We start from the raw sequence: 56,312 nt of genomic DNA, 5'->3' as shown, positions 1-56,312 counted from the left end.
TGCTGGGCTGGCAGGAAGTGGTCGGCGCCGGAAATCTCGGTGTGTATGCCAACTCGCCGACCATCGACTGGGCGTCGGCGATCTCCCTCGGGTCCTTCTACTGGCAGCACGACTGGGGCACGCCCAAGGGGTACGTGCATCCGCGGGCGAACCTGCACCAGATCCCGGGCGAGGTCCGGATCGAGGGCATCGGCGTCGACATCAACCACGTGCTCACGCCCGACTACGGCCAGTGGTCGCTCGCCGGCAGCGCACCGAGTTCGGACCCGGGACTCCTGGGAAGTTAGCGCTCGGGTCGGGTCTCGTCGACGGGTCGCACGGAGCGGCCCGGCGGCGGGATGAGGACCGTGAAGACCAGCGCCACCACTGCCGCGCCCACCGCCACCAGGAAGCTGACGCGGAAACCTTCGAGGGCGGGCACCACGGAGTCGCCGATGCGCTGGGTCATCGCCGCCAGCATCACACCCACCACCGCTGCGGCGCTCGTCGTGCCGATCGACCGCATCAGGGTGTTGAGGCTGTTGGCCGCGGCGGACTCGCGCAACGGCACGGCGCCCATGATGAGCGCGGGCATCGCCGCGTAGGCGAGACCCACACCGGCGCCGATGAGCATCGAGGCGCCGACGATGTGCCAGACCTCCTGGTACAGCACGTACGCCATCAGATAGCCGAGGCCTACGAGCACTGCGCCGCAGCCGAGGGTCACGCGGGCGCCGAACCGCGTCGTGATGCGCGCCGAGACGGGGGACAGCGCCATCATGACGAGTCCGGCGGGGGCGAGCGCGATCCCGGCGGTGACCATCGTCTGCCCGAAACCGTAACCGGTCTCCGTCGGCGCCATCAGCAGCTGCGGAAACGCCAGGATGTTCGAGTACATCGAGAACCCGAGCGCGACCGACGCGAGATTCGTCATGAGGATCGGCCGGCGGGCGGACAGTCGAAGGTCCACGAGCGGACGCGATATCCGCAGTTCGTACAGGCCCCAGCCGACGAACACCACGAGTGCCCCGGCGAGCATCCCGAGGGTGGCCGGGGCGGTCCAACCCCAGTCGTTGCCCTTGGTGACCGGCAGCAGCAACAACACGAGGGCGACGGAGAGCAACAGTGCCCCGGCGACGTCGAAGCGTCCCGGATTGCGTTGCGACGATTCGGGCACGACGAACAGGATCGCGGCGATCCCGATGAGCCCGAGGACCAGTGACGCGACGAACAGCATGTGCCAGTCGGTCGCCTGGGCGACGAAGGCCGCGGTGGGAAGGCCGATCGCGCCGCCGACACCCATCGTGGCGCTGATGGTGGCCATGGCGCCCGGGAGTCGCCGGGAGGGCAGCTCGTCGCGCAGGATCGCGATACCGAGCGGGATCGCGCCCATCGCGGCGCCCTGGAGAGCCCGGCCGACCACGAGCGGGACGAGGGTCGTCGCGAGCGCGCAGACCGCCGAACCGAGCACCATGAGCGAGAGCGAGGTCAGCAGCATCCGGCGTTTGCCGAACATGTCGCCGAGGCGACCGCTGATGGGGGTGACGACCGCGCCGGCGAGCAGAGTCGCCGTCACAGCCCAGGACGTGTTCTCGGGTGACGCGCCGACGAGCACCGGCAGCCGGGGGAGGATCGGGACGATCAGGGTCTGCATGAGCGCGACGCTGATACCGACGGTCGCGAGGACCGGCACGATGCCACGCGGGGCAGGAATCTCCCGGGTGGAGAGCGGTGTCTCTACGGCCATGCGGCTCCTCGGTCCGGGGCCGGGGTGACGCGGCCTACGACGACAATTTGTGCGCAATACGAACGACGCTGCCATCGTTGTCTAACACGGCAGGGCCGTCGATCCCTAGTACCCTCCCGCCTTCCGGTCCTGCGTGGCCGTTCGACCGGCGTCCGGTGTCAGGACTGACAGTGCTTGTCGGGCTCGGATTCGTCGACGGTGATCGAGAGCGGCGGATGCTCGTCGGGCGCGGAATGATCGCCGCGCCACGCCAGCAGCGACCAGCGCGACAGGCCGGACAGTGCCGAGCCGAGACTCGCGAACGACAGTGAGGACAACGCCGAACCGAACGACCCGACGGAGCCGATGGACAGGACCGACCCGCAGCTACCGATCGACAGGATCGAGTACGAGGAACCGATCGACAGGATCGACCGCTCCGAGGCGATCGACAGGATCGAGCGGTGAGAGAGGAGCGAGCGGCGGGAATTCACGGACGCGGCGCCGGCCGGGTGCCGCAGACGACGCTGCTTCGACGGGATGCGCGACGCGGTGAAGGCCATGCTCCGGTCTATCACGCCCGGCGTCGACGGGGGAAGACACGAAGGCNNNNGGCCTTCGGTGAGTACGTGAATCAGGGAACGGCGACGAGACCCACGGTGGGCAGGAAGGTGCACGAACGCGGATCGGCGCCCTCGTCCTGCGTGGTGATTCCACCGGAGATCACGGCGAGGACCTGACCCGAACCGGTGTCGGCGATCGCGCTCAGCGTGGTCGGGCCGTCGGGGTTGATCTTCGCGTCGTTGGTGAGCGGCTGCGTGCCTGTGCGTCCGTTGGAGACGTTGACCCAGCTCAGGGTGAGCGGCTGCTGCTGTTCGCCGGCGGCGGGTGCGGTGCCCAGCGCGGTGAAGACGAAGCCGGTCTGGCCTGCGCCCGGTCCGGGAGGGGGAAGGTGCGACGGACCCGCGACCGCGAGGGCGGTGCCCACGGAGTCCTGGCTGTCGCCGATGCAGCCCTTGCCGATCGTCGGGTAGAGGAACTGCGAGATCACCACGGCGCCGGGCTCGGGGATCTCGGGTCCGCCGCCGCCGCTGCCGTCGAGGAAGGTGATGACGCGCTGGAGCGTGCTCTTCACCGACTCGGGGAGCTCGGAGTTCGCGAGCAGTTCCTTGGCCTGCGCCAGCAGGTCGTTCTTGCCGTCGGCCGCGTCGGCGACATCGGCGGGGCCCGCGGCCGCACCGATGATCGCGGGCGCGAGGGAAGCCAGGGCCTCGACCTCTTCGGGGTTCGCCCGGACCCCGGCGAGCAGGTCGGTCAACGACTCGACGGAAAGATCAGCGGGAATCTCGAACTGGGGCAGTTCGACGAGCCCTGCCAGATCCGGCAGCGCGGGTGGCGCCGGTTGCGCGACGGCCTGCGTAGGCACGGCCAATCCCGCGGTGGCGGCGAGTGCGCACAGCGTGAGCGCCCGTCGCATTCCTCGAGTACGAAGCACTGTTCCCCATCCTTGTCGTTGAAGCATCCGGTTGTTCGGGACGAACGACCGGATGCTGACGGCTCGAGGGGACACTCTATGGACCCCCCGCACACGGGACAAGCCTGCCGTTTCGGAACGGCGCGCCCATCGCTGGTTCGGGATTCTAACCACGGGGTGTTCCGTCCCTCGGATCCTGTCGAACATAACGCGTTCGACCTGAGAAGATTGTGACTGTAGATGAAATCGTTACGGGAGTGAACTCCGGTTCGTTTGCATGCCTATCGGAACGGTAATCTCCTTCGCCGGGTCCGGTTCACCGGACGGACGTTCGACGGGAGAGGCCGCACCGCAGTGCCACGAGGGTTTCCTTCGCACCGGATGTGGTGGTGCGCGGCGTTACTGGCGCTGTCCGTCGTCGTCCGGCTCGCCTGGGGATTCATCACTCCCAACGGCATGAACCTCGTCGACCTGCACGTCTACGTCGACGGATCGGCCGCTCTGCTGCAGGGCGACCTCTACGGGTTCACCTATTCGGAGGACACCCCCGACTTCCCCCTGCCGTTCACCTATCCACCCTTCGCCGCGCTCGTCTTCCTGCCCCTGCACCTGATCCCGTTCGGGATCCTGGGCGTGGCCTGGCAGCTGCTGACGGTCGCGGCGCTGTTCGCCGTCGTGTGGATCTCCCTCGAACTCGTCATGGGCGCGCGGGCACGGAGCCGGTCGTGGGTCGGTGTCGCGATGCTGTGGACGGCTGCGGGCATATGGACCGAGCCGGTACGCACGACCCTCGACTACGGCCAGATCAACGTCTTTCTCGTCCTCGGCGTGATGCTCGCGGCCCGCAGTTCCCGATGGTGGCTGTCGGGTGGACTCGTCGGCGTGCTCGCCGGGATCAAGCTCACGCCCGCCATCACCGGACTGTACTTCCTCGCGCAGCGACGCTGGCGGGAGGCGGTGTTCTCCGCGGTCGTCTTCGTGGGGACCGTCCTGGTGAGCCTGCTCGTGCTCGGCTCCCAGGCCGCCACCTATTTCGGGTCCCTCTTCGGCGACGCGGATCGGATCGGGCCGGTCGTGTCGGTGTGGAACCAGTCGCTGCGCGGAGCGCTGGGTCGTCTCGCGGGTGAGGACGTCGGACTCGGGCCGGTGTGGCTGGTCGGCGTCGTCGTCTGCGCGGTCCTCGCGTTCGCGGCGTGGCGGTCGCTGGAACCGCTGGCCGACGGAACGCGCGACCGTCTCGGCACGCTGCTGATCGTGCAGCTGTTCGGTCTGCTCGTCTCGCCCATCTCGTGGGTCCACCACTGGGTGTGGGTGGTCCCGTTGCTGCTGTGGCTTCTCTACGGACCCTTGGCGCGGTCGCTCGGAGCCCGCATCGTCGCCGCGTGCTGGGCCGCGGTCACGCTGATCGGCGTTCCGTGGGTACTGAGTACGGCGCAGAACTCGATCTGGGACGTCGAACGTCCCGCTCCGCTCGCCTGGCTCGGCGCCGTCAACGTGGTCGGTGTCCTCGCCGTCTACGTCGTCGTGATCCTCGCGGCCCGGGGACGTGAGGAGCAGGACGAACGGGTGACTACAGACCCGAGCGCCGTGCCTCCTCGTCGATCCGACGCGCAAGAGCCGGATCCGACTCCGTGATGCCACCGGCGGAATGCGTGCTCAACGCGAAGGTCACCTTCCGCCACCTGATGTCGATGTCCGGATGGTGATTCGCCTCCTCGGCGACGACGGCCACCCGGTCGACGAGCGCGATCGCGTCGGGGAAGGTGGGCGCCTCGATGGTGCGGACCAGCGACTGTCCCGCGCGGTGCCAGTGCGGCAACTCGGCCAGCGCGGCGTCGATCTCTCCGTCCGTCAGCAGCTGGGACATGACTCATTCTGGGACGATGCAGGTCATGTCTGCAAGCACATCGTCCGCGAGTACACCGGCGCCCGACGGGCACGTCGTGGCCGGCGCCGTCATCCGGGACGGACGCGTGCTGCTCGCCCAGCGCACGCGGCCCGTCGACCTCGCGGGCCTGTGGGAGTTGCCCGGCGGCAAGGCGGAACCGGGGGAGAGCGTGGAGGCGGCGCTCGTGCGGGAGCTGAGGGAAGAACTCGGTGTCGAGGTGCGCGGTGCGGAGCGACTGGGGGTCGCGGTGCCGTTGGCCGGAGGTCGCGAGTTGTGTGCCTACAGGGTCGAACTCGTCTCGGGTGATCCCGAGCCGCTGGACCACGCGGCGTTGCGGTGGGTCGACGCGGACGAACTCGGGCAGGTCGATCTCGTCCCGGCCGATCGTGCGTGGATTCCCGACCTACGCGAACATCTGCGGCGCTGAGGTCATACGGCGCATGCCTTGTGGTCAGGCGGCGCGGGCCTTGTCGAGATACTTGCGCAGTTCCTTCTTGCTGAGGCCGTCGTTCTCGACCTTCTTCATGCGCATGACGACGACGGGGCATTCGAGGCACCGCGTCTTCTTGCGGCAGCACTTCTTCTTCGGCTTCAGGCCTGCGACCTTGCTCGCCTTCACCTTCCCCATACGTCTCGCCTGCCTTCCACGGTCCTGCGCGCGGCGAATCCACCGGCGGGCGAAGGTTAGCATCCCCTTACTTGTGAACCAAGGGGTGCATGTGGTGCCGGATTCGGCGGTTACGTCTCCTGGGGGAGTGTCGAGCGTCACCCCGATCGTCGCCGACCTGCGGGTATCTGATGAGGTAGAAGCGGCGACCGACGAACGGCCTGTAAAGTGTATTGACGGCCGCAGTGCCTGCACGCCGAGAATCGGACGAGGCAGGTAGCTCGCAATCTCGCGTCGCGGCCATCGAGACGAACGCCGTACGGGCGAGGTGCCGACCGGGTCCAGTGCCGTGTGGCCGGACTACAGCCAGGAGAGCTATCGCGTGAGCACCGCTGATTTTCGGAACGTCGCCATCGTGGCGCACGTCGACCATGGAAAGACCACTCTCGTCGACGCCATGTTGCGCCAGTCGGGCGCGTTCGCCGAACGTGCGGAACTCGTCGACCGGGTCATGGACTCGGGCGACCTCGAGCGCGAGAAGGGCATCACCATTCTCGCGAAGAACACCGCGGTGCACCGTCACCACCCGGACGGCACCGTCACTGTCATCAACGTCATCGACACCCCCGGCCACGCCGACTTCGGCGGTGAGGTCGAGCGCGGCCTGTCCATGGTCGACGGCGTCGTCCTGCTGGTCGACTCCTCCGAGGGCCCGCTGCCGCAGACCCGCTTCGTGCTCCGCAAGGCGCTCGCCGCGTCGCTGCCGGTGATCCTCGTGGTCAACAAGACCGACCGCCCGGACGCCCGCATCGCCGAGGTCGTCGAGGAGAGCCAGACCCTGCTGCTCGACCTCGCGTCCGACCTCGACGACGAGGCCGCCGAAGCCGCCGAGCTCGCCCTCGAGCTGCCCGTCCTCTACGCCTCCGGTCGTGAGGGCAAGGCCTCGAAGAAGCAGCCCGAGAACGGCCAGGTCCCCGACGCCGAGAACCTCGACGAGCTCTTCGAGGTCCTCATGGAGTGCATCCCCGCACCCAAGGGTGATCCGTCGGCGCCGCTGCAGGCCCACGTCACCAACCTCGACGCCTCCGAGTTCCTCGGTCGTCTCGCGCTGCTGCGCATCCACCAGGGTGAGCTGCGCAAGGGCCAGACCGTCGCGTGGATGCACGCCGACGGCGTCAAGAACGTCAAGATCACCGAGCTGCTCAAGACCGTCGGTGTCGAGCGGCAGCCGGGCGAGGTCGCGGTCGCCGGCGATATCGTCGCCGTGGCCGGTATCCCGGAGATCATGATCGGCGACACGCTCGCCGATCCGGAGAACCCGGTGGCGCTGCCGCGCATCACCGTCGACGAGCCGGCCATCTCGATGGTCATCGGCACCAACACCTCGCCGCTCGTCGGCCGGGTCAAGGGCCACAAGCTCACCGCTCGCATGGTGAAGACGCGGCTCGACTCCGAGCTCGTCGGCAACGTCTCGCTGCGCGTCCTCGACATCGGACGCCCCGACGCGTGGGAGGTGCAGGGCCGAGGCGAACTCGCCCTCGCCATCCTCGTCGAGCAGATGCGCCGTGAAGGCTTCGAGCTGACCGTCGGCAAGCCGCAGGTGGTCACCCGCACCATCGACGGCAAGCTCCACGAGCCCTACGAGGAGCTGACCATCGACAGCCCCGAGGAGCACCTCGGCGCCATCACCCAGCTGCTCGCGAACCGCAAGGGCAAGATGGTCCAGATGACCAACCAGGGCACCGGCTGGGTTCGTATGGAGTTCATCATCCCGTCGCGCGGTCTGATCGGTTTCCGTACCGACTTCCTCACGGAGACCCGCGGCACCGGCATCTCGAACGCCATCTTCCACGGTTACGCGCCGTGGGCCGGCGAGATCCGCGCCCGCCACACGGGTTCGCTCGTCTCCGACCGTGCAGGCTCGGTCACCCCGTTCGCGATGATCCAGCTCGCCGACCGCGGCACCTTCTTCGTCGAACCGGGCAGCGACACCTACGAGGGCCACGTCGTGGGCATCAACCCGCGCGCCGAGGACCTCGACATCAACGTCACCCGCGAGAAGAAGCTCACCAACATGCGCTCTTCGACCGCCGACGTGATGGAGACCCTCGCCAAGCCGATCGAGCTGACCCTCGAGGCAGCGCTCGAGTTCTGTGCTGCGGACGAGTGCGTCGAGGTCACGCCGGAGGACGTGCGCGTGCGCAAGCTGCACCTCTCGCAGACCGACCGTGCGCGTGCGCGGTCGCGGGAGAAGGCCCGTAACAAGTAGTCCAGGTGTGGGGTGGCCCCGGCGAGCGCATGCTGGCCGGGGCCACCCACGTACCACCTGCCTCACGGAAGGAGCCCGAGTGTCGCGTACGCGCGCTCGTCGCCGACTGATCGGGGCGACGGCCGGCCTGGCCGTGGCTGCGCTGGTCCTCACCGGTTGCACCGCCGACCCGCCGCCGCCCATCGAGCAGACGGAGCCGACCACGACCCCGGCTCCCGCTCCGAAGCGCAGCACGGTGGTGGTCGCGATCGACGAGGTCGGTTCGGGCTTCAACCCCCACCTGCTCGCAGACCAGTCGCCCGTCGCGAACGCCGTCGCCGAACTCGTGCTCCCGAGTGCCTTCCGGGCCGTGCCCGATCCGGAGAATCCCGCTGCAGCACTGTGGGTTCCGGACGACTCGCTGCTGCTGTCCGCCGAGGTCACCGACGAGGCGCCGTTCACCATCACCTACCGCCTGCGCGACGAGGCCCAGTGGTCGGACGGAGCGCCGATCGCTGCCGAGGACTTCCGGTATCTGTGGCGGCAGATGATCACCCAGCCCGGCGTGGTCGATCCTGCCGGCTACCGCCTCATCGACGACATCCGATCGTCGGGCGGAGGCAAGACCGTCACCGTCACCCTGCGCGAGCCGTATCCGGCCTGGCGCGAACTGTTCACGAATCTCTTGCCCGCGCACCTGGTCAAGGACACTCCGGGTGGCTTTTCCACCGGCCTGTCCGAGACGATTCCCGTGTCCGGCGCGCGATTCCACGTCGACAACGTCGATCGGGGGCGCGCCGAGGTGCTGCTCGAACGCAACGACCGGTTCTGGGGCACCCCGGCCGGACCCGACGAACTGCTCATGCGCCGCGCCGGCACCGATGCCCAGGTGACCGAATCGGTGCGCAGCGACGACGCCCAGGTGGTCCAGAGCGCGGGCGGTGTCGCTCTCGAGGCGCAGCTCGCCGCCGTGCCGGGTGTGCGCACCGGCGTCCAGCTCCAGCCGCGCACCCTCGATCTGACCCTCAACACGCGCACCGCCGAACTCGCCGACCCGGTCGTCCGGCGAGGCGTGCTCGACCTGCTCGACCCCGAGCTGCTCGGACTTGTCGCCACGGCCAACAGCACCGGGGTCGTGCGGGCGCGGGCCCAGGTGCTCGCGCCGTCCGATCCGGGATACACCGACACGATGCCGGCGCGTCTGCCCCGGGAGCAGGCCCTCGGACGTCTCGCCGAGGCCGGATATCTGCCCGTCCCGCCTGCCGTGCCCCCGGTGCCGACGGACCCCGACGCACCCGGCTCCGAAGCGCCGGAGGCCGCTGCACCGGAGACGGGGGCATCCGAGACGGGGGCATCCGAGACGGCGGCGCCGACGAGCGCGACTCCCGGACCGAGAACCCCCGACGGGCCGGCCCTGCCCGAGGGCACCCTGGCCCGGGCCGGCGTGCCGTTGACGCTGGTCGTGGGCGTGCCGGAGGGCGACGAGACCGCCCGCGCCGTCGCACGCACCGCCGTCGACCTGTGGCGTGGCGCCGGGATCGACGCATCGGTCGACGAACTGCCCCCCGACGAGCTGTACGGCGAAGCCCTCGTCGAGGGCACCGTGCACGCGGTCGTCGGCTGGATGCGTGCCGGTGGAGACCCCGCCACCGCCGCGCTGTCCCGATTCGGATGCGTCCCGGTGGCCGCAGCACCCACCGTGGCGGGGGAGGACCTGCCGACCGTGCCCGAGTCCGACCTCCCGGCGCAGCCCGACGCCCCCGGGACGGCGGAGGCGGCACAGCCGTCGGACCCCGCGACCACCACGCTCGACGAGGACGACGTCGAGGAACGTGAGGATGCGCTCGCAGCGCAGCTCGAGGCTCCGAGCAACCTCTCGGGTGCGTGCGATCCCGGTCTCGAACCCGATCTGCTCGCTGCACTGAACGGCACCACCGACCCGGCGAAGGTCGTCGCCGACGCGCAGGCCAGGCTGTGGGATCTTGCGGTGAATCTGCCGATCCTGCAGGACCGGGCCGTTGTCGCCGCCGGTCCGGGCGTCGAGAACGTCTCGCTGACAGCCGCTGTCGCCACCGGTATTCTCGGCGACGCCCATCTGTGGGGAAGGACCACACCGTGACCGATGCTCCGGGAGCTCTCCCCGACGTTGCGGATCGACGACTTCTGCTCGTCCACGCCCATCCCGACGACGAAACCCTCACCACCGGCGGCACCATCGCCCGGTACGTCGCCGAGGGCGCCGAAGTCACCGTCGTGACCTGCACGCTCGGTGAGGAGGGCGAAGTGATCGGCGACGAGTGGGCCCAGCTCACCGCCGACCGCGCCGATCAGCTCGGCGGATACCGCATCCTCGAACTCACCCGGGCGCTCGACGCGCTCGGCGTCGAGCGACCGCGTTTTCTCGGCGGTGCCGGGCACTGGCGCGACTCCGGGATGGCGGGCACCCCGTCCGCCGACAATCCTCGCGCCTGGGTCAACGCCGACCACAATGAGGCGGTCGAAGCGCTCGTCGCCGTGATCCGCGAGACGCGTCCGCACGTGGTCGTCACCTACGACCCGTTCGGTGGCTACGGGCATCCCGACCACATCGCGGTGCACGAACGGGTGACCGCCGCCGTCGAAGCGGCCGGCACCGAGGACTATCCGTCCGCCGGGGCGGCGTGGACCCCCGCGAAGGTGTACTGGACCGTCGCCGAACGGTCCGCGCTCGAACGCGGCATCGCCGCCATAGGCACGCTTCCCGAGGGCTGGCGCCGACCGGCGGCCGGCGAACTGCCGAGCGTGCCCGACGACGAGGTCACCACCGTCGTCGACGTCCGCTCGGTTCTCGACGCGAAGCGGACCGCGATGGCCGCGCACGCAACCCAGGTGCTGGTCGCGGAGGACGGCGAGCAGTTCGTGCTCTCCAACCTCGTCGCCCAGCCCGTCTTCGACCAGGAGCACTTCGTGCTCGTGCGCGGGCAGCTCGGCCTGACCGACTCCACGGGACGAGAGGACGACCTCTTCTCCGGCATCGGCTAGTGTGATCTGCGTCATCAACGAGGCTGTGGGTGGTTCGCGTCACCCGGCCTCGCGCACCACGCAGGCACACCGTACAGGGGGTTGTCGATGTACAACTGGTCCGTCCAGAACCAGATCGTCGCGTTCGTGGATTCGTTGAGGCCGTACGCCGACGAGATCCGGGCCGACTACTGGCACGCCCTGTACTCCTTCGCCGACCAGCAGAGCGCGCTGCTCACCATGCTCGGATACCCGCCGGTTCCCTGACGTCCCGTGCGTGGGTCGCGGATGGTTCCGCGGACCCGGTTGCGCTCGGGCGCGTCCTGTAGCGCACCATCGAAGCATGACGGTCGATCCAGCAACCGCTGCACCCCTCGCGTCACCGGCGGACATCCAACCCCGCCGGGGGCTCGTCGCGCTGCTCGTGCTCGACGGTGCGCTGTGCGCCCTGTTGTCGGTCTTCTATCTCGGCGTGTACATCGCCGGGGTGCCCTTCCCGATCACCATCCTGCTGGCCGGCGTCGTCAACCTGCTGCTGGTGATGGCGGTCCGCGCCGAGACCGGATCCCTGCGCAGCGCGGCCCTGCCGCTGCTGGCCTGGGCCGTCGTCTTCCTCGTCTGCCTCGTGGGCGGCCCGGGCGGCGACCAGCTGGCGCTCGGCGACTGGCGGACCCTGCTGCTGCCCGTGGCCGCGCTCGCCCCCGCCGGCGGCTACCTGTTCTCGGCCCGCATCAAGGAGATCACTCAGGCAGTGGGAGGGACGCAGCCCGCGCCGCGTCCCTGAGCACCTCGGTCACCATCTCCTTCGTCAACCGGCCGGTGAAGGTGTTCTGCTGGCTGACGTGATAGCAACCGAACAGGTGCAACGGGTGCTTCCGCGCCTCGGTGGGAGCGAGCAGCACATGTGCGCCGTGCCCGAACTTCGGGCGGGGAACCGGGATCGTCCACCCCGCCGCAGACAGGACGGGTAGCAGCGCCTGCCACCCGAACCCGCCGAGCACGACGACCGACCGCAGCGTGGGGGAGAGCAGCTCCAGTTCCCGTTCGAGCCAGTGCCGGCAGGTGTCGCGTTCGACGACCGTCGGGCGATTGGCCGGTGGCGCGCAGTGCACCGGCGACGTGATGCGCGTGCCGAACAGCTCGAGGCCGTCGCCGATGTGCGTCGCGGTCGGTTGCGACGCGAGTCCCGCGTCGTACAGGGCCGCGTACAGCACGTCGCCCGACCGGTCTCCTGTGAACATCCGTCCTGTGCGGTTCCCGCCGTGCGCGGCGGGCGCCAGCCCGACGATCAGCAGGGACGCATCGGCCGGGCCGAAGCCCGGGACGGGCCGGCCCCAGTACTCCTCGTCGCGGAAGGCCGCTCGTTTCTCCCGCGCGACCTGCTCACGCCATGCGACCAGCCGCGGACACGCGTGGCAGTCGACGAGCGCGTCGTCGAGTTCGGCCAGAGTCGCCGGGGGCGTGCCGTGCAGGGGGCCTTTGCCGGATGTTGGCTTCATCGGTCGATCCATGCTTCTCCCATACCCGGTGTGACCTCCTGGACAAGCGCCCACGCCTCGTCCACGGGGATGTCGATCACCTCGTAGCGTCCCGCACCCGCCGGCGTCGCCGCGACGACGGTGGCGAGACCGGCACGGCGCTGGAAGAAGGTCTGCCGCACCGTCCAGCCGATCACACCGTCCGCGTCGAGGCAGATGCGTTGCCGGTCGATCGAGCCGCTGCGGGCGACGAGATGCCCATCGACGACCGCGTGACCGAGACCCCGGTAGCGGTCCTGCGCCAGCGCGCACGCCCCCGCGACCAGCACCACGACCACCGTGGCGATCACGGCGAACGGCACGTGCCGGTCGGTGACGGTCAGAGCGACGAGCCCGGCGGCGACCACGACGGCCACCGGCCACAGCGTCCGCGTGTAGCGGCGACGACGGGCACGGGGACCGTGACTGCGCAGCGGAACGTCGAGCGGCAGCCGCCCGGTGAGCACCTCGGCCGCGACCCGCCGGACCTCCCCGTCGGGCGCCGACGGCAGGACCAGCGACGAACCGCCCTGCTGCGCGGTCCTGCCCGTCATGACGGCGTCGAGCCGTGCGGCGCCGACGAGCCGCAGCGCCAGCGGTTCGTGCAGCGCGACCCCGCGCAGCCGCGCCCGGTCGAGGGTGGTGTGACGGGTCGTGAGCAGGCCGTGCGCGATGCGCAGGACCCGGTGGTCGTCGGTCACCCGCAGATCGCCGTAGAGCAGCAGGTACCGCACGCACGCGGCCGGGCTGGCGACGAGCACGACGACCAGCACGAGGATCACGAGCGCAACCACCAGGCCGAGGTCCTCCGCGGTCTCCACCGCGCGGCGGACGACCTGCGATTCGGCGATCCACCGGCCGAGCCCGAACTGGAAGGCGGCACCGGCGATGGCCGCGACGGCGAGCAGTCCCGTCGTGGAGAACGGCGCGTAGCGCACCCAGGCCGGGTCGAATCGCGCCAGCTGACGCTCGGTGACGGCAGCGGTCGAGGTCGTCTCGGCCGGCATGTCGTCCTGCTGCCCACCCCTCAGGAGAACGGCACGGAGCTCGGGGACTGCTGTGATCGGGAGGCCGTTGAGTTCGAACCGGTTGCGATCGGCGCCCCCGCTCTGACCCGTGCCGATCTTCACGACCGCGAGGCCCAGCACGCGATGCAGGAGGCGTTGCTCGACGTCCACCGATCGGATACGGCTGCGGGGGATCGACAACTCGCGTCGTTGCAGCAGGCCGCGGCGGAGTTCGACGTGCTGGGGTCCCACGCGGTAGGTGGTGGTGAACCAGCGCAGCAGACCGACCAGCACGAGCACGCCCGTCGCCGCGAGGCCCCACACGGGATTGCCGCTGGTGGTCCCGATGACGAACGAGCCGGCGAGGACGGGCAGCAGGCGCAGGATCTCCTCGATCGGGTGGATCAGCAGCATCCGGCGATCGAGGCGCGACCACGGCACCTCCTCGTCCGTCCCGGCCACGGGCGCGACTGCCTCGTTCATGTCGCGTCCGCCTCCGAGCTTGCGGCGAGCGTGGTCAGACGGGCGACGGTCTCGTCGGCGACCCGGCTGTCGAGCCCGACGATCTCCACCGCACCCGCCGCCGAGGCGGTGGTGACGGTGACGGTGGTCAGGTCGAGCCACCGGTCGAGCGGGCCCCGCTCGGTGTCGACGGTCTGGATCCGGGAGATCGGTGCGATGCGGTGTTCCTGCGTCCACCAGCCCGAACGCGTGTAGACCGCGGTCTCGTCCATCTCCCAGCGATGGACGCGGTATCGCCAGACCGGCACCACCGCGACGTGCAGCCCACCGAGGACGACGGTCGCCGCCGCGGCGGCGATGTGCCATCCCGCACCGACCGGCGCGACGAGCACCCACACGATCTGCGCGACGACCAACGGCAACCACATCAGAGCCGCGATCACGGCCCACAGCACACGCGCCTTCGGACTCGGCCGCCACGACGGCTCCCTCATCACCACGCCCGTCGCCGCTGCGCCCTCGACCGGCCCCGCCGGTGCACCCTCGTCGTCCTCCACCCGCACCTCCTGCTCCATCGGGCCCCGTGTCCGGTTCCACGCTAGGCTGGGATCCGTAGAACCCGGCCGGACTCGCCCGATCCGACCTCGCGATCGGGCCCTGTGAGGAGGAGATCGCAATGACGGAGTCGAATGCGCTCGACATCGAGATCCAGTCCGACAACGATTCCGAGGCCGACCGGATCGAGCAGGCCACTCCCGTCTACGACGATCCTGCCGACGACCTGCCTTCGGACGTGCCGCTCGAAGCCGATGCGGCAGACACCTACGAGCAGTACCGCGAAGTTCCCGCGGACGACGACTACCCGCACGAATAGACCCCGAAGTGGCATGGGGGTGTCCGTAGGCGCATGATCGGGCGCATGACCGATTCCGCAGACGACACCCCGCAGTCCGCGATGCTTCCGATCCCCACCGTGCGTCCCGGCGCCGCGTCCCGATCCACGGCTACTCCCTCGGGAATGCGTCGGGCGCTGCGCCGGGCACGCGACGGGGTCGCACTGAACGTCGACGAAGCGGCGGTCCTGCTGCAGGCCCGGGGCGCCGATCTCGAGGATCTCTGCGCGTCGGCGGCGCGGGTGCGCGATGCCGGCCTCCTCGCGGAGGGTCGACCCGGCACGGTCACCTATTCGCGTAAGGTCTTCGTCCCCATCACCCGGCTGTGCCGGGACCGATGCCACTACTGCACCTTCGTCACGGTCCCCGGCAAGCTCCGCGCCGAGGGGCACGGCATGTACCTCGAACCCGACGAGATCCTCGAGATCGCCCGTCAGGGAGCCGAACTGGGTTGCAAGGAAGCCCTGTTCACACTCGGCGACCGGCCCGAGGATAGGTGGCCCGAAGCGAAGCAGTGGCTCGACGAGCGCGGCTACGACTCCACCCTCGACTACGTGCGAGCGATGGCGATCCGCGTCCTCGAGGAGACCGGTCTGCTGCCGCACCTCAATCCCGGGGTGATGAGCTGGGCCGAGATCTCGCGGCTGAAGCCGGTCGCCCCATCGATGGGCATGATGCTCGAGACCACCTCCGAACGGTTGTTCACCGAGAAGGGGCAGTGCCACTACGGCAGCCCCGACAAGGATCCGGCGGTGCGGCTGCGGGTGCTCACCGATGCGGGCCGACTCGCGGTGCCGTTCACCACCGGCATCCTCGTCGGCATCGGTGAGGACTTCACCGAGCGTGCCGAATCGATCCACGCGATCCGCAAGTCGCACAAGGCATTCGGTCACATCCAGGAAGTGATCGTCCAGAACTTCCGCGCCAAGGACGACACCGCGATGCGCGAGCACGACGACGCCGATCTCGACGAGTTCCTCGCCGCGATCGCCGTCGCGCGGCTCGTCCTCGGGCCGGGCATGCGCATCCAGGCCCCGCCGAATCTCGTCTCGCTCGACGAGTGCCGCGCGCTGCTCGGGGCGGGTGTCGACGACTGGGGTGGTGTCTCGCCGTTGACGCCCGATCACGTCAACCCCGAACGGCCCTGGCCGAATCTGGACACCCTGGCGCGCCTGAGCTCCGAGGCCGGCTTCGAGCTCACCGAACGGATCGCCGCGCAGCCGAAGTACGTGCTCGCCGGGCAGCCGTGGATCGATCCGCGCATCACCGCGCACGTGCACGCCCTCGCCGATCCGGCCACGGGCCTCGCGCGCGAGGTGATCCCGTCCGGACTGCCCTGGCAGGAACCCGACATCGACTGGGAGTCGTCGGGTCGCGTCGATCTGAACTCCGAGATCGACGTGACCGGACGCAACACCGAGCACCGGTCCGATCTCGGGAGCGCCTTCGGCGACTGGGAGACCGTCCGCGAGCAGGTGCTCGAGCTGGGCGCCTCCGCACCGGTGCGGCTCGACAGCGACGTGCTCTCGGCGCTGCGCTCCGCCGAACGGGATCCGGGCGGTTGCACCGAAGCGGAGTACATCGCCCTCGCCAACGCCGACGGCGCCGGTCTCGAAGCACTCGTGGCGCTCGCCGACCAGCTGCGCCGCGACACCGTCGGCGACGACGTCACCTACGTCGTCAACCGGAACATCAACTTCACCAACATCTGCTACACCGGCTGCCGGTTCTGCGCCTTCGCGCAGCGCAAGGGCGACGCCGACGCGTTCACCCTCTCGGCGAGCGAGGTCGCCGACCGCGCGTGGGAGGCGCACGTCGCCGGCGCCACCGAGGTGTGCATGCAGGGCGGTATCGATCCGGAGCTACCGGTGACCGGCTACGCCGATCTCGTCCGCGCCGTCAAGGCGCGGGTGCCGTCGATGCACGTCCACGCGTTCTCGCCGATGGAGATCGTCAACGGTGTCGCGCGCAGCGGCACGTCGATCCGGGACTGGCTCACCGAACTGCGTGAGGCCGGGCTCGACACCATCCCGGGCACCGCCGCGGAGATCCTCGACGACGAGGTGCGGTGGGTGCTCACGAAGGGCAAGCTCCCGACCGCCGAATGGATCGAGGTGGTGACCACCGCGCACGAGGTGGGCCTGCGATCGAGCTCGACGATGATGTACGGGCACGTCGACCAGCCGCACCACTGGGTCGGCCACCTCGATGTGATCCGCGGGATCCAGGACCGCACGGGCGGATTCACCGAGTTCGTGTTGTTGCCCTTCGTGCACCAGTCGTCGCCGCTGTATCTGGCCGGCGCGTCGCGTCCCGGCCCGACCATGCGCGACAACCGTGCCGCGCACGCCCTCGCCCGGGTCATGCTGCACGGCCGGATCGACAACATCCAGACCAGCTGGGTCAAGCTGGGTGTCGCCGGGACGCAGGCCATGCTCGAGGGCGGGGCGAACGATCTCGGCGGCACGCTCATGGAGGAGACGATCTCGCGCATGGCGGGCTCGCAGCACGGTTCGGAGAAGACCGTCGCCGAACTGGTCGCGATCGCCGAGGGCATCGGGCGGCCGGCGCGCCAACGGACCACCGCGTACACGCCGATCGAGCTCCCGGTCACCTCGGGCTGACCCGCCTCGACGGTCTGCACTCCGAAGTAGGGGACCCTTACTCCGGAGTGCCGCACGGGGTCGGGGGATACTGGAGGACCGTGGGCGCCGAGGGTGCCCGCTCGGGCGAGACCGCGCAGGTCGGCGGGCTTACAGAGAGGCAGGGAGAACAGCAGTGACGTACACGATTGCGGAACCGTGCGTGGACGTGTTGGACAAGGCATGCATCGAGGAGTGCCCCGTCGACTGCATCTACGAGGGCGGTCGCATGCTGTACATCCACCCCGACGAGTGCGTCGACTGCGGTGCGTGCGAGCCCGTGTGCCCCGTCGAAGCGATCTTCTACGAGGACGACGTCCCGGACGAGTGGTCCGAGTACGTCAAGGCCAACGTCGACTTCTTCAACGATCTCGGCTCGCCCGGTGGCGCCGCGAAGCTCGGCAAGGTCGACTACGACCCGCCGTTCGTCAAGAACCTCCCTCCCATGGGCGAAGAGTGACGAACGGACCGGTGGAACTTTCGTGAGCACGCGTGTCCGCCGTTCGGTAGCGAAGAGCCTGCCGGACTTCCCCTGGGATTCCCTGACCGACGCGAAGGCGAAGGCAGCGGCGCATCCCGACGGCATCGTCAACCTGTCGGTGGGCACACCGGTCGACCCGGTCGCCCCCGTGATCCGGGAGGCGCTCGTCTCCGTCGCGGAGGAGCCGGGCTACCCGACCACGCACGGCACCGCCGAACTGCGGCGGGCGGCCGTGGGTGCGCTCGAACGTCGCTACGGCATCACCGGTCTCGACGACTCGGCGATCCTGCCGGCGATCGGCACCAAGGAGATGATCGCCTGGCTGCCGTCGCTGCTCGGCCTCGGTGCCGACGATCTCGTCGTGATCCCCGAACTGGCGTACCCGACCTACGAGGTGGGCGGGCTGCTCGCCGGTGCCCGCATCATCCGCGCCGACGGGCTGACCCGCCTCGGCCCCGAGGTCGCGTCGCTGGTCTTCGTGAACTCGCCGTCGAACCCCACCGGCAAGGTGCTCGGACCCGACCACCTGCGCAAGGTCGTCGACTGGGCGCGCAGCCGCAACGCGATCGTCGTCTCCGACGAGTGTTATCTCGGGCTCACCTGGGAGGGTGAGGCCCTGTCGATCCTGCACCCGAACGTGTGCGGGGGCGACCACACCAACCTCCTCGCGGTGCACTCGCTGTCGAAGACCTCGAATCTCGCGAGCTACCGGGCCGGTTTCGTCACCGGCGACGCCGACCTCGTCGCCGACCTGCTCGAGGTCCGCAAGCACTCCGGCATGATGCTGCCGCTGCCGATCCAGGCCGCGATGACCGCGGCACTGAACGACGACGAGCACGAGAACGCGCAGCGCGAGAAGTACCGCAAGCGTCGCGGGGTGCTCCTCGAGGCCGTGCGCGGCGCCGGCTTCACCGTCGACCATTCGGAGGCGGGCCTGTACCTGTGGGCGACGCGCGGTGAGGAATGCCGCGCGACCGTCGACTGGTTCGCCGAACACGGCATCCTCGTCGCACCCGGCGAGTTCTACGGTCCCGGAGGTGTCCTGCACGTCCGGATCGCGCTCACCGCGACCGACGACGCCATCGACGCCGCCGCTGCCCGACTGCGTGGATAGAGCGCAGCCACTGACAGTCGTAGACACCGATGCGACAGCGCTGACGCACCGCTCAGCGAGCAGCGCGCCGGTAGATTGGCCCCGTGAGTTCGTCCGGTGAGGATCCGCTGCTGTGGGTGCTCTACGTCGCCGTGGTGGCCATCGCTGCGGTGAGCGCGTCGCGCTCCCACTCGGGAAGCTCCGCACACGCGACGACGCGATCGTTCTGGTGGCCCCCACCCCTCGCGGCGACGATCCTGTGGTCGGTGGTCGCGGTGGCCTCACTCGCGCGACTCGTCTTCCCCGGACTGCTCGACGTCTTCAGGCGGCAGCCGGTCCGCACCCGTGACCGGGGGGAGTGGTGGCGTGTCCTCACCGCCGGTCTGATCGAGGACGGCGGCGTGCTCCTCACCGTCGTGAACCTGCTGTTGCTCGCGGTGGTCGCCGTCGCGATCGTGCGGGTGTGGGGGTGGTACCGCGCACTCGGGTTGTTCCTGGTCGGCCAGGTGCTGTGGGGGTTGTTCACCACCTTCGTCTTCCCGTCCGACGGCGCGGGAACGACCGGCGCGACGCTCGCCTCGGCCGCGACCCTGGCGGGACTGTGGCCGGTCGTCGGAGCGACACGCTCGCTGCTCGTCGCCTCCGCGGCGACCTTCCTTCTCGGTGTGGTCCTCGTGATCGCGGGCGACGCGCACGGCGTGGCCGTCCTCATCGGAATGCTGCTTGGCGCGGTCCTGGCCACCGTGCTTCCCCCGGCACATCTGGCGCGGACATCGATGTCCGCGGCGCGCGGCGACATTCACACCTGACCGCCACACCCGACCGCCTCCGCGAGGCCGCGGGAGCGATATGGAATCGTGGCTGCTGTGTCTGCACTGCTTCGTTCGCTGAACCCGCTGGCCGTCGCGCGCGGCGACGATCTCCCGGACGCCGTTCGTATCGACGGCCACACCTTCTCCCGTAGCGATCTGCTCGGCGCGGCCACCGCGGTCGCGGCGCGGGTCGCGCGAGCCGATCGGGTGGCCGTGCTCGCCACTCCGAGCGCGACCACCGTCGTCGCCGTGACCGGTGCCCTGCTCGCCGGGACGACCGTGGTGCCGGTGCCGCCGGATTCGGGGCCCGCCGAACTCGCCCACATCCTGAGGGATTCGGGTGCGCAGGCCTGGCTCGGTCCGGCGCCGGAGGTGCAGCATCCCGACGTTCCGCAGTTGCCGAGCCTGCCGGTCCGCCTGCACGCCCGCGACTGGCACCACCTGCCCGAGCCGAACCCGGCGCGAATCGCGTTCGTGCTCTACACCTCCGGGACCACCGGCGCTCCGAAGGGTGTGCTGCTGAGCCGCCGGGCGATCGCCGCGGGCATCGACGCGCTCGCCGAGGCGTGGGCCTGGACCGAGCGCGACACGCTCGTCCACGGACTGCCGCTGTTCCACGTGCACGGACTCGTGCTCGGTGTGGTCGGAGCCCTGCGTGTGGGCAGCCGGCTGATCCATACCGGGAAGCCCACTCCGCAGGCCTACGCCGAAGCGCAGGGATCCCTCTACTTCGGAGTGCCGACGGTGTGGACACGCGTCGTCGAGGACGAGGACTCCGCCCGCGCGCTCAGCGGCGCGCGACTGCTCGTCTCCGGCAGCGCGCCGCTGCCGGTGCCGGTCTTCGAACGACTGCGTGAGCTCACGGGGCTGGTTCCGATCGAGCGCTACGGCATGAGCGAGACGATGCTGACGCTCAGCACGCGGGTCGACGGCGAGCGCCGTCCCGGCTGGGTCGGCACGCCGGTGGCCGGGGTCGAGACGCGCCTGCGCGACGAGCAGGGCCGCGACGTGCCCCACGACGGGGAGAGCATCGGCGTCTTGCAGGTGCGTGGACCGATGCTCTTCGACGGCTACCTGAACAGGCCGGAGGCCACCGCGGCCGCGTGGACCGAGGACGGATGGTTCGTCACCGGCGACGTGGCGGCCGTCGACGAGGGCGGATTCCACCGCATCGTGGGTCGCGAGTCGACCGATCTGATCAAGACCGGCGGGTTCCGGGTGGGTGCGGGGGAGGTCGAGACCGTTCTGCTCGGGCATTCCGCTGTGCGGGAGGTGGCCGTGGTGGGCCTGCCCGACGACGACCTCGGTCAGCGGATCGTCGCGTTCGTGGTGCCCGCCGCCGACGGCCCGGAGGTCGACGAAGCGGAACTGATCGACCTTGTCGCACAACAGCTCTCCGTGCACAAGCGGCCCCGGGAGGTGCGTGTGGTGAGCGACCTTCCCCGCAATGCGATGGGCAAGGTGCAGAAGAAGAAACTGGGCTGACAGGGTCGGTCGGGAGCGCCCGCGGGCAAGTTCCTGTTACCGGAACTTCGTGGAAAATCGGTCACAGGGGTTGCATGTGTCACACTGCGAGGCGGATTCTCTACTGCACCGTATGTAGATCTACTCACTTCGATGGGGGTTCGAGGGATGTCTGTAACGGATCAGGTCCGGGTGCCCGGGCACGACCGTCGGGGGGACGGTGACAACGCCCCGCTCTTCCTGGTGGACGGGAAGCCCGCGTCCGTTCCGCTGCGCGATCTGCCGGCCGTGGCCCGCAAACTCGTGGCGCACTTCGCCGACAACGTGGCTCCGTGTTCGCTCCGACCGGGGGAATCGCTTCGCGGCGACGTCACCGAGGTCACCGTGCGCTGCCTGCGCATCGCGATCCATCTCCTCGACTCCGGAGAACTGCCGTCCGACGCGGAGCTCGCCGACCTGCGCAGCAGCGCCGCCCAGTGGGCCCGCGCCGGATTCCGGCTCGAGTACATGCTCCGGATCTACCACGAAGGCATCCGTCTCGGTTGGGAGCTGGTCACCGATCGGGCCCGGGAGGGGGACGTCTCCTCCGTCGCTGACGCGTCCCGCCTGTGGATGGCCCTGCTCGAGAAGGTCACCGTCGCTGCGACCACCGGTTTCGTCGCCGAACTCGACGCCATCCGCCGCGAACGCGACGTCGCCGCGCAGGAACTGGTCACCGCGCTGCTGAGCGGGCAGGACGCCGCGGCCGTCGCGCAGCGCTCCGGGCTGGTGCTCGCCGACACCTACACCGTGCTCGCGGTCTCGCTCACCCGACATCCCGACGAACGCAATCCGCACGTGCGGCCGGAGGTCGTCGCGCGGCGCACGCTGCGCCGGGTCGAGACCGAACTCGAGGCGATCTGCGAGGGCCGTCATCTTGCGATGCTCGGCCCCGAGGGCGGTACCGTCCTGCTCCCCGAATCACCGTCGACGGAGGCGATCGAGGAGTTCCGGCAGCGCATCGAGACCGTGGCCGGGGTGTCCGTCACGCTCGCACTCGTGCACGCTCCCGTCCGGGAGGTGCCCACCGCGGCGAAGCAGGCCCACGAGCTGCTCGACCTCGTGCGACGGCTCGGCCGTCCGGTCGGTGCCTACGGCATGGAGGATCTGGCCCTGGAATACCAGCTCACCCGGCCCGGACCGGCGCGCCGCCACCTCGCGCGCGTACTCGATCCGCTCGACGAATCACCCGAACTCGTCGAGACGCTGGAAACGCACATCGCCCACGATCTCAGTCGCCAGCTCACGGCCAAGACCCTGCACGTCCACGCGAACACCGTCGACTACCGGCTCAAGCGGGTCGCGCAACTCACCGGCTTCGACCCCACCCGGCCCTCCGGTCTGCGGCAACTGCAGGCGGCGCTGATCGCTCGACGACTCGAACTGGAGAGCTCCGAACAGGGCTGATATCGCGTCGGATTCGGCTTCGCGAGGCCTGTCGGTCTATATCATCGGTCTCGGGCGACCGAGGGGCGTCACCCGGAGTGAACGCGAGGGGGCCGACGCATGGCGGGGGAGTCCGAACCGTCCGAGTCGGATCCGCCGAGCCGTCGTGGCGGCGCGCGTGGGGGTGCACGGCCGGACAGGAGTCGGCAGGGCAGGAGTCGTGCGCGCTGGCTCGTCGTCGCCGCGATCCTCGTCCTCGCGGCCGGATCCGTCGCCTTCCTCGTCGTGGAGGGACAGAACGGGTGCGACGACTCCGAGCGCTACACCGTGGCGGTCACCGCTGACCTCGCACCGGTGATCGAGGAGACCACGGTACCCGAATGCACCGAACTCGAGATCGTCGAACAGGAACCGGGCGAGGTGTCGGCGCGACTGGCGACCGACGACGTTCCCGACCTGTGGCTCCCGGCGGGCGGCTGGTGGGCGTCGTGGGCGGGTGAGACCGCCACGGGCCCGGTGCGCACGGTGTCGACCCCGCTCGCCACCACGCCGCTCGTGATCGCGGGCGCGCCGGGCACCGTCGAACCGGCGGCCGACTGGCAGGAGGCCCTGTCCGATCCCGATCTCGTCTTCGGCAATCCGCTGCGCTCCGGCCCAGCGGCCGGGGCCATCCGCGCGGTGCTGGCCGAGGCCGCCGACGACCCCGTCGCGATGGGTACCGTTCGTCCCGTCATGGCGCCGCTCGCCGAGCGGGAGGGGGCCCGTAACGAGGAGGTGCCCACCGGATCGACGCTGCTCGAGGAGACCGTCGCGAACGGCGGGACGGTGGTGAGCACCGAACAGCAGGTCGAGGCCTATCGCAGGGTCCACGAACGCGAACTGGGTGTCGAGGTCCCCGCCACCGGCACACTGCTCGTGGACTACCCGGTGGTCGTGACCGCGCGTGGGGAGCGACACGACGCCGCGGCGGCCGCCGCGACCGCGCTGACCGACGCGCTGCACACCTCCGAAGGACTCGACAGGCTGGCCCGTCACGGTTTCCGGGACGGAGGCGGACGGCCCCTGCCCGACGACCGCGGTGTGGGCGCGGTCCCGGTGCTCGAACTCGACGACGAGACCGTCGCAGAGGAAGCGATGAACGTGTGGGCGTTGCAGGCTCTTCCCGTGCGCACCGTCTTCGCCGTGGACGTCTCCGCTTCGATGAACCGCAATCTCGGCGACGAGAGCCGGATCGAACTGGTCCGGCGCGCCGCGACCGCCGCCAACGAGGTCCTGCCCGGGAACGTCTCGGCCGGCCTGTGGTTCTTCGGCGGCGGAGTGAGCGACTACGCCACATTGCCGAACGACCGTGCCGAGGTCCCCGGGGACTTCATCGTGGCGGCCCCGATCCGGCGCTTCGATGCGGTGGTGGACGGCGGGACGCATCGCGACCGGCTCACCGCGCTCGTCGCACAGATGGCCGGCACGGCCGACGAGACCACCGCCCTCTACGACACGATCCTCGCGGCCTTCCGGTACGTGCAGGACAGCTACGACCCGCGAGCGGCCAACAGTGTCGTCGTGGTGACCGACGGTGCCGACGACGGCTCCGCAATCTCGAAGGACGAACTGCTCGCCGTCCTCTCGAACGAGAACGATCCGTCCAGGCCGGTCCGGATCGTGACGATCGGACTCGGCGAGGACGTCGACACCGCGACCCTCGAGCAGATCGCCGCGGCGACCGGAGGGGTGAACTACCGGACGAGCGATCCGCTCGACATCACCGAGCTCGTGCTCACTGCGCTGGCCGATCGGACGGGTGGCTGACGGCCTTCTTGTCGTGGGTGCGGTGCCAGAGCAGGCCGAGCGCCGTGATGATCAGGAACAGCACGAAGGTCGACGCGAGCTGGACCCGGGCCGCGCTGTCGGACAGCATCAGCACGATGAAGCCGATGAGCATCGCGAGCGTGAACCAGCTGAGATAGGGGAACAGCCACATGCGCAGGCGGATGGTGCCCTCGCGCTCGAACTTGCGGCGCAACCGCAGATGTGAGACGACGATGAACAGCCAGATCGCGATGAGCGCCGATCCGACGGCGTTGAGCAGGATCCCGAGGAGGGTGTCGGGCAGCAGCCAGTTGAGCCACACGCTGACGAAGCCGAAGAACACCGAGACGAGCACCGCGTTGCGGGGCACTCCGTGGTGGGTGAGCTTGCTGAGCCAGGCGGGGCCGTCGCCGCCGCGGGCCAGTGAGTAGGCCATGCGGGAGGTGCCGTAGACGTTGGCGTTGAACGCCGACAGCAGCGCGATCACCACGACGAGTTCCATGAAGCCGGACACGTAGGGGATGCCGGCGATGTCGAGCACCGAGACGAACGGGGAGGTCTCGCCGCTCGCCGCGGTCCACGGCAGCACGAGCACCATGATCGAGATCGACCCGAGGTAGAAGACCGAGATACGCCAGACGACGCTGCGCACGGCGGTCGCGATGGACCGTTCCGGGTCCTTCGATTCGGCCGCGGCGATCGTGACGATCTCGATGCCGCCGAAGGCGAAGGCCACCGCGAGCAGACCGGCCGCGACGCCGGCGATGCCGTTGGGTGCGAAGCCGTCGCCGTCGCCGAGCAGGTGGGTGGTGCCGACGGGTTCGGTGCCGGGAAGCAGACCGAACACGAGCAGGATGCCGATCACCAGGAATCCGAGGATGACCGCGACCTTCAGTGCCGCGAACCAGAACTCGAATTCACCGAAGTTGGCGACCCGCGCGAGGTTGACCACCGCGAAGAAGGTGACGAACACCAGCGCGACCACCCATTGGGGTACGCCCGGTAGCCACGACTGCACGATCGCGGAGGCGCCGGTGATCTCGACACCGAGCACCATGATCAGCATGAACCAGTACAGCCAGCCCATGCTGAATCCGGCCCAGCGGCCGATCCCGATGCGCGCGTAGTGGGAGAACGAACCGCTCACCGGCAGCGCGGCACCCATCTCGCCGAGCATGCGCATCACGAAGATGATCATCACGCCGGCGAGCAGGTACGACACGATGATGGCCGGACCGGCGGCGGCGATACCCACTCCGGAACCGAGGAACAGGCCCGCGCCGATGGCGGAGCCGAGTCCCATCATGGTCAGATGACGGACCTTCAGGCCGCTCCCGAGATGTTCGACTTCGGAAGCGGGCCGCTGGGTTTCACTCACAGTTTCTCGGTTCCGAATCTGTTGTGGGGTGCAGAGCTAGTCGTTGGCGTGCAGAGCCGCGTTCAGTTCGACTCCGCTGCCCTTGTTCGGCACGACCTCGACTGCGCCGCTCACCGAGTTGCGTCGGAGCAGGAGGTTGGATGCGCCGCTGAGGGTCGCGGCCTTGACGACGGTGCCGTCCGGGCCGGTGACCTTGGTGCCGGCGGTGACGTACAGGCCGGCCTCGACGATGCAGTCGTCACCGAGCGAGATGCCCACGCCGGCGTTCGCGCCGAGCAGGCAGCGCTTGCCGACGGAGATGACCTCCTTGCCACCACCGGAGAGGGTGCCCATGATCGAGGCGCCACCACCGATGTCGGAACCGTCGTCGACGACGACACCCGCGGAGATGCGGCCCTCGACCATCGAGTTGCCGAGCGTGCCGGCGTTGAAGTTGACGAAGCCCTCGTGCATGACGGTGGTGCCGGACGCGAGATGCGCGCCGAGGCGGACGCGGTCGGCGTCGGCGATGCGGACACCGGCGGGAACGACGTAGTCGACCATGCGGGGGAACTTGTCGACACCGAAGACGGTCACCGGTCCGCGGATGCGCAGACGCGAGCGCACGGTCTCGAAGTTCTCGAGCGAGCACGGGCCGTAGTTGGTCCACACGACGTTCGCGAGCAGACCGAAGATGCCGTCGAGGTTGAGTCCGTGCGGCTGGACGAGACGGTGCGACAGCAGGTGCAAGCGCAGGTAGGCGTCGTGAGTGTCGACGGGCGGCTTCGACAGGTCTGCGATGTCGGTGCGCACCACGACCTGCTGGACCTCGCGCGCCTCGTCGTGACCGGCGAGCAGGGCGAGATCGGACGGGATGTCCGTGCCCTCGAGTCGCGTGGTTCCGGTTTCGCTCGGCTCGCCGAGGGCGGGTGCCGGGTACCACGTGTCGAGGACGGTCCCGTCCTCCGTGATGTTCGCGATGCCTACTGCTGATGCTCCGTGTGCACTCACGGGTGAGAAGCGTACGCGAGGCGGTCCTGCGCCTGTGTCCCCCCTGAGAAAATCGTGTGCGGGGTCTGAGGGACGGACGCGTTTCGTATCGTGCAGGTATGCCCGTACCGCAGCTGGACCTGCACGCCGACCCCGTCGAACTGACCGCCGCGCTCGTCGACATCCCGAGCGTGTCGCAGGACGAGACGCTCATCGCCGACGCCGTGGAAGTGGCCCTGCGGGAGCAGACCGACGGCTTCGAGATCGTGCGCAACGGCAACTGTGTCCTGGCGCGGACGAACCGCCGGCTCGGCAGCCGCGTGATGCTCGCCGGCCACCTCGACACCGTCCCGATCGCCGACAACGTGCCGTCGCGGCGCGACGGCGACCTGCTGTGGGGCTGCGGCACCTCCGACATGAAGGCCGGCGACGCCGTCTTCCTGCACCTCGCCGCGACCGTCACCGATCCCGCTCACGACCTGACGATCGTGATGTACGACTGCGAGGAGATCGCGGCCGCGTACAACGGGCTCGGACGGATCGAGACCGAACTGCGCGACTGGCTCGACGCGGACGTCGCGATCCTCGGCGAACCCACCTCGGGTGAGATCGAGGCCGGTTGCCAGGGCACCCTGCGGGTACGCATCACGGCCGACGGTGTGCGGGCGCATTCGGCGCGCTCCTGGCTCGGCGACAACGCGATCCACAAGCTCGCTCCCGTGCTCGACCGTCTGGCCCGCTACGAGGCACGGTCGGTCGACATCGACGGTTGTGTGTACCGGGAAGGACTGTCGGCCGTGCGCATCGAGGGCGGTGTCGCCGGCAACGTGGTGCCCGACGCCGCTGCGCTCGACGTGAACTTCCGGTTCGCCCCGGATCGCAGCCCCGACGACGCACTCGCGCACGTCCGCGAGGTCTTCGACGGTCTCGCGATCTCGATGGAACTCACCGACATGTCGCCCGGCGCGCTGCCCGGACTGTCGAACCCGGCCGCGGCGGCGCTCGTCGAGGCCGCGGGCGGGAAGTTCCGGGCCAAGTACGGCTGGACCGACGTCTCGCGGTTCGCCGCGCTGGGGATTCCGGCCGTCAACTACGGGCCGGGCGACCCGAACCTCGCGCACAAGCGCGACGAGCACGTCGAGGTCGGGCGGATCACCGAGGTGACCTCCGTTCTGCGCTCCTATCTCACCCGATAACGTGGCCGCCATGTCCGGCGACAACTCCTCCTCCGAACGCGGCTCCCGGCGCGAGGTCGTGCACCAGGGCCCGGTGCAACTGCGCGGCTCTCTCGCCCGCGAGGCGACGACGATGGACCAGCGGCTGCTCGATCGCCGCGGCCCGTCCGACTGGGTGCACACCGATCCGTGGCGTGTGCTGCGGATCCAGAGCGAGTTCGTCGAAGGCTTCGGTGCGCTCGCCGAGGTGCCCCGCGCCGTCACCGTCTTCGGATCGGCGCGCACCCCGGCCGGTCACGAGGAGTACGAGATCGGCCGCGAGCTCGGCGCCGCACTCGTCCACGCCGGATACGCCGTCGTCACCGGTGGCGGTCCGGGCGCGATGGAGGCGGCCAACCGCGGTGCCAGCGAGGCCGGGGGACTGTCGATCGGACTGGGGATCGAGCTGCCCTTCGAGCAGGGCCTCAACGAGTGGGTCGATCTCGGCCTGAACTTCCGGTACTTCTTCGCGCGCAAGACGATGTTCGTGAAGTACTCGCAGGCGTTCGTGTGCCTGCCCGGGGGTTTCGGGACGCTCGACGAGCTGTTCGAGGCACTGACCCTCGTGCAGACCCGCAAGATCACGCAGTTCCCGATCGTGCTGTTCGGTTCGGAGTACTGGAACGGTCTGGTGGGCTGGCTGCGCGAGACCCTGGTCCGCGGCGGCAAGATCTCGCCCGCCGACCTCGACCTCCTCTTCGTCACCGACAGCGTCGAGGAGACGGTGGACATCATCCTCGAGGCGCATCGCGGCGAGGACGAGAACGAACTGTACGGAAACGGGAGTGGATGGTGACCGAAGCTCTGTCGGTCTGTGTGTACTGCGCGTCGGGCCCTGTCGACCAGAAGTTCCTCGAACTCGCCGCCGCTGTCGGCACCGAGATCGGCCGACGGGGCTGGCAGCTGGTCTCCGGCGGCGGCAACGTATCGATGATGGGCGCGGTCGCCGACGCGGCCCGCGCGGCCGGCGCGCACACGATCGGGGTCATTCCCAAGGCACTCGTGCACCGCGAGGTCGCGGACGTCGACGCCGACGAGTTGATCGTCACCGAGACGATGCGCGAGCGCAAACGCATCATGGAGGACCGCGCCGACGCCTTCCTGACCCTGCCCGGCGGAATCGGAACCCTCGAGGAACTGTTCGAGACGTGGACCGCGGGGTATCTCGGTATGCATGCCAAGCCGGTCGTCCTGCTCGATCCGACGGGGCACTTCGACGGCCTGCTCGGCTGGCTCGGGTCGATGGTCGACACCGGTTTCGTCGCGCAACGCGCACTCGACGGTCTCGCGGTCACCACCGACCTCGCCGATGCGCTCGATCGTTGCGCTGCGCCGTACGCGGCGGTCTGAGGTGTTCCACTTCGCCGCGCGCTTATCTACTCTTCGGTAAGTTCGGGGGAACGCCGTGGGTGTCGCCCGAGCGAGCCCGCCCGTCCCCGACGTCGCCGTGAGGAAATTTGTCGTGACCACTCGATCCGATCGAGACAATGCCCCCGTCGTGTCCCTGCCCGGACTCGTCTCGAAACTGCCCCGGATGACTACCGATCTCCCCATCGTGTTGCGCGGAGCAGCCGGGATGACCCGGAAGCCGACCGCCCGCGAGACGATCGGGTCGGTCTTCCAAAAGCTCGCCGAGCGTCACCCGGAGCGGCCCTTCATCCGGTTCGAGGGAGCCTCCATCGGGTACGGCGAGGCCAACGCGCAGGTCAACCGGTACGCAGCGGTGCTCGCCGATCGCGGTGTCGGCATGGGCAACGTCGTGGGCATCCTCATGGGCAACCGGCCCGAGACCCTGCTGGTCGCGCTGGCCGCGGTCAAGCTCGGTGCGGCCGCCGGCATGCTCAACATCAACCAGCGTGGTGAGGTGCTCGAGCACAGCCTGTCGCTGCTCGACAGCGCCGCCCTCGTGATCGGGGAGGACTGCGAGGAGGCCGTCGACTCTCTCGATGGCGAACCGCAGGCCCGCACCGTGCTGCGCTTCGATGAACTCGACACCGCCGCCCGCGACGCCGACGCGTCGAATCCTGCCGTCACCGAGGATCTGCGGGCGTCCGAGACGGCCTACTACATCTTCACCTCCGGCACGACAGGACTGCCGAAGGCCAGCCGCATGACGCACTTCCGGTGGCTGAAGTCGATGTCGGGTCTCGGCAGTCTCGGTGTGCGCCTGCGCCGCACCGACGTCCTGTACTCCTGCCTGCCGCTCTATCACAACAACGCTCTGACCGTCGCGTTGTCCTCGGTGCTCGCCGCGGGGGCCACCTTCGGGCTCGGCCGGAAGTTCTCGGCGTCCAACTTCTGGGACGACGCGGAGCGCAACGGCGCCACGGCCTTCATCTACATCGGTGAGATCTGCCGCTACCTGCTCAACCAGCCGCCGCGGGAGGACGACGCCGATCACGGGATCCGCCTGGCCGTCGGCAACGGCCTGCGCGCCGAACTGTGGGAGGAGTTCACCGAACGCTTCGGCATCGACCGCGTCGCGGAGTTCTACGGCGCGAGCGAATGCAACATCGCCTTCATCAACGCGCTCGACCAGAAGCGCACCGCCGGCATCTGCCCGCTGCCCTACGCCGTCGTCGACTACGACCCCGATTCCGGGCAGGCGCGCCGCGGCGACGACGGCCGCCTGAAGAAGGTCGGCAAGGGCGAGGTCGGGCTGCTCCTCGCGAAGGTCACCTCCCGCGCACCCTTCGACGGATACACCGATCCCGAGGCCACCGAGAAGAAGCTGCTGCGCGACGCGTTCTCCGACGGCGACGTCTGGTTCGACACCGGCGACCTCGTCCGCGACCAGGGCTGGATGCACGTCGCGTTCGTCGACCGGCTCGGCGACACCTTCCGGTGGAAGGGTGAGAACGTCGCGACCACGCAGGTCGAGGCCGCGGTGTCGTCGCACGAGACGGTCGCCGAGGCCGTCGTCTACGGCGTCGAGGTCGACGGGGCCGACGGTCGTGCCGGAATGGCCGCGATCACCCTGAAGGAGGGCTCCGAGCTCGACGGAGCGGCGCTCGCGAAGTCGCTGCACGACGCGTTACCGGACTACGCGGTCCCGCTCTTCGTCCGCATCGTCGACGAGCTCGAGTACACGACGACCTTCAAGAGCCGGAAGGTCGATCTGCGCAAGCAGGGCTACTCCGAGACCGGTGAGGACGAGGTGTACGTGCTCGCGAGTCGCAGCGAGGGCTACCGGCCGATCTTCGACGGCTTCGTCGACGGCGTCGCGCGAGGAGAATTGCCCGCTCGCTGAGCATGTCAGGATGGGATCATGAGCGGCCCCGCGACCGATGTCGACGAGCAGACCCCCGTGACCCGTCCCGGTCCGGCACCGTCCACCCTGTGCGGGCGCCCCGTTGCCACCGACCGGGCGCTCGTGATGGCGATCGTCAACCGCACCCCGGACTCGTTCTACGACCGGGGAGCGACCTTCGAGGACGACGCGGCGCTCGCCGCCGTCGACCGCGCGGTGGCCGAGGGTGCCGATCTCGTCGACATCGGCGGGGTGAAGGCCGGGCCGGGGGAGGTTGTCGACAGCGATGAGGAGATCCGGCGCGTCGTGCCGTTCGTCGCCGCGATCCGCGAGCGGTATCCGGATGTGCTCATCAGCGTCGACACCTGGCGCAGCGAGGTCGCGCGTCGCGCCGTGGGCGAGGGCGCCGATCTGATCAACGACACGTGGGCCGGTGCCGATCCCGAGCTCGTCGCGGTCGCCGCCGAACTCGGGGCCGGCATCGTCTGCTCCCACACCGGCGGTGCCGTCCCGCGCACCCGGCCGCACCGCGTGCGGTACACCGACATCGTCGGAGAGGTGGTCGCGGAGGTCGTCACCGCCGCGGACGCCGCCGCCCGCGCGGGTGTCGCGAGCGACTCGATCCTCATCGATCCGACCCACGATTTCGGAAAGAACACCCATCACGGACTCGCTCTGTTGCGACACGTGGACGTTCTTGTAAAAACCGGGTGGCCTGTGCTTATGGCGCTGAGCAACAAGGACTTCGTGGGGGAGACTCTGGGAGTCGAACTCGCCGACCGGTTGGAGGGCACATTGGCAGCGACAGCTTTGGCCGCAGCGGCCGGCGCACGGATGTTCCGGGTACACGAGGTGGCAGCCACACGTCGGGTGGTCGACATGGTCGCGGCGATCGCGGGCACACGCCCGCCGGCGCGCACGGTGAGGGGGTTGGCATGAGTGCACCTGCACGCACGTGGAACGAAGCCAACAGCTGGGATCGGCCCGCCTGGGCGATCGACGAGCTGATCGCGGCCAAGGCCGGCCGGACGGTGACCGTGGTGTTGCCCGCCCTCGACGAGGAGGAGACCGTCGCGGGAGTGATCGACACGATCCACCCGCTGCTCGGTGATCTGGTGGACGAACTGGTGGTCCTCGATTCTGGTTCCACCGACGAGACGGCCTCCCGAGCGCGGGCGGCGGGTGCCCGTGTCATGTCCCGGGAGGAGGCGGTACCGGGCATCGAACCGGTCCCCGGCAAGGGTGAGGTGCTGTGGCGGTCGCTCGCAGCGACCTCCGGCGACATCATCGCCTTCGTCGACTCCGATCTGATCGATCCCGATCCGGCCTTCGTGCCGAAACTGCTCGGGCCCCTGCTGCTCGGCGACGGCGTGCACCTCGTCAAGGGGTACTACCGGCGTCCCCTGCGCACCGGTGGTGGCGAGGACGCCCACGGTGGTGGCCGCGTCACCGAGCTCGTCGCACGGCCGCTGCTCGCGGCCCTGCGACCGGAGCTGACCTGCGTGCTGCAACCGCTCGGCGGTGAGTACGCGGGGACGCGGGAACTGCTCGAGTCCGTCCCGTTCGCACCGGGTTACGGGGTGGAGATCGGGTTGCTGCTCGACACCTACGACCGGTTCGGTCTCCACGCGATCGCGCAGGTCAACCTCGGGGTCCGCAAGCACCGCAACCGGCCGCTGTCCGAACTCGGGGCGATGAGCCGGCAGATCGTGGGCACGATGCTCTCGCGATGCGGGATCCCCGATTCGGGTGCGCCGCTCACCCAGTTCCTGGTGGAGGGCGACGCGTTCGTCCCGTTCGACACCTCCGTCGATCTCACCGACCGGCCACCGATGGTGACGGTCACCGGCTGAGCCGACCGTCCGGCACCGGCCCCGGCCGGTGTCGGACGCTCGTGCCAAGATCGGAGCATGCTCACGGTTCTGCTGTACGTGCTCGTGATGGCGGGCGTCGCCGCGGTGCTGTTCTTCGTCGCGAGCGCCGTCTTCGGCCGGGGCGAGACGTTGGCGCCGCTGCCTCCGGGCACCACCGTCACGGTGCTGCCGGCCACCGACGTCACCGGCACCGACATCCGCGGCCTGCGGTTCCAGCAGACCGTGCGGGGTTACAAGATGAGCGAGGTCGACTGGGCGCTCGATCGTCTCGCCCGCGAGGTCGACGAGCTGCGGGTCCGGCTCGCCGACGCCGAGGCCCGCGCGGCTGGAGAACCGGTCGACGGCGCCGGGCAGGACGTCGGGGCAGAAGAGCTCGAAGCGGAGGACGTTCCGGAGAGCGCATCGTCGGAGTCGACAGGGGAGACACTATGACGCCCGACGGGCAGGGGCCCGTGGTCGAGACCGGCGAGCACGCTGCCGTAACCGATACCGACGACCGCGTGCGGTGCCCGTGGGCCGTCGACGGTCCCGGTTCGTCGCTCTACCGCGACTATCACGACTACGAGTGGGGCCGGCCGCTCCACGGCCGCGACGAGATGTTCGAGCGGCTCTCCCTCGAGGCATTCCAGTCGGGACTGTCGTGGCTGACGATCCTGCGCAAGCGGGAGGCCTTCCGCGCGGCCTTCCAGGGTTTCGACGTCGAGGCGGTCGCCCGCTTCACGGAGGCCGACGTCGAGAGGTTGCTCGCCGACCCCGGCATCGTGCGCAACCGCCGCAAGATCGAGGCGGTGATCGCCAACGCGCGGGCCGTGCTCGAACTGCCCACCGACCTCGACGAGCTGCTGTGGTCGTTCGCACCGCCGCGACGCGCGCGACGGTCGGTAACGGTCGAGGAAATTCCGGCGGTGACGCCGGAGTCCACGGCGATGGCCCGTGAGCTGAAGCGTCACGGCTTCCGTTTTGTGGGCCCTACCACTGCCTATGCGCTGATGCAGGCCACCGGGATGGTCGACGATCACCTCGAATCGTGCTGGGTGTCACTCGCCCCGTAGAACCCGGAGGAGTCTCTTACCCAGGAGTCAGCTACGCGCACGTATTCCGGATAGGGAAGAATGAGAAGGTGCGCGTCGCCGCGACCGGCGATGCAACCACACGGTAACCCACGCGCCCGGCGGTCGGGTGCAGATTTGGAGGGAGCAGAGGATGGCGGCCATGAAGCCCCGGACCGGGGACGGTCCCCTCGAAGCAACCAAAGAGGGACGAGGAATCGTCATGAGGGTTCCACTCGAGGGCGGCGGACGTCTGGTCGTCGAGCTCACGCCGGAAGAGGCTGCGGCACTCGGCGACGAACTCAAGAGTGTCACCAGCTGATCGGCCCCTCTCAGGGCACTCCGGGCCCCGCGCTCCTCGGCGCGCGGGGCCCGGTGTCGTCCTGAGAACACGATCGGAGGCGCGATGCTCGCCGACGTGATCGACCTTCTCGCGTGCCCTCACTGCGAGTCCGCGCTCGACCTCGACGACAACGTCGTGATGTGCGATCGCGGGCACAGCTTCGACGTCGCACGCCAGGGCTACGTGTCGCTGCTCGCCGGCGGTTCGACGCCGTTCACCGGCGACACCGCCGACATGATCGCGGCCCGCGCCGACTTCCTCGGAGCCGGGCACTACGACCCCATCCGCAGCGCAGTGGCCGACGCGTGCGTCGACACCGCCGATGCGGTGGACACAGCCGATGCGGTGGACACAGCTGCCGACGCTGCGATCCTCGAGGTCGGGGCCGGTACGGGGCAGTACCTCGCGTCCGTGCTCGACGCCCTGCCGGCGGCGCGCGGCATCGGACTCGACGTCTCCAAGCCCGCTGTGCGACGCATCGCCCGCAGTCATCCCCGGACCGGGGCGATCCTCGCCGATGCGTGGCAACGACTACCCGTGAAGTCGGCGTCGCTCACCCATGTGTTGTCGGTGTTCGCGCCGCGCAACGCCGCCGAGAGTCATCGCGTGCTCGCCCCGGGCGGAACGCTCGTCGTCGCGACACCCACCTCGGAGCATCTGCGCGAACTGGTCGAGTTGCCCGGCATGGTGAGCGTGGACGACCGGAAGACCGAGCGGCTCTCGTCCGCCCTGTCGGGACGTTTCGAGCGGGCGGGACGGACGGACGTGCGCTTCACGGCGGCACTCCCGCGCGAGGCGCTCGGTCTCGTCGCGGGGATGGGTCCGTCGGCGCACCACGTGACGTCCGACCGGCGCGCGGAGTTGCTGGCCTCTCTGCCCGACCCGTTCGACGTGACGGTGTCGGTCACCGTCACCACGTGGCGACGGATCGGGACGTCCGACGAACTTAACGCGCCGTGATCACCTGCTGGTAGACGGCGACGGTCTGACGGGCGATCTGCGCCCACGAGAACTCGCTGACGGCGCGGTCGCGTCCGGCCCGGCCCCACTGGGCGGCCCGGTCGCGGTCGCGTGCGACGTCGTTGACGGCGTCGGCCAGGGCGCGCTCGTAGGTCGCGGTGTCGAACGCGTCGTAGTGCACCAGGCGCCCGGTGATCCCGTCCTGCACGACCTCCGGGATGCCTCCCACGTCGGAGGCCACTACGGCGGTCTCGCAGGCCATCGCCTCGAGGTTGACGATCCCCAGCGGCTCGTACACCGACGGGCAGACGAAAACCGTAGCCGCCGAGAGCAGTTCGCGGACCGATGCCGTGGGCAGCATCTCGCGCACCCAGTGCACCCCGTCGCGGGCCTCCTGCAGGGCGGCCACCGCGCGTTCGGTCTCGGCGGCGATCTCGGGGGTGTCGGGCGCGCCGGCACACAGGACGAGCTGGATGTCGGGATCGAGGTGGTGCGCCGCGGCGATCAGGTGCCCGACGCCCTTCTGTCGGGTGATGCGGCCGACGAACACGACGATCGGGCGATCCGGATCGAGACCGATGCGGGTGACGACGGACTCGTGGCCCGGTTCGGCCGGACCCGGATGCCAGACGGTGGTGTCGATCCCGTTGCGCACCACGTGGACCCGAGCAGGATCTACGAAGGGGTAGGCGTCGAGCACGTCGAGGCGCATCCCGTCGCTGACCGCGATGATCGCGTCGGCGTACCGGACGGCGTTGCGTTCGGACCAGGAGGAGATGCGGTAACCGCCGCCGAGCTGCTCGGCCTTCCACGGCCGTCGCGGCTCGAGGGAGTGCGCGGTGAGGATGTGCGGGACGTCGTGGAGTTCGGCGGCGAGATGACCGGCCAGCCCGGTGTACCAGGTGTGCGAGTGCACCACGTCGACTCCGGCCGCGGCGTGCGCCATGCGTAGCCCGGCGGACAGGGTCGTCAGGGCGGGATTGGCGTCGCGTAGTGCCGGGTCGGGGGAGTGCACGAACGCGGTGTCGCGCGGTGCACCCGTGCAGTGCACGTCGACCTCGACCAGTCGACGCAGTTGTTCGACGAGTTCGGTGACGTGGACTCCGGCCCCGCCGTACACCTCAGGCGGATATTCCCGCGTCATCATTGCCACCCTCACCGCCTCAAAGTAGCGGGCCGCGCAGGTTCCGGCCACCCGACCCCGACACTCCGATCGGCGTCGAGATTCCGCTTCGCTGGCGGTGGCCTGGGTCGGGGGATAGGTTGAAGCGTGTGAGGAGCCAGCCCCATGTGCTTGGAATCGTTCTCGCCGGCGGCGAGGGCAAACGTCTGTATCCGCTGACCGCGGACAGAGCCAAGCCGGCAGTGCCGTTCGGGGGCGCGTACCGCCTCATCGACTTCGTGCTCAGCAATCTCGTGAATGCCGGTTACCTGCGCATCTGCGTTCTCACGCAGTACAAGTCGCACTCCCTCGACCGGCACATCTCGCAGACCTGGCGCCTGTCCGGATTCACCGGTGAGTACATCACCCCGGTGCCGGCCCAGCAGCGACTCGGTCCCCGCTGGTACACCGGCAGCGCCGACGCGATCCTGCAGTCGCTCAACCTGGTCTACGACGAGGATCCCGAGTACATCGTGGTCTTCGGCGCCGACCACGTGTACCGGATGGACCCGGAGCAGATGGTGCGCCAGCACATCGAGTCGGGAGCCGGCGTCACCGTCGCCGGTATCCGCGTCCCGCGCAGCGAGGCCTTCGCGTTCGGCTGCATCGACAGCGACGAGAGCGGCAGGATCACCCAGTTCCTCGAGAAGCCCGCGCATCCGCCCGGCACGCCCGACGACCCCAACGTCACGTTCGCGTCCATGGGCAACTACGTCTTCACCACGAAGGTCCTCGTCGAAGCGCTGCGGGCCGACTCGGAGAATCCCGACTCCGACCACGACATGGGCGGCGACATCATCCCCGCGCTCGTCGAGCAGGGCGAGGCCCACGTCTACGACTTCAACGACAACGTCGTCCCGGGCGCGACCGAACGCGACCGTGCCTACTGGCGCGACGTCGGTACGCTCGACGCCTTCTACGACGCCCACATGGACCTCGTGTCGGTCCACCCGATCTTCAATCTCTACAACCGGCGCTGGCCCATCCGCGGTGCCGCCGAGAACCTGCCGCCCGCGAAGTTCGTGCAGGGTGGCCTGGCGCAGGAATCGATCGTCGGTGCCGGCAGCATCCTGTCGGCCGCCACGGTCCGCAACTCGGTGCTCAGCTCGAACGTCATGGTCGACGACGGAGCGACCGTCGAAGGCAGCGTGCTCATGCCCGGTGTGCGCATCGGCAAGGGCGCGGTGGTGCGCCGAGCGATCCTCGACAAGAACGTCGTCGTCGGCGACGGCGAGATCATCGGCGTCGACCTCGAGCGCGACCGTCAGCGGTTCGCGGTCAGCAACGGTGGTGTCGTCGCCATCGGCAAGGGCATCTGGATCTGAGAACGTGCCCGTCCCGAAGGCGGGTTCGGCCGAAGCGCGCCGCGAAGAATCAGCCGAGCTGCACCGCGCAGATCAACCGCAGATCAACTGAGGCGCACCGCGCAGAGCAGGCCGTCGCCGAGCGGCAGGACCACCGGAGCGAGACGCTCGTCGTCGGACACCGCGCGGGTGGCCTCGCGCACCGCGAGCACCGTCGCGTCGCGGGCGGCGGGGTCGGCGACCCGTCCGTCGAGCAGGGCGTTGTGCAGCACGATCACGCCACCCGGCCGGAGCAGACGCACGCCCTCGCGCACGAAGTGCGGATGGTCGGCGGGGGTCGCGTCGACGAAGACCATGTCGTAGCCGGAGTCGGCGAGTCGCGGCAGCACGTCGAGCGCGCGGCCGTTGATGAGCCGGGTGCGCGACGCCACGATGCCTGCCTCGCGGAAGGCGATCTTCGCGGCCCGCTGATGTTCCGGTTCGCTGTCGATCGTGGTGAGCACGCCGTCCTCGCGGAGGCCGTGCAGCAACCACAGTCCGCTCACGCCCGCACCGGTCCCGATCTCCACTACCGTCTTCGCGTCGAGCATGCGGGCGAACATCGCGAGGGCGGCTCCGACCGAGGGGGACACCGGGTCGGCGCCCAGATCTTCGGCACGGTCACGCGCCGCGGCGAGCTCGTCGTCCTCGACGACGATGTTCTCGGCGTGGGTCAGGATGCGATCGGCGTTGGTCTGCACCTCACTGAGGCTATCCTCGGCGATTCGTTCGCGCAGGCAGGCGCGCACGGAGTGGTGCCGTCAGTTGTGTGATTTCGGCGGATGAACATGCCCGGACCGGTTTTCTCAGGGACGTTTCAGGTTACTCATACGGCGGCCACATCGCCGCGAGGAAAACTGACACTCGACGAACCGGACGATCGCACCGGTTCACGACTTCGAGGACGCACCGCCCTCGTGGAACGTTCCTGTCGAGGAATATTCCCTGCAGGTCGCGTGTTGTAGGCCCCGAAGCCCGTATCACTGCGGTCCCGACGAGGAGGATCCACCGATCCACATGACCCGATCCCACACTGTTCCCGAGAACGACGCCTCGGCGCTCGACGCTGCCCTCGAGGCGGACCTGAGCGGCACCGCGGCGTTCGATGCCACCGGGGACCGCGCGGCCATGCCGTCGTGGGACGAACTCGTTCGTGAGCACGGCGACCGTGTCTACCGACTCGCCTACCGTCTTTCCGGCAACGCCCAGGATGCGGAGGATCTCACGCAGGAGACCTTCATCCGCGTCTTCCGGTCGTTGCAGAACTACCAGCCCGGCACTTTCGAGGGCTGGTTGCACCGCATCACCACGAACCTCTTCCTGGACATGGTGCGCCGCCGGAACCGCATCCGGATGGAAGCGCTCCCGGAGGACTACGATCGTGTACCGGCCGCAGGGCCGAACCCCGAGGAGATCTACCACGACGCGCGTCTCGGCGCCGACCTGCAGTCCGCTCTGGACTCGCTCGGACCCGAGTACCGTGCCGCGGTGGTGCTCTGTGACATCGAAGGTCTGTCCTACGAGGAGATCGGTGCCACACTGGGGGTGAAACTCGGTACGGTACGTAGTCGTATCCACCGAGGCCGCCAGGCACTCCGCGAGTACCTGCGCGAGCATGGAAAGGTCGAAAACGGTCGCGTCGATGCGGGGTAGCCGCCGGGAGGTAGTGATGACGATGGTGCAACCACCTCGCAGGTTCGGCTCCACGGAACATCTCGCCAGCGAGGCAGTTGCCGCATTCGTCGACGGCGAACTGCGCATGGCGGCCTACATGCGGGCCGCTCAGCACCTGTCGATGTGTCCGGAGTGTGCCGCCGAGGTCGAAGCCCAGCAGCAGGCCCGCCACGCACTGCAGTCCGCTGCCGATCACGTACCGCGTATGCCGAGTTCACTGCTCGGGACGCTCAGCAACATCCCTTCACACCTGTGCGATCCGTCCCCACACCCGCAGGTGGAGGAAGGCTTCGCCGCGCGCCGCTGGTCGATTCTCCGGCGCCGGTGACCGGACGGGCGGTAACAGGTGATCCGATGCCATCGGTGATACTGGGCTGCGTGACGGACCTAGACGGGGGAGACGGGCACGCGTGACGGCCGAATCTGCGCAGCACACCGAACGACGAGCCGGCGACGATCCTCGTCGCGACGACGAGCTGCCCCACGCTTCGTCGGGTAAGGACTCGTCGGGCAGAGGCTCGTCCGGCAATGCCTCGTCGGGTCTGCCCGACGGAGCGATCGCGCGCCCCGACGACGCTCCCCGTCTCGACCCCCGGCCCGTCTACCGGCCCACCGTCGACCAGGCATCGGCACGTGTCTTCGGACGCCCGCCCGGTGCCGAGGGCTCGTTCGACTCCTCGGTCCATCCCCGCGTCGTCGACCCGCGCGTCCAGCAGGCGCCCCCGACCGACGCGATCCTGGCCGAGGCCTACGGTCGGCCGTCCGACGCCGACGAGACACTCCAGCGTCCCCCTGCGCAACCCGCGGCCGAGACCGAGGACGACACCGAACCCGATCCGTGGCGCGACCCCGATTCCGCGGTGCGGCTCGGTCCGCCCCTGGCCGGGGAGGCCGAGGAGAAGGAACTTCCCCCGGCCCCCGGACTCACCCTGCGTGAGGTGTTGTTCGACCGCCGCGTCCAACCCCGCGCACTCGCGACCCTGGCCGCTGTGGCCGTCGTGATCGGCATGGTCGGCGGACTCGTCGTCGCGCTCGCGACCGCCGACAACGGTTCGCTGACCAGTCGCGGAGTGACGCTGAGCCAGTCGGGTCCCGACGAGGAACTGCCCACCGGCGCGGTCGCGCGTGTCGCCGACACCGTGCTGCCCGCGGTCGTCTCCATCCAGACCGCCGTCGGCGGCGACGCCGGCACCGGCTCGGGCGTGGTGATCGACGGTGCCGGTTACATCGTCACCAACAACCACGTCGTTTCGATGGCCGCCGGCAATCCCGATGCGAAGGTGCAGGTCACCTTCGACGACGGCACGAAGGTGCCCGCCTCGATCGTCGGACGCGACATCAAGACCGACTTGGCCGTGCTCGCCGTCGAGAACGTCGACAACCTGGTCGTCGCCGAGCTGGGCCGCTCCGAGGACGTCCAGGTGGGCGAGGACGTCGTCGCGGTCGGTTCGCCGCTCGGCCTGAGCAAGACCGTCACCCGCGGCATCGTCAGCGCGCTGCACCGGCCCATGCGGCTCAGCGGGCAGGGCACCGACACCGACGCGGTGATCGACGCCGTCCAGACCGACGCCTCGATCAACCCCGGCAACTCCGGCGGCCCCCTCATCGACATGGAGGGTCGCGTGATCGGTATCAATTCCGCGATCAAGTCGGAGACCGGTGGTTCGGTGGGCCTGGGCTTCGCGATCCCCATCGACGACGTCACCGAGGTGGCGCAGGAGCTGATCCGCACCGGCGAGATGCGGCACCCGGACATCGGCGTGAACGCACGCTCGGTGGTCAACGACGTCGCGAGCGGCGCGGAGGTCGCCAACGTCCGCCAGGACAGCCCGGCCCAGCGCGCCGGCATCGTCGAGGGCGACGTCATCGTCAAGGTCGGCGACCGCGAGGTCACCAGCGCCGACGAGCTCGTCGTGGCGGTCCAGCAGCAGGAGATCGACGAACCGATCACCGTCCAGCTCGTGCGCAACGGCCGCCTCGTCGACGTCGAGGTCACCCCCGTCTCCGACTGAGCGGCCCCTGTCTCGGACAGAACGTCCCAGCCGTGTGATGTGACCTTCCACGTAGGTGCTGCGATCCGGACGAGACCACGTACCCTGGATGCGTGTTCGGCAACATCGGTTGGGGCGAGTTCCTGGTACTCATCGTGGCGGCCCTCGTGGTTCTCGGCCCGGAGCGCCTGCCCGGCGCCGTCTCGTGGGTGGCCAAGTCGCTGCGTCAGGTACGCGACTACGCCACGGGTGCGCGCGACCAGCTCAAGCAGGAACTCGGACCGGAGTTCGACGACCTGCGGCAACCGCTGTCCGAGCTGAACCAGCTGCGCGGCATGACACCGCGGGCCGTGATCACGAAGCATCTGCTCGACGGCGACGACTCGATCCTCACCGGCAATTTCGACAAGCCGTCCTCGGCGGCTCCGGGAACGCCCACCAACGGCGCGGCCCGGCCGAACCTGTCGAAGCCGCTCGCTCCGGACGAGAAGCCGCCGATCGATCCCGACGCCACCTGACAGCTTTCCTACGATCGAGCCCNCGGCGGGGGCTCGATCGATATCGGGTTCTTACAGGTGACGCGTGGTGTCGATTCCCAGCGACATGCCGGCCAGTCCGCGCTTGCGCACCGCGAGCTTGTCGGAGACCTCCTCGAGTGCCACCGCGGGCGCCGAGTCGGGCGCCGCGAGGACGATCGGGGTACCGGAGTCGCCGGCCTCGCGCACTGCCGGGTCGAGCGGGATCTGGCCGAGCAGCGGCACCGTCGCGCCCACCGCGCGGGTGAGCCGCTCGGCGACGGCCTGACCGCCGCCGCTGCCGAAGACGTCCATTCGGGTGCCGTCGGGCAGCTCGAGCCACGACATGTTCTCCACCACCCCGGCGATGCGCTGACGCGTCTGCAGCGCGATCGAGCCGGCACGCTCGGCGACCTCGGCGGCTGCCTGCTGCGGCGTCGTCACGACGAGGATCTCGGCGTTCGGGATCAGCTGCGCGACGGAGATGGCGACGTCACCCGTGCCGGGCGGCAGGTCGAGGAGCAGGACGTCGAGGTCGCCCCAGAAGACGTCGGCGAGGAACTGCTGCAGCGCGCGGTGCAGCATCGGGCCACGCCACACCACCGGGGTGTTGCCCTCGGTGAACTGGGCGATGGAGATCATCTTCACGTCGTGCGCGATCGGCGGCATGATCATCCGCTCGACCTGCGTGGGCTTGGCGGACGTGCCGAGCATGCGGGGGATCGAGTGACCGTAGATGTCGGCGTCGAGCACGCCCACCGACAGTCCGCGCGCGGCCATCGCCGCGGCGAGGTTGACGGTGACCGACGACTTGCCGACACCACCCTTGCCGGAGGCCACCGCGTAGACGCGCGTGAGCGACCCGGGCTGGGCGAACGGGATGACGGGCTCGGTGGAGTCGCCGCGCAGCGACTTGCGGAGCTCGGTGCGCTGCTCGTCGCTCATCACGTCGAGGGTCACCCGGACCTCGCCCACGCCGGCGACGTCGGCGACGGCCTTGGTGACGCGCTCCGAGATCTCGGTGCGCATGGGGCACCCGGCGGTGGTCAGATAGATCGCCACATCGACGCTGCTGTCGGCGCCGATCTCGATGCTCTTGACCATTCCGAGATCGGTGATGGGCTTGCGGATCTCCGGGTCCTGGACCCGTGCGAGCGCACTGCGGACGTCGGACTCACTGACTGCCATGACGCCCATGGTAGGCGGCACGCCGCTCGCGACCGGATACGGGTCGACGGTGACCCGACGACCGCCTTCGGTCGGGGTGACCCGACGACCGCCTTCGGTCGGGGTGACCCGACGACCGCCTTCGGTCGGGGTGACCCGACGACCGCCTTCGGTCCGGGGTGACCCGACGACCCTCTCCGGACCTCAGTGGATACGGGGGAGATCCGCGGGGCTCGGGTCGATGCCGGTGGAGTAGGCCGTCGACCAGGCGAGCACGTTCGCTACGTAGGCCATCGAGTTGTTGTAGCGGTGGATCGCCTTCGTCGAGTGCGCGAGGTTGCGCATGTCGAGGCCACCGTCGCACAGGTACTTCGCGGTGGTGAGCGTCGAGTCGTACAGGTTCTGGGGATCGGAGACCCCGTCGCCGTTGCCGTCGCCCGCGTACTGGTTCCACGTGGTGGGGATGAACTGCATCGGCCCGACCGCGCGGTCGTAGACGGTGTCGCCGTCGAGGGCGCCGCCGTCGGTGTCGTGGATGACGGCCTGGCCGGGCAGGCTGCCGTTGAGCGGCAGTCCGATGACGGGCTCGAGCAGGTTGCCCTTGTCGTCGGCACGACCACCGTTGGCGTGTCCGGACTCGACGCGGCCGATGCCGGCGAGGAGCGTCCAGTGCATGCCGCAGGCGGGATTCTCCTCGGCGAGGACGCGCTCGGCGTTGCGGTAGGCGGCGTAGTTGATCCCGGGGATGCCGAGCGGGCCCTCCTGGAGGACCTCGGGCTCGGGTTCCGGCTGGGGGGCGGCCTTGAAGGTGCGCACGGGTGCCGGTTCGGGCTCGAGCATGATCGTCTGCACGGCGGCGACCGCTTCGGGGACCGCGGCGGCGAGGTCGGCCGAGTCGGTCGACGACGCCGTCGGCTCGGTCTCGTGGTGAGCTGCACCCGCACCCATCAGCGCTCGCGGCGACGCACCCGCGGTGGTCGCGGCTGCGGCGACCAGTCCGACCGGAACGAGTCCGGTCATCGCGATGACGGAATTTCGCCGAAGCTTCGAATCCGACGGTTTGGCGTGGCGGCCCAATGGATAACCCTCCCTCGGGTGCCTCGGAACGAGACACCTTCGTTACGTGCCGGGCCGAGGCTACAGCATTCGATGCTTTTCCGTTACTCAAACGTGATGTAACGGGGGTGCATGCGTACTGCTGTGGCCCATCCGTGCTGGTCCGGTGGGTCGGGTGGGGTGAAAGAAAAAGATGACGGCACGCGTGTCGCGCGTGTCGTCACCTCACGTGTGTGCCGGGAGTTATTCGCAGAAGGCGGGCACCAGGCAGGGGAGTTCGGGCAACTCCGGCATCGGCGGCGGAGCCGGGATGTTCTGTTCGGGTGCCTGCTGAGCCGGAGTGTCGGCGGGCGCTTGCTGGGCCGGCTGAGGTGTCGCCTCCGGAGCGGGCGCGGTGACCGCCGGAGCCGGCGCGGGGGCCGCGACATCCGCGGCGTTCGGAACGGGCCGCGCCGGGATCGGAGCGAGATCGGCGGGAGCCACCTCGGCGGCCTTCGAATACGCACCGGACCAGTGCCGGACGTTCGCCAGATAGTCCGGTGACGGATCGACCGACGCCACCGCCCGCGCCTCCCCGTCCGGCTCGCGCAGGTTTCCGCCCTCCGCGCACATCCGGGCGCCGGCGGCCAGGGTCGCGTCGAAGATGTTCTGCGGATCGGCGGTGCCGTCCGCGTTGCCGTCGGCCGAGTACTGCTCCCACACCGCGGGGGCCAGGCGCATCGGCCCGAGCAGCCCCTCCGGGGTGACGACCGGCGCGGTCAGCGTGCCCAGGATGTCGGTGCGTCCCCCGTCCGCGTGTCCGGAGCTCAGGCGCCCGACGGCGGCGAGCAGATTCCACGGCAGGCCGCACTCGGGGGAGTCGATGGCCAGCTGCATCTCGGCCGCGCGATAGGCGTAGAAGACGAGTTCGGGGATCGCGAGCGGCCCGTCGCCGAGGACCGCCGCACCCCCTGCCGCGGCCACGGCGTCGGGCGGAAGCTGGGCGAGCGGGTCGCTCGGGCTGCGCAGCGGTTGCGCCTCGCGCACCTCGCCGGGGAGCACGCCCACCGCCGGAGCGGCGCTCGGCTCGGTCTCGGCGGACGTCGTCTCTGCCACCACCGTCGCCGACGACGCTGTCGCCGCGAGTCCGGCAGCGACGATCACCGGCATCGCCAGCGCGACCTTCCACCGCACGCGATCACCCTCCTCCGGTCGTCCGTCCGACTGCTGTGACGAAGGTTACAGAAGGATGTCGGGTTGTGTGCAACCGGGCGTGCCGGACAACAGGACGGGGTCCCTCAGCGACGGGGCCCGCGGGTGCGCGGAGTGCCGGCGTCGTCCTCGTTCTCGTCGTCGATCAGCAGGGCGCGCAGATCGTCGAGTTCGCGACGCAGATAGTCGCGGGTCGCGACCTCACCCACCGCGAGTCGCAGAGCCGCGAGTTCGCGTGCCAGGAACTCGGTGTCGGCCTTGGTCTGCTCGGCGCGGGCGCGATCCTCCTCGAGCGACACGCGGTCGCGGTTCTCCTGCCGGTTCTGCGCCAGCAGGATCAACGGCGCCGCATAGGCGGCCTGCGTCGAGAAGGCCAGGTTGAGAAGGATGAAGGGATAGGGATCCCACTGCAGTCCGACCGCGGCGATGTTGAGGGCGATCCACACGATGACGACGATCGTCTGGATGGCGAGATAACGGCCCGTTCCGAGGAACCGGGCGATCGACTCGCTGACCCGGCCCACCGCCTCGGCGTCGAAGTTGAAGCGGAACCTCGACGCCTGTGGGGTCTCGAGGCGCGAGCGGCCCTGCGTGCTGCGGTCACTCATCCTCGATGTCCTCCTCGCGCCAGTCCTCCGGCAGCAGATGGTCGAGCACGTCGTCGACGCTCACCGCGCCGAGCAGGTGCCCCTCGTCGTCCACCACCGGACCGCAGACCAGGTTGTACGTCGCGAAGTACCGGGTGACGGTGGTCAGGGCGTCGTCGGGGGCCAGGCGCGGCAGGTCGTCGTCGACGACCCCTCCCACCAGGCTCGCAGGCGGTTCCCGGAGCAATCGTTGCAGATGGACACAGCCGAGGTACTTGCCGGTGGGCGTCGCGGTGGGCGGCCGCACGACGAAGACCATCGACGCCAGGGCCGGACTCAGATCCGGATTGCGGGCGCGGGCGAGCGCTTCGGCCACCGTGGTCGCCGGCGTCAGCACGACCGGCTCGGGGGTCATCAGACCACCGGCGGTGTCGGGGGAGTGCTCGAGCAGGCGGCGCACCGGCTCGGAGTCCTCGGGGTCCATGCGTTGCAGGAACGACTCGGCGTCCGTCGCGGGCAGCTCACCGAGGAGGTCGGCGACGTCGTCGGGATCCATCGCCTCGAGCACCGCGACCGCCCGGTCGAGGCCGAGTTGGGTGAGCAGGTCGGTCTGGTCGTCGGAGGGCAGCTCCTGCACGATGTCGGCGAGGCGTTCGTCGTCGAGCGCCGCGGCGACCTCGGTGCGTCTCTTGATCGGCAGGTCGCGCAGGGCGTTCGCGACGTCCGGCGGGCGCATGTCCTCGAACTGCAGGAGCAACTGCGCGACACCCTGTCCGGGCATCGACAGTGCCTGCTGGGTGAGTCCGTGCACGTGCGGCCATTCCACGATATGGATGGGGGAGCGGCGCGCGAGCCGGCCGCGATGGCGACGCACCGCGACCCGGGCGACCACCCAGTCGCGGGTGCGCATGAGCTCGAGCCCCAGATCCACCACGACGGCGTCGACACCCATCAGGTCCGGCAGCTCCGGGTCGTCGACGCGCACACGCGAATCGAGGACCTGACCGAGGGCGAGCACTTCCGAGGGCCGTTGTGTGAACCGGCGCAGACTGACGTTACCGGTGACGAGGGTGACCGCACCGGGTTCGATCGCGGTCACGCGCAGCATCGGGACGAAGATCCGCTTGCGGGTGGGCAGTTCGACGACGAGCCCCAGCGCACGAGGAGGCTGACGCCCCACTCGTATGGTCAGCACGACATCGCGGACGCGGCCGATGGACTCGCCGTCGGGGCCGAGAACGACCAGTCCGGCCAGCCGCGCGACGAAGACCTTGCTCACTGCTGCCATGATTGCCAGGCTAGAGCGTGCCCACGCTGTTCCCGGAACTCGGAGGTCTGGTCAGGTCATGTCGTTTTCGTTCAGGCCCCGGAGGTCGGTACTCGCGGTTCCCGGCAGCAGCCGGAAGATGATCGACAAGGCCAAGGGCCTTCCCGCCGACGAGATCTTCCTCGATCTCGAGGACGCGGTGTCGCCGCTGGCCAAGGAGCAGGCCCGCAGCACCATCGTCGAAGCTCTGAACGAGGACGGCTGGGGCGACCAGATCAAGGTCGTGCGCGTCAACGACTGGACCACGGACGCGACCTATCTCGACGTCGCGACGGTCGTCGGTGGTGCCGGCGCGAATCTCGACGCTATCCTTCTGCCGAAGGTGCCCGACGCGAGCCACGTGAAGGCGCTCGACCTGCTCCTCACGCAGGTCGAGAAGGCCCACGGTCTCGAGGTGGGACGGATCGGTATCGAACCGCAGATCGAGAACGCCATCGGGTTGACGAACATCAACGAGATCGCAACGGCGAGCCCGCGCGTGCAGACGCTCGTGTTCGGTCCCGCAGACTTCATGGCGAGCATCAACATGCGCACCCTCGTCGTCGGTGAGCAGCCCGAGGGTTACGACGTCGGCGACGCCTACCACCACATCCTCATGACGATCCTCATGGCCGCGCGTGCGCACGGGCTGCAGGCCATCGACGGTCCCTACCTCCAGATCCGCGACGTCGACGCCTTCCGCCGGTCGGCGCAGCGCACCGCCGCCCTGGGCTTCGACGGCAAGTGGGTGCTGCACCCGAGCCAGATCGACGCGGCCAACGAGGTCTTCAGCCCCCGGCAGGAGGACTACGACAAGGCCGAGATGATCCTCGACGCCTACGAGTGGCACACCTCGGCCGAGGGTGGCGCCCGCGGTGCCGCGATGCTCGGTGACGAGATGATCGACGAGGCGAGCCGGAAGATGGCCCTCGTGATCTCCGCGAAGGGCCGGGCCGCCGGGTTGCAGCGCACCCAGAAGTTCGAGCCGCCGACCTCCTGACGGGAACGACCAGGAAAAAGAACATATCGGGCGAACCGTCGCGGCGTGTCGGTCCCCGTCGAGGCAGAATGGAAACCGGCGCCGCGACCGTCGGCGTGCATCGCGAAGGAGCCGAAACGACATGACGAATCCCCTCGGACCCGGTCGCCAGGTACCCGGTCTGCCGACACCTCCCACGGGCTGGCCCGTCGGTTCGTACCCGACCTACGCCGAGGCGCAACGGGCGGTCGACCACCTGGCCGATCAGAACTTCTCCGTCGAGGACGTCACCATCGTCGGTGTCGATCTCATGCAGGTCGAGCGGGTCACCGGTCGGCTCACGTGGCCGAAGGTGATCGGCGGCGGCATCGTCTCGGGTGCATGGCTCGGCGTGTTCTTCGGTCTCCTGCTCGGCATCTTCTCCACCGACTTCCTCGGCCCGCTGCTCGTCGGCCTCGTCGGCGGCATCATCTTCGGTCTCATCTCGGCGAGCATCCCGTACGCCGCGACCCGCGGTCAGCGCGACTTCTCGTCCACCATGCAGCTCGTCGCCGGCCGCTACGACGTGCTGTGCCAGCCGCCCACCGCCGAGAAGGCGCGCGACATCCTCGCCAAGCTCGCCATCTGATCGTCTCGCGGTCGCGCGTTCGCCGAGAACGGCACTCGTCGTGATCGGCCTCGCGCCACTACTGTCGATCCCATGCCCGACCTCGATTCGGTGGCCGATGCCCTCTACGGCCTCGACCCAGGAGACTTCGTGGCGGCCCGCTCCGAATTCGCGGCGCAGGCACGCGAAGCGGGCGACCGCGAGCTGACGGCGGCCATCGGCAGACTGCGCAAACCGACGGTCGCGGCCTGGATGGTCAACCTGCTCGCCCGCGAACGGGCCGACGAACTCGCGGCGTTGCTCGACATCGGATCCGCCCTGCGCACCGCACAACGACGACTGTCCGGCAGCGAGATGCGGAAACTGTCGGAGCAGCGTCGCCGGGTGGTCGCCGCGCTCGAGCGCGACGCGGGTCGGCTCGCCGCCGACCGCGGCCGCACCGTCTCGGAGAGCGCACTGCGTGAGGTGGGGCGCACCCTCAACGCCGCGTTGTCGGATCCCGACATCGGGGAGCAGGTCCGGCAGGGCCGGCTCGACGCGATCGTCGAATCCGACGGTTTCGGCGACCTGTCGGCGATGCCGCTCACCGTCGTCCGCGGAGGGTCGGAGGAGGACGACGAGGACGACCGGACGGCAGCGGGCAAGTCTGCACGCAAGAGCAAGGGCGAGCGCGAACCCACGGAGCGCGAGAAGGCGGAGCAGGCGGCTCGCGAGGCGGAGATCGACGAGGCCGCTGCCGCTCTCGACTCGGCGCACAGCGCGGCCGAGGAAGCGCGCGAAGCCGCGTCGGCGGCAGAGCAGGAGCTGGCCCGTCACGAGGAGGAGGTCGCCGAGCTCCGGGCGAAGCTCGAACACGCAGAGCAGCAACGCACCTTCGCGCGCCGCGCCGCCGCCGAGGCGAAGAAACGGGTGGTCGCCGCCGAACGTGCCGTCTCGGCCGCCGAGGCCAACCTCGCCCGGACGAAGAACTGAGCTGTCAGGAATGCGCCTTCGCGTGCGCGACGAATTTGCGCTGCCAGGGCGTCTCGACCGCGCGCGGATGGTAGTGCCGCCGAACGAAGTCGACCGCCTCCTCCGGGGAGAGCCCGTCGAGGACGGCGAGGCACGCCAGTGCGGTGCCGGTGCGGCCGCGTCCACGCCCGCACGCGATCTCCACCCGCTGCCTCCCCGCGCGGATCCACGCCTCGTACAGAATGGCGAGAGCGTCCTCCGGGTCGCGTGGCGTGCGGAAGTCGGGCCAGTGGATCCACCGCGACTCCCACTCGAACGGTGCTGCCGGGGGGCGGCCGAGGAGATACACCCCGAAGTCGGGAAACGGCTCGTCGAACACCGGCCTGCGCATCCCGCGTCCCCGCACGAGTCGGCCGGAGGGCAGCTGCAGCACCCCGGTGTCTGCTGGATCCCACTCGCGTCGCACGCTGGAAACCTACCCGCCCGGAGCCGGTGTACCGAACGTCACGGCCGTTCACCCGCGGTGCAAGTTCGCGGTCGATAGTGTCGTTCCATGGGTGAGCGAACGGAACCGGAGATCAGAGTTCTGGAGTCGGAAGCCGAACTGCGGGAGGCGTCTGCGCTGTTCCGCACGGCGATGGTGGGTCTGCCCTCGTGGCCCGAGGTTCCCGACGGGACGGTGAGCCGTTACCTCGAGGCCGGTCGCACGTGGGGTGCCTTCCTCGACGGCATGCTCGTCGGGACAGTCGACGCCACGAGCGGAAATCTCACCCTGCCCGGCGGCGCCCGGGTGCCGCACGCGGCGGTCACCCACATCGGTGTGCTGCCCACCCATACGCGTCGCGGCGTGATCTCCGGACTCGTGCATCGCCAGCTGAGCGACGCGCGGGACCGCGGCGAGATCCTCGCGACGCTGCGTGCCTCCGAAGCGACCATCTACGGCCGGTTCGGCTACGGCGTCGCCTCGACCTCGGTGTCCGTCGACGTCGACGTGCGTGGTGCCGCACTGCGTCCCGACGTGCCCGAGTGCGGAGCGGTGCGTCTGCTGACCTATCCGGATGCGTGGGACGTGCTGGCGCAGATCCATTCCCGTCATCTGCCGCCGCGCCCCGGCATGATCGATCGGTCGGAGTACTGGTGGAACTCGCGCCGGTGGCGGGCCGACTCGCTCACCGATCCGATGTACGTGGCGGTGCACGGCGAACCGGGGCAGGAGGACGGCTTCGTCCGGTACCACCCCGTCGACACGCAGGGGTGGTTCACCAGTCGCAACCGCACCGTCGTGGTCGACGACTTCTTCGCCCCGTCGCCCGCGGCGTACGCCGGCCTGATCCGGTTCCTGCTCGACCTCGATCTGGTCGACACCTTGCGGTTCACGGCACTTCCGCAGGACGACCAGCTCCCGCTCATGCTCGGCGACGCGCGTGCCGTGCACTTCCGCTCGGTCTCGGACGAGACGTGGTTGCGCATCCTCGACCTCGATCGGGCGCTGTCGGCGCGGAGTTATCGAGGGTTCGGCTCGGTGACCGTGGAGGTGACCGATCGGCTGCTGACAGACAACGCCGGTGTCTTCGAGATCTCCGCCGACGGCGTGGCGCGCACCGCGGGACCGGCCGACCTGATGATCGACATCGCCGACCTCGGTGCGCTCCTGCTCGGCCGGCATGGCTGGCACCGGATGGTCGACGCGGGTCGCGCCCGGGTGCACCGACCGGAGGCCGTCGACACCGCTGACCTGCTGTTCTCCTGGCCCCAGGCACCCTTTTCGGGGACCTCCTTCTGACCTCGTCGTCGTGCCGATTCCGCTCCGGATGTACGCCCTGCTCGTTTTGCTACGGCTGGCCGGTACGGGCGTTATCGTCGGATCACGAGGTCCCCGATGCGAGCGGAGTCACGCATGAGACGGTCGGGCAAGAGCCGGCGGACGAGCCGGGCGGTCACAGCTTCTGCGGCCGCTGTGCTTCTGGCGTCGGGACTGGTCGCGTGCGGCAGCGACGACGAGGGTGTCGTCCTGTCCTTCTACACGGCCGCCGACGGTGCCGAGCAGTACGCGCAGGCCGCGGAGGTGTGCACCGCGGAGGCGGGCGGCCGATATCGCGTGCAGCAGAGGACACTTCCGAAGAACGCCGACGACCAGCGACTGCAGTTGGCGCGGCGGCTGACCGGTAACGACCCGGGACTCGACCTCATGACCCTCGACGTCGTGTGGACGGCCGAGTTCGCGGAGGCCGGCTGGGCGCTGCCCTTGCCCGACGATGTGGCCGCCGCGGTCTCCGAGGGCACCCTCGAGGGTCCCCTCGAATCGGCGACCTGGCAGGACCGGCTGTACGCCGCGCCGCTCAACACCAACACCCAGTTGCTCTGGTACCGAAAGGATCTCATGCCGGACGGGCAACCTCCGGAGACCTGGGACGAGATGATCGAGATCGCGAGCGGCCTCGCCGAGGAGGGCCGGCCGTCGTGGATCGGGGTGCAGGGCCGGCAGTACGAAGGGCTGATGGTGTGGTTCAACACCCTGCTCTCGAGCGCTGGAGGCTCGGTGGTGGGGGAGGACGGTGTCACCGTCACCCTCACCGACAACGACGCGGCGGTGACCGCGCTCGACATCATGAAGCGCGTTGCGACCGCGCCCGGCGCCGATCCCTCCCTGAACCAGGCCGACGAGGCGGCCGTCCGTCTCGGTATGGAGAGCGGGCGCACGGCGTTCCAGGTCAACTGGCCGTTCGTCCTGCCGGGCATCATCGAGAACGAGGCTGCTCTGCCCTTCATCGACGAGAACGGCAACGTCACCTCGGAGAACACCGGCAACACGGTCCTGACCGTCGACGGTGAGCAGAATTTCCTTCCCGCGCCGTACCCCTCGGTGATCCCCGGCGAGCCCGCCCAGGTCACCATCGGCGGGTTCAACATCGCCGTCGCCCGCACGAGCACCCACCCGGATCTCGCGTTCGAAGCGATGCAGTGCCTGCGCAACGAGGAGAACCAGCGCAACAACGCCATCGGTGGCGGCGTGCCGCCGACGCTCGCGGCGCTGTACGACGACCCCGATTTCCAGGAGGCCTATCCGGCCTGGCGTGAGGTCCGCGCCGGTCTCGAGAACGCCGCGGTGCGTCCCGCTTCACCGGCCTACCAGAGCATTTCGACACTGGTGACGGCCACCCTCAACCCGGTCGACCAGATCGATCCGCCCCGCACCGTCGAGGAACTCGCCGAGCAGGTGCAGAAGGCGGTCAATTCGGAAGGACTGATCCCGTGACCGCCGTCGAATCGAAACCGACCGACGAGACCCCGAAGGAACCGTCGACGAAGACGAAAGCAGCGCTGTCCGAGGGGAAGAAGGCCGAACGACGACTCGGTCTGCTGCTCGTCGCACCCGCCGCGATCGTGATGCTCGCCGTCACGGCCTATCCGGTGGGATACGCCGTCTGGCTCAGTCTGCAGCGTTACGATCTGCGCTTCCCCGACGAACGGCGCTTCGTCGGACTGTCGAACTACGTCGCGGTGCTCAGCGACGGATTCTGGTGGCAGGCCTTCATCGTCACCTCGCTCGTCACCCTGATCTCCGTCGCGATCGAGTTCGTGCTCGGCCTCGCGATCGCACTCGTCATGCACCGCACGATCGTCGGCAAGGGCATCGTGCGCACGGTGGTGCTGATCCCGTACGGCATCGTCACCGTCGCCGCCGCCTACAGCTGGTACTACGCGTGGACCCCGGGCACGGGCTATCTCGCGAACCTGCTGCCCGACGGCAGCGCCCCGCTCACCGATCAGATCCCGTCCCTGGCGATCATCGTGCTCGCCGAGGTGTGGAAGACCACGCCGTTCATGGCGCTGCTGCTCCTCGCCGGCCTCGCGCTCGTCCCCGACGATCTGCTCAAGGCGGCGCAGGTCGACGGTGCCGGGGCGTGGACGCGTCTGGTGCGGATCATCGTTCCGTTGATGAAACCGGCGATCCTCGTCGCCCTGCTCTTCCGCACGCTCGACGCCTTCCGCATCTTCGACAACATCTACGTCCTCACCCGCGGTGCCAACGGCACCGGATCGGTGTCGATCCTCGGTTACGACAATCTGTTCCGGGCCTTCAACCTCGGCATCGGGTCGGCGATCAGCGTCCTGATCTTCCTGTGCGTCGCGATCATCGCGTTCGTGTTCATCAAGTTGTTCGGTGCATCCGCGCCCGGCTCGGACGAAGGGGGCCGATGATGGCCGAGACCAGGAAACGGACCCTGTCGTGGTCGGCGGTGAACCTGATCGTCCTGCTCTACGCACTCGTCCCGGTGCTGTGGATCGCGAGCCTGTCGTTCAAGCCGCCCGGCACCATCCAGGACGGCCGGTTCATCCCGCAGCAGTGGACGCTCGACAACTACCGCGGCATCTTCCGCACCGACGCGTTCACGAGCGCGCTGATCAACTCCATCGGCATCGGCCTGATCGCCACGGTCATCGCGGTGATCCTCGGGACGATGGCCGCCTACGCGATCGCCCGGCTCGACTTCCCCGGTAAGAAGATCCTGGTGGGCGTGGCACTGCTCATCGCGATGTTCCCCCAGATCTCCCTCGTCAGCCCGCTGTTCGAGATCATGCGCGGCCTCGGACTGTTCGACACGTGGGCGGCGCTGATCCTGCCGTACATCACCTTCTCGCTACCGCTCGCGATCTACACCCTGTCGGCCTTCTTCAAGGAGATCCCGTGGGAACTCGAGAAGGCCGCGAAGATGGACGGCGCGACACCGGGTCAGGCGTTCCGGAAGGTCGTGGCCCCGCTCGCCGCTCCCGGCATCATCACGGCGGCGATCCTGGTGTTCATCTTCTGCTGGAACGACCTGCTGTTCGCGATCTCGCTGACCTCCACCGAGCGGTCCATCACCGCACCCGCCGCGATCGCGAACTTCACGGGTGCATCGCAGTTCGAGGAACCGACCGGCTCGATCGCGGCGGCGGCCGTCGTTATCACGATCCCGATCATCGTGTTCGTCCTGATCTTCCAACGTCGAATCGTCGCCGGACTGACCTCCGGCGCAGTGAAGGGATAACTACCGTGGCCGAGATCGTGCTCGACAAGGTGACGAAGGAATATCCGGACGGAGCGAAGGCCGTCAGCGACGTGGATCTCGAGATCGCCGACGGCGAGTTCATCATCCTCGTCGGCCCGTCCGGGTGCGGAAAATCCACGACGCTCAACATGATCGCCGGTCTCGAGGACATCTCCGACGGCGAACTGCGCATCGCGGGTGAGCGTGTCAACGAGCGGGCACCGAAGGACCGCGACATCGCGATGGTCTTCCAGTCCTACGCGCTGTACCCGCACATGTCGGTGCGCGACAACATCGCGTTCCCGCTCACCCTCGCGAAGGTGTCCAAGGACGAGATCGCCCGCAAAGTCGACGAGGCGGCCCGGATCCTCGATCTCACACAGCATCTCGACCGCAAGCCCGCCAACCTGTCGGGCGGTCAGCGGCAACGCGTGGCCATGGGTCGTGCGATCGTGCGCAGCCCCAAGGCGTTCCTCATGGACGAGCCGCTGTCGAATCTCGACGCGAAGCTGCGCGTGCAGATGCGCACCGAGATCGCGCGCCTGCAGAAGCGTCTCGGGACCACGACGGTGTACGTCACGCACGACCAGACCGAGGCGATGACGCTCGGCGACCGCGTCGTCGTGATGCGCGGTGGGCTCGTGCAGCAGGTCGGGGCGCCGCAGGAGTTGTACGACCATCCGCGGAACCTGTTCGTCGCCGGCTTCATCGGATCGCCGTCGATGAACTTCGTTCCGGGGCAGATCGAGAACGGTTCGATCCGCACCTCGTTCGGCGAGTTCCGGTTGCCCGACGAGCGGTGGGAGACCGTGCGTCGCAACAATCCGTCGCGCGAGGTGGTCGTCGGTATCCGTCCGGAGCACTTCGAGGACGCCGACCTGCTCGACCCGACCCAACGGGAGACGGGCGTGACCTTCTCCGCCGAGGTCGACGTGCTCGAGTCGATGGGCTCCGACAAGTTCGCGTACTTCACGGCCGAGGGGCCGGGCGTGCACTCGAAGGACCTCGACGAACTCGCCGCCGACGCCGGCGCCGACATGTCGGCCGAATCGCTGGTCGCGCGATTGTCGGTGGAATCGCAGGCCACCAAGGGCGGGACCGTGCAGTTGTGGTTCGACCCGGCGAAGATCGCCCTGTTCGATCAGGAGACCGGCGCGAACGTCACCCTCTGACGAACCGGCTTCGGTGG

General features: G+C 69.3%; 57 protein-coding genes (1 of these 57 cut by a window edge). 39 read left to right on the top strand and 18 right to left on the bottom strand.

What is annotated here, in order from left to right:
• Positions 1–287: the 3' end of a DUF1906 domain-containing protein gene (locus tag ACLBYD_RS03850; RefSeq protein WP_447815464.1), read on the top strand. The gene continues 472 nt to the left of window position 1, outside the view; the window shows 287 of its 759 coding nt (coding positions 473–759); the start codon falls outside the window, past its left edge; the stop codon is at positions 285–287.
• On the opposite strand, the gene ACLBYD_RS03845 is transcribed toward ACLBYD_RS03850, so the two are convergent.
• From ACLBYD_RS03845 to ACLBYD_RS03835, 3 genes are all read right to left on the bottom strand, one after another.
• Entirely contained in the window at positions 284–1,726 is a 1,443-nt protein-coding gene (locus tag ACLBYD_RS03845) for an MFS transporter (RefSeq protein ID WP_447815463.1), read from the bottom strand. The two genes, ACLBYD_RS03850 and ACLBYD_RS03845, sit on opposite strands and share 4 nt — an antisense overlap.
• 158 nt (positions 1,727–1,884) lie before the next feature.
• The gene (locus ACLBYD_RS03840) at positions 1,885–2,268 is read right to left on the bottom strand and encodes a hypothetical protein (RefSeq protein WP_174556298.1); all 384 of its coding nucleotides are present in this window, start codon (positions 2,266–2,268) and stop codon (positions 1,885–1,887) included.
• Between the two features lie 71 nt (positions 2,269–2,339).
• Positions 2,340–3,182, bottom strand: a complete 843-nt coding sequence (locus ACLBYD_RS03835) for an Rv1157c family protein (RefSeq protein ID WP_447815667.1) — start codon at positions 3,180–3,182, stop codon at positions 2,340–2,342.
• 378 nt (positions 3,183–3,560) lie between these two features.
• On the opposite strand from ACLBYD_RS03835, the gene ACLBYD_RS03830 reads away from it, so the two are divergent.
• Positions 3,561–4,814, top strand: coding sequence for a mannosyltransferase (locus ACLBYD_RS03830; RefSeq protein ID WP_447815462.1), 1,254 nt, complete (start codon positions 3,561–3,563; stop codon positions 4,812–4,814).
• Here the strand turns inward: ACLBYD_RS03830 and ACLBYD_RS03825 are convergent.
• Entirely contained in the window at positions 4,750–5,046 is a 297-nt protein-coding gene (locus ACLBYD_RS03825) for a 4a-hydroxytetrahydrobiopterin dehydratase (protein WP_006550586.1), read from the bottom strand. The genes ACLBYD_RS03830 and ACLBYD_RS03825 overlap by 65 nt on opposite strands.
• A 25-nt stretch (positions 5,047–5,071) precedes the next feature.
• Between ACLBYD_RS03825 and ACLBYD_RS03820 the strand changes: the two genes are divergently transcribed.
• Positions 5,072–5,494: a (deoxy)nucleoside triphosphate pyrophosphohydrolase gene (locus ACLBYD_RS03820; RefSeq protein ID WP_051033037.1), complete on the top strand. Its 423-nt coding sequence runs from the start codon at positions 5,072–5,074 to the stop codon at positions 5,492–5,494.
• A gap of 24 nt (positions 5,495–5,518) precedes the next feature.
• Here the strand turns inward: ACLBYD_RS03820 and ACLBYD_RS03815 are convergent, their stop codons facing one another.
• Positions 5,519–5,695, bottom strand: coding sequence for a hypothetical protein (locus ACLBYD_RS03815; RefSeq protein ID WP_447815461.1), 177 nt, complete (start codon positions 5,693–5,695; stop codon positions 5,519–5,521).
• Positions 5,696–6,056: 361 nt separating this feature from the next.
• Here ACLBYD_RS03815 and typA point away from each other — a divergent pair, with 361 nt between their 5' ends.
• The 5 genes from typA to ACLBYD_RS03790 all read left to right on the top strand — a co-directional run bounded on the left by typA (position 6,057) and on the right by ACLBYD_RS03790 (position 11,706).
• Positions 6,057–7,943, top strand: a complete 1,887-nt coding sequence (gene typA / locus ACLBYD_RS03810) for a translational GTPase TypA (protein WP_006550583.1) — start codon at positions 6,057–6,059, stop codon at positions 7,941–7,943.
• 79 nt (positions 7,944–8,022) lie between these two features.
• Entirely contained in the window at positions 8,023–10,041 is a 2,019-nt protein-coding gene (locus ACLBYD_RS03805) for an ABC transporter family substrate-binding protein (protein ID WP_447815460.1), read from the top strand.
• Positions 10,020–10,943 (top strand): N-acetyl-1-D-myo-inositol-2-amino-2-deoxy-alpha-D-glucopyranoside deacetylase, encoded by a 924-nt coding sequence (mshB, locus tag ACLBYD_RS03800; RefSeq protein ID WP_447815459.1) that lies wholly within the window; start codon positions 10,020–10,022, stop codon positions 10,941–10,943. The genes ACLBYD_RS03805 and mshB overlap by 22 nt, the downstream gene beginning before the upstream one ends.
• An 87-nt stretch (positions 10,944–11,030) precedes the next feature.
• A complete protein-coding gene (locus ACLBYD_RS03795) occupies positions 11,031–11,189 on the top strand; it encodes a hypothetical protein (RefSeq protein ID WP_016693616.1) in 159 nt (52 codons plus the stop codon).
• Positions 11,190–11,265: 76 nt separating this feature from the next.
• Positions 11,266–11,706, top strand: coding sequence for a hypothetical protein (locus ACLBYD_RS03790; protein WP_447815458.1), 441 nt, complete (start codon positions 11,266–11,268; stop codon positions 11,704–11,706).
• On the opposite strand, the gene ACLBYD_RS03785 is transcribed toward ACLBYD_RS03790, so the two are convergent.
• From ACLBYD_RS03785 to ACLBYD_RS03775, 3 genes are read right to left on the bottom strand one after another with little or no spacing between them, the layout of a single operon-like run.
• A complete protein-coding gene (locus tag ACLBYD_RS03785) occupies positions 11,663–12,421 on the bottom strand; it encodes a uracil-DNA glycosylase (RefSeq protein ID WP_447815457.1) in 759 nt (252 codons plus the stop codon). The two genes, ACLBYD_RS03790 and ACLBYD_RS03785, sit on opposite strands and share 44 nt — an antisense overlap.
• On the bottom strand, positions 12,418–13,929 hold the full coding sequence (locus ACLBYD_RS03780; protein WP_447815456.1) for a PH domain-containing protein: 1,512 nt from the start codon (positions 13,927–13,929) through the stop codon (positions 12,418–12,420). Before ACLBYD_RS03780 ends, ACLBYD_RS03785 begins: the two co-directional genes overlap by 4 nt.
• Positions 13,926–14,483: a PH domain-containing protein gene (locus ACLBYD_RS03775; protein WP_447815455.1), complete on the bottom strand. Its 558-nt coding sequence runs from the start codon at positions 14,481–14,483 to the stop codon at positions 13,926–13,928. Before ACLBYD_RS03775 ends, ACLBYD_RS03780 begins: the two co-directional genes overlap by 4 nt.
• 101 nt (positions 14,484–14,584) lie before the next feature.
• Here ACLBYD_RS03775 and ACLBYD_RS03770 point away from each other — a divergent pair, with 101 nt between their 5' ends.
• From ACLBYD_RS03770 to ACLBYD_RS03735, 8 genes are all read left to right on the top strand, one after another.
• Positions 14,585–14,782, top strand: a complete 198-nt coding sequence (locus ACLBYD_RS03770; RefSeq protein WP_016696133.1) for a hypothetical protein — start codon at positions 14,585–14,587, stop codon at positions 14,780–14,782.
• Positions 14,783–14,827: 45 nt separating this feature from the next.
• Positions 14,828–17,425: a bifunctional FO biosynthesis protein CofGH gene (locus ACLBYD_RS03765; RefSeq protein WP_447815454.1), complete on the top strand. Its 2,598-nt coding sequence runs from the start codon at positions 14,828–14,830 to the stop codon at positions 17,423–17,425.
• A gap of 154 nt (positions 17,426–17,579) precedes the next feature.
• Positions 17,580–17,903, top strand: a complete 324-nt coding sequence (fdxA, locus tag ACLBYD_RS03760) for a ferredoxin (RefSeq protein WP_006550573.1) — start codon at positions 17,580–17,582, stop codon at positions 17,901–17,903.
• Positions 17,904–17,925: 22 nt separating this feature from the next.
• Positions 17,926–19,038: a succinyldiaminopimelate transaminase gene (gene dapC, locus ACLBYD_RS03755; RefSeq protein ID WP_447815453.1), complete on the top strand. Its 1,113-nt coding sequence runs from the start codon at positions 17,926–17,928 to the stop codon at positions 19,036–19,038.
• A gap of 83 nt (positions 19,039–19,121) precedes the next feature.
• A complete protein-coding gene (locus tag ACLBYD_RS03750) occupies positions 19,122–19,826 on the top strand; it encodes a rhomboid family intramembrane serine protease (protein WP_447815452.1) in 705 nt (234 codons plus the stop codon).
• 57 nt (positions 19,827–19,883) lie between these two features.
• Positions 19,884–21,314, top strand: a complete 1,431-nt coding sequence (locus tag ACLBYD_RS03745) for an acyl-CoA synthetase (RefSeq protein WP_447815451.1) — start codon at positions 19,884–19,886, stop codon at positions 21,312–21,314.
• A gap of 171 nt (positions 21,315–21,485) precedes the next feature.
• Positions 21,486–22,739: a PucR family transcriptional regulator gene (locus tag ACLBYD_RS03740; RefSeq protein ID WP_060651709.1), complete on the top strand. Its 1,254-nt coding sequence runs from the start codon at positions 21,486–21,488 to the stop codon at positions 22,737–22,739.
• Between the two features lie 99 nt (positions 22,740–22,838).
• Positions 22,839–24,524, top strand: coding sequence for a substrate-binding domain-containing protein (locus tag ACLBYD_RS03735; protein ID WP_447815450.1), 1,686 nt, complete (start codon positions 22,839–22,841; stop codon positions 24,522–24,524).
• On the opposite strand, the gene ACLBYD_RS03730 is transcribed toward ACLBYD_RS03735, so the two are convergent.
• Together ACLBYD_RS03730 and dapD are read right to left on the bottom strand one after the other, a co-directional pair.
• Complete coding sequence (locus ACLBYD_RS03730; RefSeq protein ID WP_447815666.1) at positions 24,493–25,830, bottom strand: amino acid permease; 1,338 nt, start codon at positions 25,828–25,830, stop codon at positions 24,493–24,495. The two genes, ACLBYD_RS03735 and ACLBYD_RS03730, sit on opposite strands and share 32 nt — an antisense overlap.
• 108 nt (positions 25,831–25,938) lie before the next feature.
• The gene (gene dapD / locus ACLBYD_RS03725; protein ID WP_060651706.1) at positions 25,939–26,892 is read right to left on the bottom strand and encodes a 2,3,4,5-tetrahydropyridine-2,6-dicarboxylate N-succinyltransferase; all 954 of its coding nucleotides are present in this window, start codon (positions 26,890–26,892) and stop codon (positions 25,939–25,941) included.
• Between the two features lie 98 nt (positions 26,893–26,990).
• Between dapD and dapE the strand changes: the two genes are divergently transcribed.
• The 10 genes from dapE (at position 26,991) to ACLBYD_RS03675 (ending at position 35,561) form a co-directional block, all read left to right on the top strand.
• Positions 26,991–28,067 carry a succinyl-diaminopimelate desuccinylase gene (gene dapE / locus ACLBYD_RS03720; RefSeq protein ID WP_447815449.1) on the top strand — a complete coding sequence of 359 codons (1,077 nt, stop codon included), beginning with the start codon at positions 26,991–26,993 and terminating at the stop codon, positions 28,065–28,067.
• A gap of 10 nt (positions 28,068–28,077) precedes the next feature.
• Positions 28,078–28,881, top strand: coding sequence for an LOG family protein (locus ACLBYD_RS03715; RefSeq protein ID WP_006550564.1), 804 nt, complete (start codon positions 28,078–28,080; stop codon positions 28,879–28,881).
• Positions 28,875–29,435: an LOG family protein gene (locus tag ACLBYD_RS03710; RefSeq protein WP_447815448.1), complete on the top strand. Its 561-nt coding sequence runs from the start codon at positions 28,875–28,877 to the stop codon at positions 29,433–29,435. Before ACLBYD_RS03715 ends, ACLBYD_RS03710 begins: the two co-directional genes overlap by 7 nt.
• Positions 29,436–29,583: 148 nt before the next feature.
• On the top strand, positions 29,584–31,335 hold the full coding sequence (locus tag ACLBYD_RS03705; RefSeq protein ID WP_447815665.1) for a long-chain-acyl-CoA synthetase: 1,752 nt from the start codon (positions 29,584–29,586) through the stop codon (positions 31,333–31,335).
• Positions 31,336–31,353: 18 nt separating this feature from the next.
• Entirely contained in the window at positions 31,354–32,274 is a 921-nt protein-coding gene (gene folP / locus ACLBYD_RS03700) for a dihydropteroate synthase (protein WP_447815447.1), read from the top strand.
• A complete protein-coding gene (locus tag ACLBYD_RS03695) occupies positions 32,271–33,188 on the top strand; it encodes a glucosyl-3-phosphoglycerate synthase (protein ID WP_447815446.1) in 918 nt (305 codons plus the stop codon). The genes folP and ACLBYD_RS03695 overlap by 4 nt, the downstream gene beginning before the upstream one ends.
• A gap of 57 nt (positions 33,189–33,245) precedes the next feature.
• The gene (locus ACLBYD_RS03690) at positions 33,246–33,641 is read left to right on the top strand and encodes a DivIVA domain-containing protein (RefSeq protein WP_447815445.1); all 396 of its coding nucleotides are present in this window, start codon (positions 33,246–33,248) and stop codon (positions 33,639–33,641) included.
• On the top strand, positions 33,638–34,261 hold the full coding sequence (locus ACLBYD_RS03685; RefSeq protein ID WP_447815444.1) for a DNA-3-methyladenine glycosylase I: 624 nt from the start codon (positions 33,638–33,640) through the stop codon (positions 34,259–34,261). Before ACLBYD_RS03690 ends, ACLBYD_RS03685 begins: the two co-directional genes overlap by 4 nt.
• A gap of 151 nt (positions 34,262–34,412) precedes the next feature.
• Entirely contained in the window at positions 34,413–34,580 is a 168-nt protein-coding gene (locus ACLBYD_RS03680; RefSeq protein WP_006554284.1) for a DUF3117 domain-containing protein, read from the top strand.
• An 84-nt stretch (positions 34,581–34,664) separates the two neighbouring features.
• A complete protein-coding gene (locus ACLBYD_RS03675) occupies positions 34,665–35,561 on the top strand; it encodes a putative RNA methyltransferase (RefSeq protein ID WP_447815443.1) in 897 nt (298 codons plus the stop codon).
• On the opposite strand, the gene glgA is transcribed toward ACLBYD_RS03675, so the two are convergent.
• Positions 35,548–36,720 (bottom strand): glycogen synthase, encoded by a 1,173-nt coding sequence (glgA, locus tag ACLBYD_RS03670; protein WP_258260524.1) that lies wholly within the window; start codon positions 36,718–36,720, stop codon positions 35,548–35,550. The genes ACLBYD_RS03675 and glgA overlap by 14 nt on opposite strands.
• Before the next feature lie 113 nt (positions 36,721–36,833).
• Here glgA and glgC point away from each other — a divergent pair, with 113 nt between their 5' ends.
• Complete coding sequence (gene glgC, locus ACLBYD_RS03665; RefSeq protein ID WP_037190186.1) at positions 36,834–38,048, top strand: glucose-1-phosphate adenylyltransferase; 1,215 nt, start codon at positions 36,834–36,836, stop codon at positions 38,046–38,048.
• Between the two features lie 83 nt (positions 38,049–38,131).
• On the opposite strand, the gene ACLBYD_RS03660 is transcribed toward glgC, so the two are convergent.
• The gene (locus ACLBYD_RS03660) at positions 38,132–38,767 is read right to left on the bottom strand and encodes an O-methyltransferase (RefSeq protein WP_026061109.1); all 636 of its coding nucleotides are present in this window, start codon (positions 38,765–38,767) and stop codon (positions 38,132–38,134) included.
• 316 nt (positions 38,768–39,083) lie between these two features.
• Here ACLBYD_RS03660 and sigE point away from each other — a divergent pair, with 316 nt between their 5' ends.
• From sigE to tatB, 4 genes are all read left to right on the top strand, one after another.
• Positions 39,084–39,719, top strand: coding sequence for an RNA polymerase sigma factor SigE (gene sigE, locus ACLBYD_RS03655; protein WP_016692035.1), 636 nt, complete (start codon positions 39,084–39,086; stop codon positions 39,717–39,719).
• Between the two features lie 16 nt (positions 39,720–39,735).
• Positions 39,736–40,068: an anti-sigma factor family protein gene (locus ACLBYD_RS03650; protein ID WP_447815442.1), complete on the top strand. Its 333-nt coding sequence runs from the start codon at positions 39,736–39,738 to the stop codon at positions 40,066–40,068.
• 214 nt (positions 40,069–40,282) lie between these two features.
• Positions 40,283–41,752 (top strand): S1C family serine protease, encoded by a 1,470-nt coding sequence (locus tag ACLBYD_RS03645; protein ID WP_447815664.1) that lies wholly within the window; start codon positions 40,283–40,285, stop codon positions 41,750–41,752.
• A 92-nt stretch (positions 41,753–41,844) separates the two neighbouring features.
• Complete coding sequence (gene tatB / locus ACLBYD_RS03640; RefSeq protein WP_060651697.1) at positions 41,845–42,249, top strand: Sec-independent protein translocase protein TatB; 405 nt, start codon at positions 41,845–41,847, stop codon at positions 42,247–42,249.
• 51 nt (positions 42,250–42,300) lie between these two features.
• Here tatB and ACLBYD_RS03635 read toward each other — a convergent pair whose 3' ends face one another.
• From ACLBYD_RS03635 to ACLBYD_RS03615, 5 genes are all read right to left on the bottom strand, one after another.
• Entirely contained in the window at positions 42,301–43,434 is a 1,134-nt protein-coding gene (locus tag ACLBYD_RS03635; RefSeq protein WP_447815441.1) for an Mrp/NBP35 family ATP-binding protein, read from the bottom strand.
• 183 nt (positions 43,435–43,617) lie between these two features.
• Positions 43,618–44,490 (bottom strand): lytic transglycosylase domain-containing protein, encoded by an 873-nt coding sequence (locus ACLBYD_RS03630; protein WP_447815440.1) that lies wholly within the window; start codon positions 44,488–44,490, stop codon positions 43,618–43,620.
• Positions 44,491–44,712: 222 nt separating this feature from the next.
• Positions 44,713–45,642, bottom strand: a complete 930-nt coding sequence (locus tag ACLBYD_RS03625; RefSeq protein ID WP_447815439.1) for a hypothetical protein — start codon at positions 45,640–45,642, stop codon at positions 44,713–44,715.
• A 104-nt stretch (positions 45,643–45,746) separates the two neighbouring features.
• A complete protein-coding gene (locus ACLBYD_RS03620; protein WP_024103444.1) occupies positions 45,747–46,268 on the bottom strand; it encodes a DUF1003 domain-containing protein in 522 nt (173 codons plus the stop codon).
• On the bottom strand, positions 46,261–47,535 hold the full coding sequence (locus ACLBYD_RS03615) for a magnesium transporter MgtE N-terminal domain-containing protein (protein ID WP_006554297.1): 1,275 nt from the start codon (positions 47,533–47,535) through the stop codon (positions 46,261–46,263). The genes ACLBYD_RS03620 and ACLBYD_RS03615 overlap by 8 nt, the downstream gene beginning before the upstream one ends.
• A 58-nt stretch (positions 47,536–47,593) precedes the next feature.
• Between ACLBYD_RS03615 and ACLBYD_RS03610 the strand changes: the two genes are divergently transcribed.
• The 3 genes from ACLBYD_RS03610 (at position 47,594) to ACLBYD_RS03600 (ending at position 50,111) form a co-directional block, all read left to right on the top strand.
• Positions 47,594–48,553: an HpcH/HpaI aldolase/citrate lyase family protein gene (locus ACLBYD_RS03610; RefSeq protein WP_447815438.1), complete on the top strand. Its 960-nt coding sequence runs from the start codon at positions 47,594–47,596 to the stop codon at positions 48,551–48,553.
• A gap of 121 nt (positions 48,554–48,674) precedes the next feature.
• Positions 48,675–49,160: a general stress protein gene (locus ACLBYD_RS03605; protein ID WP_006554299.1), complete on the top strand. Its 486-nt coding sequence runs from the start codon at positions 48,675–48,677 to the stop codon at positions 49,158–49,160.
• 72 nt (positions 49,161–49,232) lie between these two features.
• The gene (locus tag ACLBYD_RS03600) at positions 49,233–50,111 is read left to right on the top strand and encodes a hypothetical protein (RefSeq protein WP_447815437.1); all 879 of its coding nucleotides are present in this window, start codon (positions 49,233–49,235) and stop codon (positions 50,109–50,111) included.
• A gap of 4 nt (positions 50,112–50,115) precedes the next feature.
• Here the strand turns inward: ACLBYD_RS03600 and ACLBYD_RS03595 are convergent, their stop codons facing one another.
• Positions 50,116–50,556, bottom strand: coding sequence for a protein-tyrosine phosphatase family protein (locus tag ACLBYD_RS03595; RefSeq protein WP_160874828.1), 441 nt, complete (start codon positions 50,554–50,556; stop codon positions 50,116–50,118).
• An 87-nt stretch (positions 50,557–50,643) separates the two neighbouring features.
• Between ACLBYD_RS03595 and ACLBYD_RS03590 the strand changes: the two genes are divergently transcribed.
• The 5 genes from ACLBYD_RS03590 (at position 50,644) to ACLBYD_RS03570 (ending at position 56,295) form a co-directional block, all read left to right on the top strand.
• A complete protein-coding gene (locus tag ACLBYD_RS03590) occupies positions 50,644–51,873 on the top strand; it encodes a GNAT family N-acetyltransferase (protein ID WP_447815436.1) in 1,230 nt (409 codons plus the stop codon).
• A gap of 114 nt (positions 51,874–51,987) precedes the next feature.
• On the top strand, positions 51,988–53,346 hold the full coding sequence (locus tag ACLBYD_RS03585; protein ID WP_447815435.1) for an ABC transporter substrate-binding protein: 1,359 nt from the start codon (positions 51,988–51,990) through the stop codon (positions 53,344–53,346).
• 65 nt (positions 53,347–53,411) lie between these two features.
• Positions 53,412–54,293 carry a carbohydrate ABC transporter permease gene (locus ACLBYD_RS03580; RefSeq protein WP_447815663.1) on the top strand — a complete coding sequence of 294 codons (882 nt, stop codon included), beginning with the start codon at positions 53,412–53,414 and terminating at the stop codon, positions 54,291–54,293.
• The gene (locus tag ACLBYD_RS03575) at positions 54,293–55,123 is read left to right on the top strand and encodes a carbohydrate ABC transporter permease (protein WP_006554305.1); all 831 of its coding nucleotides are present in this window, start codon (positions 54,293–54,295) and stop codon (positions 55,121–55,123) included. The genes ACLBYD_RS03580 and ACLBYD_RS03575 overlap by 1 nt, the downstream gene beginning before the upstream one ends.
• A gap of 5 nt (positions 55,124–55,128) precedes the next feature.
• Complete coding sequence (locus ACLBYD_RS03570; RefSeq protein ID WP_447815434.1) at positions 55,129–56,295, top strand: ABC transporter ATP-binding protein; 1,167 nt, start codon at positions 55,129–55,131, stop codon at positions 56,293–56,295.
• The last annotated feature ends 17 nt before the right edge of the window (positions 56,296–56,312 follow it).

It is taken from the genome of Rhodococcus sp. C26F, assembly GCF_053345925.1.
This window is presented reverse-complemented; position numbering and strand designations above follow the sequence as displayed.

Excerpts from the sequence above, each read along its gene's own strand:
- ACLBYD_RS03820 (WP_051033037.1), top strand. The coding sequence starts at position 5,072 with ATGTCTGCAAGCACATCGTCCGCGAGTACACCGGCGCCCGACGGGCAC.
- dapE (WP_447815449.1), top strand. The coding sequence starts at position 26,991 with ATGCCCGTACCGCAGCTGGACCTGCACGCCGACCCCGTCGAACTGACC.
- folP (WP_447815447.1), top strand. The coding sequence starts at position 31,354 with ATGAGCGGCCCCGCGACCGATGTCGACGAGCAGACCCCCGTGACCCGT.
- ACLBYD_RS03610 (WP_447815438.1), top strand. The coding sequence starts at position 47,594 with ATGTCGTTTTCGTTCAGGCCCCGGAGGTCGGTACTCGCGGTTCCCGGC.
- ACLBYD_RS03845 (WP_447815463.1), bottom strand. The coding sequence starts at position 1,726 with ATGGCCGTAGAGACACCGCTCTCCACCCGGGAGATTCCTGCCCCGCGT.
- ACLBYD_RS03840 (WP_174556298.1), bottom strand. The coding sequence starts at position 2,268 with ATGGCCTTCACCGCGTCGCGCATCCCGTCGAAGCAGCGTCGTCTGCGG.
- ACLBYD_RS03585 (WP_447815435.1), top strand. The coding sequence starts at position 51,988 with ATGAGACGGTCGGGCAAGAGCCGGCGGACGAGCCGGGCGGTCACAGCT.
- ACLBYD_RS03690 (WP_447815445.1), top strand. The coding sequence starts at position 33,246 with ATGCTCACGGTTCTGCTGTACGTGCTCGTGATGGCGGGCGTCGCCGCG.
- ACLBYD_RS03650 (WP_447815442.1), top strand. The coding sequence starts at position 39,736 with ATGACGATGGTGCAACCACCTCGCAGGTTCGGCTCCACGGAACATCTC.
- sigE (WP_016692035.1), top strand. The coding sequence starts at position 39,084 with ATGACCCGATCCCACACTGTTCCCGAGAACGACGCCTCGGCGCTCGAC.
- ACLBYD_RS03765 (WP_447815454.1), top strand. The coding sequence starts at position 14,828 with ATGACCGATTCCGCAGACGACACCCCGCAGTCCGCGATGCTTCCGATC.
- ACLBYD_RS03710 (WP_447815448.1), top strand. The coding sequence starts at position 28,875 with ATGGTGACCGAAGCTCTGTCGGTCTGTGTGTACTGCGCGTCGGGCCCT.
- ACLBYD_RS03825 (WP_006550586.1), bottom strand. The coding sequence starts at position 5,046 with ATGTCCCAGCTGCTGACGGACGGAGAGATCGACGCCGCGCTGGCCGAG.
- ACLBYD_RS03600 (WP_447815437.1), top strand. The coding sequence starts at position 49,233 with ATGCCCGACCTCGATTCGGTGGCCGATGCCCTCTACGGCCTCGACCCA.
- ACLBYD_RS03785 (WP_447815457.1), bottom strand. The coding sequence starts at position 12,421 with ATGAAGCCAACATCCGGCAAAGGCCCCCTGCACGGCACGCCCCCGGCG.
- ACLBYD_RS03575 (WP_006554305.1), top strand. The coding sequence starts at position 54,293 with ATGGCCGAGACCAGGAAACGGACCCTGTCGTGGTCGGCGGTGAACCTG.
- ACLBYD_RS03605 (WP_006554299.1), top strand. The coding sequence starts at position 48,675 with ATGACGAATCCCCTCGGACCCGGTCGCCAGGTACCCGGTCTGCCGACA.
- ACLBYD_RS03775 (WP_447815455.1), bottom strand. The coding sequence starts at position 14,483 with ATGGAGCAGGAGGTGCGGGTGGAGGACGACGAGGGTGCACCGGCGGGG.
- ACLBYD_RS03795 (WP_016693616.1), top strand. The coding sequence starts at position 11,031 with ATGTACAACTGGTCCGTCCAGAACCAGATCGTCGCGTTCGTGGATTCG.
- ACLBYD_RS03815 (WP_447815461.1), bottom strand. The coding sequence starts at position 5,695 with ATGGGGAAGGTGAAGGCGAGCAAGGTCGCAGGCCTGAAGCCGAAGAAG.
- ACLBYD_RS03635 (WP_447815441.1), bottom strand. The coding sequence starts at position 43,434 with ATGGCAGTCAGTGAGTCCGACGTCCGCAGTGCGCTCGCACGGGTCCAG.
- ACLBYD_RS03590 (WP_447815436.1), top strand. The coding sequence starts at position 50,644 with ATGGGTGAGCGAACGGAACCGGAGATCAGAGTTCTGGAGTCGGAAGCC.
- ACLBYD_RS03835 (WP_447815667.1), bottom strand. The coding sequence starts at position 3,182 with ATGCGACGGGCGCTCACGCTGTGCGCACTCGCCGCCACCGCGGGATTG.
- ACLBYD_RS03735 (WP_447815450.1), top strand. The coding sequence starts at position 22,839 with ATGGCGGGGGAGTCCGAACCGTCCGAGTCGGATCCGCCGAGCCGTCGT.
- ACLBYD_RS03680 (WP_006554284.1), top strand. The coding sequence starts at position 34,413 with ATGGCGGCCATGAAGCCCCGGACCGGGGACGGTCCCCTCGAAGCAACC.
- ACLBYD_RS03620 (WP_024103444.1), bottom strand. The coding sequence starts at position 46,268 with ATGAGTGACCGCAGCACGCAGGGCCGCTCGCGCCTCGAGACCCCACAG.
- ACLBYD_RS03780 (WP_447815456.1), bottom strand. The coding sequence starts at position 13,929 with ATGAACGAGGCAGTCGCGCCCGTGGCCGGGACGGACGAGGAGGTGCCG.
- ACLBYD_RS03730 (WP_447815666.1), bottom strand. The coding sequence starts at position 25,830 with ATGATGGGACTCGGCTCCGCCATCGGCGCGGGCCTGTTCCTCGGTTCC.
- ACLBYD_RS03770 (WP_016696133.1), top strand. The coding sequence starts at position 14,585 with ATGACGGAGTCGAATGCGCTCGACATCGAGATCCAGTCCGACAACGAT.
- ACLBYD_RS03830 (WP_447815462.1), top strand. The coding sequence starts at position 3,561 with ATGTGGTGGTGCGCGGCGTTACTGGCGCTGTCCGTCGTCGTCCGGCTC.
- ACLBYD_RS03695 (WP_447815446.1), top strand. The coding sequence starts at position 32,271 with ATGAGTGCACCTGCACGCACGTGGAACGAAGCCAACAGCTGGGATCGG.
- ACLBYD_RS03715 (WP_006550564.1), top strand. The coding sequence starts at position 28,078 with ATGTCCGGCGACAACTCCTCCTCCGAACGCGGCTCCCGGCGCGAGGTC.
- ACLBYD_RS03675 (WP_447815443.1), top strand. The coding sequence starts at position 34,665 with ATGCTCGCCGACGTGATCGACCTTCTCGCGTGCCCTCACTGCGAGTCC.
- ACLBYD_RS03685 (WP_447815444.1), top strand. The coding sequence starts at position 33,638 with ATGACGCCCGACGGGCAGGGGCCCGTGGTCGAGACCGGCGAGCACGCT.
- ACLBYD_RS03615 (WP_006554297.1), bottom strand. The coding sequence starts at position 47,535 with ATGGCAGCAGTGAGCAAGGTCTTCGTCGCGCGGCTGGCCGGACTGGTC.
- ACLBYD_RS03790 (WP_447815458.1), top strand. The coding sequence starts at position 11,266 with ATGACGGTCGATCCAGCAACCGCTGCACCCCTCGCGTCACCGGCGGAC.